Here is a 54,343-nt window from a genome sequence, read left to right as displayed (position 1 = left end):
TCGACCAAGTCGTAGACGGCGCGCACGCGGTTCGCGTACGGCTTCAGCATGTGCGTCTCGATCAGCAGCGCGGGGCGGTTCTGCAGCGCCGCGTAGCCGGTGGAGAAGCGCGGGCCGGAGCCGAAGTTCACTAGCCCCAGGCGCGGGTCGCGGCCGTCCTTGAACTCCAGGTAGATCGAGGCGAGGTGGCCGCGCTTCTCGTACGCCGGCATCGCGTGATTGACGATCGCATCGCGTTGCCAGGCACTCACCGCCGGGTCGAGCTTGTGCGGGTCCTCGGTGTACCAGGTGAGGTCGTACTGGTAGTCGGCGCCGTCGGTGGTGTGCACGTCGATCAGGAAGTCCGGCAGCCAGCGCTGCCACAGCTTCAGCCACGCGCGCATTTCCGGCGCATCGGCTTTCACGTAGTCGCGGTTGAGGTTGAGGTATTGCGACTGGCCGCGGAAGCCCATGCGCTCCGGACCGTTCTGGTTGATCCGGTGGTACGGCGAGGAGTTCTCGTGGCCGTCCACGCTGAACACCGGGATGTAGACCAGCACCACATGGTCGAGCAGGTGCGGGTATTTGCCCGTGACTGCGATATCGCGCAGCAGCATCAGCCCAGCGTCCTTGCCCTCGATTTCGCCGGGATGAATGCCTGCCTGCAGCAGCACCACGGGTTTGTGCGCGGCGCGCGCGGCGGCCGGGTCGAACGTGCCGTCGCCGCTGGCGATCACCACCGTCATCGGCCGGCCTTCAGGCGTGCTGCCGAAGGTGTCGAGATGAATCACGCCCGGCGCGGCCCGCTGCAGCCGCTGCAGATAGGCCAGCGTGTCGGCGTAGCTGGGCGTGGTGCGGAAGTGGGCGGCTTCAGCCGGAGTGATCCAGTCGGTCGCGTCCGGGCCAGTCGCATGGGCGGACGTGACGGCAACGCCAAACAGGAGGGACAACACGACGCGGCGCAGGCTCATGCAGGGTTCCCGGTTTCGTCGCGGCGCGGCAGCGCAGGCGAGGCGGGCAGCGTATCGGGCGCCACCGCGCCGCCGGAAATGATGAAAGCCATCGCCTGGTCCATCGTCCAGTCGGTCGGCGTGAGTTCGTCCAGCGGCACCACTTCCAGGTAGCCGCCGGTGGGGTTCGGCGTGGTCGGGATGTACACCGCCGCCATCTCGCGGCCGCTGCCCTCCTCGATCATCACCCGGGTGACGAAGCCGACCACCTTCATGCCCTTGCGCGGGAAATCCACCAGCACCACGCGCTGCACCCCGGACGGCTTGTTCTGCAGCACCGCCATCAGCTTCTTGGTGCCGCCGTAGATCGTCTGCACCAGCGGAATGCGCGCCAGCAGGCCGTCGAACGCGTCGAGGAAGCGCTGGCCGATCACCCGGTTGGCGATGAAACCGAGCAGGTACAGCGCCGCCAGCGTCACCAGCAGCGCCACGATGAAGGTCAGCCACTCCATCTTCAGCGATTCCGCAGTGTGCGGCGCCACCAGCGCCAGCGCGTTCAGCAGCCCGGCCACCATCGGCGCGCCGATCCCGGCCAGCAGCCCCAGCACGAACTTGAACACCAGCCAGGTCACCCACAGCGGAATGAAGGTGAGCAGGCCAGTCAGCAGATAGCGTTTGACGCGCAGGCGGGGCATGAAGTGGTCCGTGGCGGTGGGATCGTCCGCATTGTAGGCGAGGGCGGTTGTGCTGCGCCCGGGCACGAGGTTCCAGCGCGGCGTTACCTTCCCACAGTCGTCATTTCGGTCGAAGGCCCGCCCGCCGCAGCACCCTTCCACACCCGTCATGCCTGCGAAGGCAGGCATCGCACTTCATCCGTCATGTCTGCGGCGGCCGGCCCGCCGCAGCGCCCTCTCATACTCGTCATGCCTGCGAAGGCAGGCATCGCACTTCGTCCGTCATGTCTGCGGCGGCTGGCCCTCAGCAGCGCCCCTCTCATACTCGTCATGCCTGCGAAGGCAGGCATCGCACTTCATCCATCATGTCTGCGGCGGAGCCTGCAGGCAGAGCAAGAGCTTTCGTGCGCCTGCGGCGCCCGAGTTACTTTCTCTTTGCGGCTCAAAGAGAAAGTAACCAAAGAGAAAGTGACTCGCCCTCCGAAGGAGGACGAAAGCTCTTGCCGTTCCGGGATAGTCGAGGCGAAGACCGCCGCCAGCGTCATCGCGGTACGGCGTCGTCCATTACCTACACGACATCGCGTCCCAAGCCCGCAGCGGCCGGTTGCTACCCTCCTCGCGCCGTCAATCCGGCGGCTTGCGACGTAACAAGGAGTGTTCCCATGTCCAATGACAATCGAATTTCGGCGGTGCTGTCGGACGAGCAGGTGACTTCGGTGCAGGATGCGCTGGCGGCGATCCGCGCGGCGCTGCCGTTTCTGGTGACGCTGGCGGCGCAGGAGCGGCAGGCTTTGCCGCGGCTGGGGCCGAAGTCGGTGGGTTTCGACGAGAAGTGCGTGACCTACATGGCGAACCGGGCGCAGTTCGTGCCGGGTTTCGTGGATCTGGCCGAGGTGCAGAAGGATCGCGCCCTGCGCAGCCAACTGCTGCGCTTCGCGGCGGAGCTGCAGACGCTGGCCGCCAGCGTGAACGACACGTTGCAGTTGGTGGCCAGCGAGGTGTGGATGGCCGACCTGGCCTACTACCAGAGCGTGCGCGAGGCGGCCCACCGCGGCCGTGACGGCGCGCAGGACGTGTACGACGACCTGCGCCAGCGATTCCCCGGCCCGCGCGGCAACCGTGCGGCGCCGGAACCGGCGGCGGCCTGAGTCGCGAACCCCGGCGGGGCGGTCGCCGACCGCGCCGCCGGGGCTTTGCAGGTCGGCACGGACCTGCGCTACCGCGGCAGCGCGGTTCGCTACCCCGGCGCTGCGCTTCGCTACATCCTCGTCGACCTTCCGAACCTCCTCGCCGACCTCCGCCACGTCCTCGCCGGGGTTGCCGACCGACGGACCGACCCCGACGAGCTCCCCGTCGGCCTGGCGAACCTCCCGCTCGACCCGCGGAACCTCCTCGCCGCGGTTCGCCACCTCCCCATCGAGGTTCGGAACCTGCCGCTGCCGTGCCGCATGCCCTGTGATTATTTTCCGTACCCTGCGAATCATGGGGTGAACCGCGAGGAAGCAGGCGTCCATGACCGGCAGACAACATCAGCAACGTTTCGAGTCGCTGCTGCACGAGCATCGCGGGATCGTGTTCAAGGTGGCCGGCCTGTACAGCCGCAGCGCGGCCGATCGCGACGACCTGGTGCAGGAGATCGGCGCGCAGCTGTGGCGTTCGTTCGGCGGCTACGACCCGGCGCGGGCGAAGTTCTCCACCTGGATGTACCGCATCGCGCTGAACGTGGCGATCTCGCAAGCGCGGCGCTGGCCCGATGCCGACCGTTTCGAACCGTTGGACACGCATCACCTGGAAACCGTGGGCGGTGGCGAACCGATCGCCGAACAGGACGAACGACTGGCCGCGCTGTACGCCTTCATCGGCCAGCTCGATCCGCTGAACCGCGCGTTGATCCTGCTGTACCTGGAAGACCGCAGCTACGCCGAGATCGCCGACGTGCTCGGCATCAGCGAAACCAACGTGGCGACCAAGCTCGGTCGCATCAAGCAGAAGCTGCGCGGGCAGATGATCGCTGCGCAGGCCACCGGAGCATGACGATGGAACTGGACGAGATGAAACAGGCATGGGCGCGCATGGACCTGCGCCAGGACGGCATGGAGGCGCTGCTGCGCCAGGATTTCCGCGAGCGGCGGATGGAAAAGACCCGCGCGTCGATGCGCTGGAGCCTGTTGTGGCAAGCGATGGAGATCGCGGCGTGGCTCGCCTTCGTGGTGTTCGTGGCCTCGTTCTGGGTCGATCATCGGCACACCATGCACCTGCTGGTGATCGGCCTGCTGCTGCATGCCTACGGCATCGCCGCGATCTGGTCCACGGCCACACAGCTGTTTCTGCTCAGCCGCATCTATCTGTTCGATGCGCCGGTACTGGTGCTGCAGCGGCGGCTGGCCCAGCTGCGGCGCTTCCGCTTCTACAGCACGCTGGCGCTGGGCCTGCCGTGGTGGTGCCTGTGGCTGCTGGCGACCACGGTCGGGATGGTGTGGCTGTCCGGCGTGGACCTGTATGCGGCGGCGTCGCCCGGCTGGTTCTGGGCGACGCTGGGAGTGGGCGTGCTCGGCATCGGCTTCAGCCTGTGGTTGGCGCGTCGCCTGGCCGGTCGTCAGCTCAGGTCGCCGACATGGCGACGCCTGGTCGAGGACATGAGCGGCCGCAGCCTGCTGCGGGCGTCGCGCCAGTTGGAGGAGATCGCCCGCTTCGAGCGGGAGTGACGTGGCCTGTAGAAGGCGAAGCGCGAAGAACGCGGGCCAAGAGCGCCTCCTCACTCCAGCCTTCTCCCCTGGGCTGTGCCCGGGGGAGAGGGGGCACGCTCAGGATCAGCGCGCCTTCGGCTTCAGCCGCACGTAGATCTGCTTGCGCACGATCGCGATGACTTCGCCGGAGGCGGTCTTCACTTCGGTCTCGAACCAGCGCAGCACTTTCTCGCCGCCGGCGGCGGCCGCGCGCAGTTCGTCGACCACGGCCGGCTCCAGTTTGAAGTGGGCGTAGACGTCCTCGCGGCCCGGCGCGACGAAGTCGATCGTGCCGGCCTTGTCCCAGACGTAGTAGTCGCTGCCGAGCTGGTGCATCGCCAGAAGCATCCAGAACGGGTCGACCATCGCGAACAGGTTGCCGCCGAACTGGGTGCGCACGTAGTTGCGGTTCCACGGGCGCAGCCGCAGTACCACCCTGGCTTCGCTGTAGTCGTCGTTGAGCGACTGGATGCGGATCGAATTGCACAGGAACGGCGGCCACAGGTTGACCAGCCGGCGGAAAGTCGATGCGCGCATGCGGAACTCGTTCGGGGGAGGAAAGGGCCTGATCTTAGCCGAACGTACGTAAAGGTATGGAGCCGCGCCGGGTATTCAGAACAGCAGCGAAGCCATCCGTCGCCGGTAGCGGCCGACCAGCTCGGCATCGTCGAGCGTGGCGAAGGCGGCGAGCAGGCGCTTCTTCGCCTGGCCCTCGTTCCAGTCGCGGGCTTTCTGCAGGATCATCAGGAATTGCTCGAGGCCGGCGGCGGCGTCGCCTTCCAGCAGCAGGCGCACGCCGAGCTGGTCGCGCGCGGCCCAGTCGTTTTCGTCGGTCTGCACGCGCTGCTGAAGTTCGGCCACGGTGGGCGCGTCTTTCACCGCGTGGGCCAGGTCCAGTTCGCTGCGCAAGCGCACGGCGCGGGCGTCGGTGGCGAGGTTCGCCGGCAGCGCGGCCAGCTCGGTTTCGGCGGCGGCGACGTTGCCGGCGTGCATCAGCGCCAGCGCCAGGTCGAGTTTCAGTTCGGGCCGGTCCGGAGCGGTGGCGATCGCCTGCTGCAGCCGGTTGATCGCCTGCTGCGGGGTTTCCGGCACGGTTTTTTCTTCGGCGAGTTCGGCCGGCGCCTCCAGCGGCTGCACGTGGCGCGACAGGAACTCGCGCAGCTGGCCTTCCGGCAGTGCGCCGGTGAAGCCGTCGAGCACCTGGCCGTCCTTCACCAGCACTACCGTGGGAATGCTGCGGATGCCGAACATGCCGGCCAGTTCCTGCTGGGTGTCCACGTCGACCTTGCCCAGCCGGAACGCGCCGTTGTATTCGGCGGCGAGTTTTTCCAGCATCGGGCCGAGCGTCTTGCACGGCTCGCACCAGGTGGCCCAGAAATCCACCAGCACCGGCGTGGCCAGCGAGGCCTGCAGGACGTCGGCTTCGAAAGTCTGCTGGTCCACGTCGAAGACGTGGGAAACGGTGGCGGCATCGGTCACGGGAAACTCCAGCTCGGCAGGTGCCGGTTCAGATCGGGGCGTCGCCCAGCATATCAAGCGGCGCGTTCACGATAGATTTGCGAGAATCCACGGATCGTCACGCCGAAGCAAGGCACCGGCTGCATGGGCATGAGCTCACCTGAAGCGCTGTTGATCTGCGAGCACTGCGACACGGTTTACCGCCGGCGCACGCTGGCGCGCGGCGACGTGGCGCGCTGCGCACGCTGCGAGGCGGAGCTGGAGCGTCATCACGCGCTGAGCGTGAACGCGATGCTGGCGTTGATCCTGACCGCGATGATCGTGTTCGTGCAGGCGAACATGTGGCCGATCGTGACGCTGGGCCTGAGCGGCCAGCAGAGCAGCACCACGCTGTGGGGCATGATCCTCGCGATGTGGCGCGAGCAGGCCCAGGTGGTTTCGGTGCTGGTCGCCGCCACGCTGTTCTTCTTCCCGCTGCTGAAGATGCTGATGCTGGGCTGGCTGCTGTGGTTCGCCCGGGCCGGGCGGCGCGCGCCGGGCTTCGTGCGGCTGATGGTGATCCTGCATTACCTCGGACCGTGGACGATGAGCGAGGTGTTCGTGCTGGGCGCGCTGGTGGCGATCGTCAAGGCGCACACCTATTTCGACGTGATGCCGGACCCCGGCATCTACGCGTATGCGGCGCTGACCCTGCTGATCACCATCTTCGCCGGCGTGGACCTGCGCCAGCTGTGGGACGATGTGCCGGAGGGGACCGCGTGAGCGCCTTGCCGCGCGCCAGCGAGCTCGGCCTGATCGCCTGCACGGTCTGCGGGCTGGTGTGCCGCAACGTGCCCGGCGACGCGCGGCTGGATGGCGACGGCGTGGGCGACGACATGGCGTGCCCGCGCTGCGGCACCACCCTGCACCGGCGCAAGCCGGACAGCTACGTGCGGACCTGGGCGCTGCTGATCGCCGCGTTCATCCTGTACATCCCGGCCAACGTGCTGCCGATCATGCGCACCGCCAGCCTCAACGACGTGGACGACAACACCATCATCAGCGGCGTGGTCGAGTTGTGGCGCGCCGGTTCGCCGAACCTGGCGATCATCGTGTTCACCGCCAGCATCGTGGTGCCGATGCTGAAATTCCTGGCGCTGGGCACCTTGCTGGTGAGCAGCCAGCGCGGCAGCGGCTGGGCGCGGGTGCAACGTGCAAAACTCTATCGGCTGGTCGAGCTGATCGGCTACTGGTCGATGCTGGACGTGTTCGTGGTGGCGTTGCTGACGGCGCTGGTGCGTTTCAGCGTGTTGAGCCTGGTGGAACCGCTGCCCGGCGTGATCTTCTTCGGCCTGACCGTGGTGCTGACCATGCTGGCCTCGATGAGTTTCGACCCCCGCTTGATCTGGGATGGCAAGGATACCGATGACTGACGACAGCCACATCGAACACGGTCCGCCGGGCGGCGACGAACTGCCGCGGCCGGTGGTGAAGCGGCGCCGCTTCAATGCCTCGCTGATCTGGCTGATCCCGGCGCTGGCGGCGCTGGTCGGCCTGTCGCTGGTGATCAACAACTGGCTGCAGGCCGGGCCGCAGATCACCATCAGCTTCCAGAGCGCCGAGGGGCTGGATGCCGGCAAGACCCCGGTGAAGTACAAGAACGTGGTGATCGGCCGGGTCAACAAGATCCATCTCAGCGGCGACCGCAGCCACGTGCTGGTCAACGTGGCGCTGGAGAAAAGCGCCGAGAGCTTCGCCAGCAAGGACACGCGCTTCTGGGTGGTGCGCCCGCGGATCGGGCTGGGCGGGGTGTCCGGCATCGACACCCTGCTGTCGGGTGCGTTCATCGGCGCCGACGTGGGCGACTCCAACGAGTACGAGGACGAGTTCCAGGGGCTGGAGGCGCCGCCGTCGGTGAACCACGGTGCGCCCGGTCGCAGTTTCACCTTGCACAGCGACGATCTTGGTTCGCTCGATATCGGTTCGCCGGTGTACTACCGGCGCATCCAGGTCGGCCGGGTGGCGTCCTATCAGCTGGACAAGGACGGCAAGGGTGTCTCGCTGCAGATCTTCGTCGACGGCCCCAACGACAAGTTCGTCACCCGCTCCTCGCGCTTCTGGAACGCCAGCGGCGTGGACGTGTCGATCGGCGCGAACGGGCTGAAGCTCAACACGCAATCGCTGGCCACCGTGCTGGCCGGCGGCGTGGCGTTCCAGGATCCGCCCGGGCCGCACGACGGCACGCCGGCGCCGGAGGACAACGAGTACAAGCTGTTCGGCGACCAGGCCACGGCGATGGCGCCGCCGGACGGTACCCCGCACTACATCCGCATGCGCTTCGAGCAGTCGGTGCGCGGGCTGGCGGTGGATGCGCCAGTGGAGTTCCTCGGCATCAACATCGGCAAGGTAGTGTCGGTGCGGCTCGACTACGACGAGCAGAAGCAGCGCTTCCCGGTGCTGGTCGGCGCGGTGGTCTACCCGCAGCGTCTGGGCGCCGCCTACGACAAGCTGGAGGCGCTGGCCAAGGCGCACGGCGAGAATCCCGACCTGTCGCGGATGATCGGCCGCCTGGTCGATCACGGCCTGCGTGCGCAGGCGCGCACCGGCAACCTGCTCACCGGCCAGTTGTACGTGGCGCTCGACTTCATACCGAAGACGCCGAAGGTGGCGTTCGACCCGAACGCGAAACCGTTGACCATCCCGACGGCGCCGGGCAGCTTCGACAAGCTGCAGGAGCAGATGGCCGGGATCGTGGACAAGCTCGACAAGGTCCCGTTCGACAGCATCGGGCGCAACCTGGACCAGACCCTGGCCGGGCTCAACCGCACGCTGAAGCAGGTCAATGGCGAAACGCTGCCGGCGGTCAGGGACACCCTGCACGGCGTGCAGCGGACCATGGGCACGGCGAACGATGCGTTGGCCGGCGACTCGCCGCTGCAGCAGAACCTGGGCGCCACGCTGGAGCAGGTGCAGCGCATGGCGCGTTCGCTGCGCGTGCTGACCGATTACCTGGGCGGCCATCCGGAGTCGCTGATCCGCGGCCGTCGCCCGGACGCGAAGCCGGCCGACGTGAAACCCGTCAACACCACGCCAGCGGCGATCCAGCCGGTGCAAGGGAGCAAGCCATGATTCGTATCGCAAGGCATCTGTGGATCACGGCTGCCGGCCTGCTGCTGGCGGCCTGCGCCTCGGCGCCGCTGCACTACTACACCTTGGTGGCGCCGGCGGACGAAGCGTCCGAGGCATCGGCTGCGCCATCGCTGCCGTTCGAGCTGCTGGCGGTCGGCGTGCCGGCGCAGGTCGACCAGCCGCAGCTGGTGGTGCGCGAAGGTGGGCAGGGCGTGGCCATGCTCGGCAGCGAGCGCTGGATCGCCCCGCTCGGCGACGAAGTACGCAGCGCGCTGTCGGCCGACCTGGCGCGCGAACTGCACAGCGCCGACGTCAGCGGCCTGCCCGGCAACGGCAAGCCGCTGCTGCGGATCAAGCTGGACGTGCGCCGGTTCGACTCCGCGCCCGGCAGCTATGCCTTGATCGAGGCCGCCTGGAGCGTGCGCCTGCTGCATGGCGCCCGGCCCGCCGCGCTGGCCTGCACCAGCCGCGTCAGCGAAGCGGTGGGGCCGGGTTACCCCGCCCTGGTGCAGGGCCATCAGCGCGCGATCGCTCGGCTGGCGGCGCAGATCGCCACTGCGGCGCGGGCGCTCGGCGACGGCCAGGCGCCTGCCTGCCCGCTTGGCTGAAGGCCACCAGCTTGGCGCCCGGCCTGCGCTGGGCTAGTCTGACCAGTTCACTCAGCCGGCTTGGGCCGGCTCGCACCAACCGCACAACGGCACCGGAATCATGCAGGACATTCAAGCCCCGACCTCTCCCGAACAGGATGAAGCCGCCTATCGCCCCCAGGCAGTGGAAGCCGCCGCGCAGCGGTACTGGAATGCGCAGCGCGCCTACGAGGTGAAGGAGGACGCGTCGCGGCCGAAGTTCTACTGCCTCTCGATGCTGCCGTATCCGTCCGGCGCGCTGCACATGGGCCACGTGCGCAACTACACCATCGGCGACGTGATCAGCCGCTACCAGCGCATGCAGGGCAAGAACGTGCTGCAGCCGATGGGCTGGGACGCGTTCGGCCTGCCGGCGGAGAACGCCGCGATCAAGAACCACACCGCGCCGGCGAAGTGGACCTACGCGAACATCGACCACATGCGCAGCCAGCTGCAGTCGCTCGGCTATGCGATCGACTGGAGCCGCGAGTTCGCCACCTGCCGCCCGGACTATTACCGCTGGGAACAGCTGATGTTCACCCGCCTGCTGAAGAAGGGCCTGGCGTACCGCAAGAACGCGGTGGTGAACTGGGACCCGGTCGACCACACCGTGCTGGCCAACGAGCAGGTGGTCGACGGCCGCGGCTGGCGCTCCGGCGCGGTGGTGGAGAAGCGCGAGATCCCGCAGTGGTTCCTCAAGATCACCGACTACGCGCAGGAATTGCTGGATGGGCTGGACGCGCTGCCGGGCTGGCCCGACGCGGTCAAGACCATGCAGCGCAACTGGCTGGGGCGCAGCGAGGGCCTGGAGATCCACTTCGCGGTGGAAGGCGAGAGCGAACCTCTGAGCGTATTCACCACCCGCCCCGACACCTTGATGGGCGTCACCTTCGTCTCGATCGCCGGCGAGCATCCGCTGGCGCACAAGGCGGCGCAGGGCAACCCGCAGCTGGCGGCGTTCCTCGACGAATTGAAGCACGGCGGCGTGTCCGAGGCCGAACTGGAAACCCAGGACAAGCGCGGCATGGCCACCGGCCTGTTCGCGATGCATCCGATCACTGGCGAGAAGCTGCCGGTGTGGGTCGCCAATTTCGTGCTGATGGGCTACGGCACCGGCGCGGTGATGGCGGTGCCCGGCCATGACCAGCGCGACTTCGAGTTCGCGCACAAGTACGGCCTGCCGATCAGGCAGGTGATCGCCGCCGGCGACGAGAGCTACGACGCGTCGACGTGGCAGGACTGGTATTCCGACAAGACCCGCGCCGACATGCGTGTGGTGAACTCCGGCGCGATGGACGGCAAGGACTACCGCGCCGCGTTCGACCATATCGCAGGCGTGCTCGAGGCCGCCGGCAAGGGCCAGCGCCGGGTCAACTGGCGCCTGCGCGACTGGGGCGTCAGCCGCCAGCGCTACTGGGGCTGCCCGATCCCGGTGATCTATTGCTCTGCCTGCGGCGCGGTGCCGGTGCCGGAGGATCAACTGCCGGTGGTGCTGCCCGAGGACGTGGCGTTCTCCGGCGTGCAGTCGCCGATCAAGGCCGATCCGCAGTGGCGCAAGACCACCTGCCCGCAGTGCGGCGGCGCGGCCGAGCGCGAGACCGACACGTTCGACACCTTCATGGAGTCGAGCTGGTACTACGCGCGCTACACCAGCCCCGGCGCGGAGGCGCAGATCGACGAACGCGCGAACTACTGGCTGCCGGTCGACCAGTACATCGGCGGCATCGAACACGCGATCATGCACCTGCTGTATTTCCGCTTCTATCACAAGCTGCTGCGCGACGCCGGCATGGTGCATTCGGACGAGCCGGCGCGGAACCTGCTGTGCCAGGGCATGGTGATCGCCGAGACGTTCTACCGCGACAACGCCGACGGCTCGAAGGACTGGATCAACCCGGCCGCGGTCGAGATCCGTCGCGACGACAAGGGGCGCGTGGCCGGTGCGGTGCTCAAGGCCGACGGCCAGGGCGTGCACATCGGCGGCACCGAGAAGATGTCGAAGTCGAAGAACAACGGCATCGACCCGCAGACCATGGTGGACAAGTACGGCGCCGATACCGTGCGCCTGTTCTCGATGTTCGCCGCGCCGCCGGAGCAGTCGCTGGAGTGGAGCGAGGCCGGCGTCGAGGGCATGGCGCGCTTCCTCAAGCGGCTGTGGCGCGAGGTCACCACGCATGCGGCGGGTCCGGATCATGCAGTGACCGATCCGTCCGCGCTGGATGCGGGCCAGAAGGCCCTGCGCCGCCAGCTGCACGAGACGATCCAGAAGGTCAGCGACGATTTCGGCCGGCGCCACGCGTTCAACACCGCGATTGCCGCGCTGATGGAACTGCTGAACGCGCTGGGCAAGTTCAACGACCAGAGCGAGCAGGGCCGCGCGGTGCGCCACGAGGCGCTGGAGGCGATGGTGCTGCTGCTCAATCCGGTGGTGCCGCACGTCAGCCATGCCTTGTGGCAGGCGCTCGGCCACGCCGAATCCGTGCTGGAAGACCAGCCGTGGCCGCAGGTGGACCGGGCCGCGCTGGTGCGCGACACGGTCACCCTGGCGGTGCAGGTCAACGGCAAGTTGCGCGCTACCATCGAGCTGGCCGCACAGGCTTCGAAGGAAGAGGCCGAGGCGCTGGCGCTTGCCCAGCCGCAGGTGGCGCACTTCCTGGAAGGCATGGCGGTGCGCAAGGTCATCGTGGTACCCGGCAAGATCGTCAACATCGTCGCAGGATGAAATCCATGAGCTTCATGAAAGCGCGCCGCCTGTTCCAAGCCTCGCTGCTGCTGGCCACGGCGCTCGCGCTGGGCGCCTGCGGTTTCCACCTGCGCGAGAACGCGACCCTGCCGCCGGAGATGCAGCGGGTGCACCTCACCGTCAACGGCGGCGGCGAGCTCGAGCGCCACCTTGCCCGTGCGCTGCAGACGTCCGGCGTCACCGTCGAGGACGACAGCGGTGCGGGCATCGCCGAACTGCGCGTGCCGGTGGCGGCCTTCAGCACCGAGACGCTGAGCGCCGGCGGCTACGTGCGCATCACCGAATACGCGGTGCGCTACCAGGTGCAGTTCGACGTCACCGATGCCGCCGGGCAGGTGCTGGTGCCGCGCCAGCGCATCGACATGTCGCGCGAGTACAGCTACGACGCCAGCAACACCGTCGGCAACGCATCGCAGGTCGAGGAGATCCAGCGCAGCCTCAACGACGACATGGTGCAGGCGATCCTGTTCCGCCTGCAGGCTGCCGGCCAGCACGAGCTGGCGGCACCGGCAAGCGCCGCCAGCACGCACTGATGCCGCTCAGTCCCGGCCAATGGCAGAAGGCGCTGGCGGCGGACAGCCTGCAACCGGTCTACCTGCTGGCCGGCGAGCAGCTGCTGGTGCTGGAGGCCGCCGATGCCTTGCGCGCGCAGGCGCGCAAACTGGGCTACAGCGAGCGTGAAGTGCTCGAGGTCGGCCAGCATTTCGACTGGAACGACCTGGCCCGCGCGGCCGCCGGCATGTCGCTGTTCGCCACCCGCCGGCTGATCGACCTGCGCCTGCCCACCGGCCGTCCCGGCATCGACGGCGCCAAGGCGATCGGCGCGTTCTGCGCCGACCCGCCGCCGGACGTCACCTTGCTGGTCACCGCGATGGAGTGGAGCAGCAAGCATGACGGCGCCTGGAGCAAGAAGCTCGACGCCAGCGGCACGATGGTGGTGTTCAACTCGCCGCGACCGGACCAGTGGAGCGCGTGGATCGGCGCGCGGCTCGCCTCGCGCGGCCTGTCCGCCACGCCCGATGCGGTGGCGCTGCTGGCCGAACGCGTCGAAGGCAACCTGCTCGCCGCGGCGCAGGAAGTCGACAAGCTCGCCGTGCTGCACGGGCAGGGCCGCGTCGATGCCGCCGAGATGGAAAACCTGGTGGCCGACAGCGCCCGCTACGACGTGTTCAAGCTCACCGACGCCGCCTTCGTCGGCGACGGCGCGCGCGCCTTGCGCATCCTCGCCGGCCTTCGCTCCGAAGGCGACGAACTGCTGGCGCTGATGGGCTGGCTGGTGAACCAGCTGCAGCTGGCGTTGCGCCTGGCCAATGCGCCGGACCTTGCCGCGCAGATCCGCGCCGAACACCTGTGGCAGGCGCGCGAGACCCTGTTCCGCCAGGCCCTGCGCCGCGCCCCGCGCGAGCACTGGCTGCAATGCCTGGCCCGCGCCTCGCGCATCGACCGCATGGTCAAGGGCCGCGAGCAGGGCAACCCGTGGCAGGAAGCCGAACGCTTGATCGCCGCGATCGCCGAACCGCGCGCGGCGCGGGCGCTGGCGTGAAGCCGCTGGCGCTGTTCGGCGGCACCTTCGATCCGGTGCACCTGGGCCACCTCAGCGTGGCGTGGGAAGCGGCCGAACTGCTCGACGCCGAAGTGCGCCTGCTGCCGGCCAGCGTGCCGCCGCACCGCATGCCGCCACTCGCTTCGGCGGCACAGCGCGTCGCGATCCTGCGCGCCGCGCTGCACGGCCAGTCGCGGCTCACGCTCGATACGCGCGAACTGGATCGCGCCGGCCCGTCCTGGACCATCGACACCTTGCACGAGCTGCGCGCGGAGCAGGGCGAGCGCCCGCTGGTGCTGCTGCTCGGTGCCGATGCGTTTGCCGGCCTCGCCAGCTGGCATCGCTGGCGGGAACTGTTCGGGGCGGCGCACATCGGCGTGCTGAGCCGGCCGGGGATTTCCGCCGACCTGCCGGACGAATTGGAGCGCGAGGTAGCCGGACGGCGCATCGCCGACACAGCAGGCCTGCGCGGGCTGCCCGCGGGCAAGGTTATCGAACTGGCGGTGACCCCGCTGGAAATTTCCGCCACGCGCATCCGCGAACTGCTCGCTGCCGGCCGCGATCCGCGCTACCTGCTGCCGGCGGGATTGTTCGACGATCCCGCACTGCTGGCGCCGTATCGGCACCTGATCGCGTAGACGCCGCGCTCAGACGCCGGCCAGTTGCGCCGTCACGTCGTTGATCGAGGCGCGGATGCGGGCGCTGAACACCGAGTCTTCGTGGTGGATCAGCAGCAGCCGTTCGGTGGCGCGGGTCATCGCCACGTAGAGCAGGCGCGCCTCGTGCGCCTCGTCTTCGCCGGGCTTGGGCATCATGCCCAGGTGGGGAATGATCACCAGCGGGAATTCCAGCCCCTTGCTGGAGTGCATGCTGACCAGCTTGATGCAGTCCCTGACCACGAACAGCGCGCCCTTGCCGCCCTTGTCGTCGGCCAGCCGACAGGCCAGGCCGGCCTGTTCCAGCGCCGCGCGCAGCTTGTCGCCCTGCCAGTTGAAGCGGTAGATCACCGCGATGTCGTCGAGTGGGCGGCCGTGCGCCAGTTCGTCGCGGATCTGGCTGACCAGTACCGCCAGCTCGGCACCGGCGCTGTCGACGCGGATCAGCTCCGGCACCGCACCGCGGCGGCCGGCGCTTTCCGGTGCGACCAGCGGCACGCCGTCCTCGTCGCCCGCGTCCGCGCGCAGCAATTCGTCGGCGAAGCTGCGCGCGACCGAGAGGATTTCCAGCGTGTTGCGGTAGTTGAGCTTGAGGATGGTGGTGCGGCCCTGCGCCTGCACGCCCAGGCTCTTCCAGGTGAACTTGCGCCGATCCGTGCGGCCGTTGATGTTCTGCGCGTCGTCGTACAGCACCAGCAGCGAGTTGGTGTCCGGGTCGATCATCTGCACGATCAGCTTGTACCAGTCCGGCTCGAAGTCGTGGCCTTCGTCGACCAGCACCGCGCCGTACTGGAAGCGCGGGATCTGGCCGCGCTCGACGCCGTCGATCACCCGCTGCACCATCTGTTCGAAGAAGTCCGCGCTGCCCTGCGCGGGCAGGTCCACGTGGTAGGCCGTGAGCATCTTGCGGCACCACTTGTGGAAGTTGTAGACCTGCACTTTTTCGCTCAGCCCGCGCTCGCCGAGCAGCTGGTCGAGCCGCGCCGCCAGCGTCTTGTTGTAGCAGAGCACCAGGATCGGCTTGGCCAGTTCGCGCGCCAGCTGCATCGCGCGGAAGCCCAGGATCATGGTCTTGCCGGAACCGGCCACGCCGTGGATGATCCGGTGCTCGCCGCCGAGCGAACGGGCGAGCTGCTCCTGCTGCGCGTCCATCACCTTGACCAGGTCGGGGATCTGCAGCGGCCGCGCGGCGGCATCGGCCGGCTGGTCGAACAGGCCGAACTGGCCTTCGCCGGGCGCCACCCGGATCTCCGGGAACAGGTGCCAGCGCACGCGGTCGATCTGCGGCAGGGTCAGCGCCACCGGGAACACCTGCGGGAACATCGCCCACAGCCGTTCCTGGAAGGCCTCGGGTTCGACCGTGTCGTAGATCTCGTCGCGGCAGATGGCGAGATGCTCCGGAATCACCGCATCGAGCCCGCCGTCGACGAACTGCTTGCGGCTGATGTTGGCCAGCACCACGCCCCACGCCCACGGCATCAGCAGCTTGCCGGCGTGGCGGCTGGAAGGCGGATGGCGCAAGGCCGGATCGCGTTCCAGCACCACGCCGATCTCCAGCGCATACGCGCGCGCCTGCAGCAGCGGGTTGTTCTCCTTGACCAGGCCGCGCTCGGTCACCAGGGTGAACTGGGTGCCGTCGGCGTGCTGGATGGTTTCGGCCTTCCAGTCCTTCACCTCCAGCACCAGCATGCCGCGGCGCGGGTGGAACACCACGAAGTCCGGGCGCCGCTGCTTCAGCCCGACCGGCACGTCGTACCACAGCAGGTAGTCGTCCTCGAGCTTCTGTTCCAGCCGTTCGGAGAAGCGCTTTTCGCCGCCGGTCATCCTGGGCAGACAATGGTTGCGTGTCGGAATGAGGGTGGCCATGCGGAGTCCGGCGGGTCGTATCCGCCGAAAGTAGCGAAACGCGGCCGGCTGTCAACGTTCAAGTCCCGGCCGCGATGGCCGATACTCCCGGGTCAACCGCCCGACTTGCCGAACGGCCTGCGCAGCCGAGGGCATCCCCGAGTCAGCGAGGAGCACACCGATGCCCATCGACATGGCCACCCTGGCACTGATGGGGGCTGTCCAGGCCCTGCTGATGGCGGTGATGCTGTGGACCTCCACCGGCAGCTATTCCGGCGTGGCGCGGGCCAGCCTGCGCCTGCGCGCCGGCGCGCTGGTGCTCGAGGCGACGGCCTGGGTGCTGCTCGGCCTGCGCGGGCAGGTCGGCGACTGGCTCTCGATCCTGGTGGCGAACGCCGTCATGCTGGTCTCTTACGCCATGACCGTGCACGCGCTGCGCATGCTGCTTGGCGCGCCGTCGCGGCTGCGGGTGGTGGCGATCGCCAGCGTGGCGGGCTGGCTGGCGATCGCCTGGTTCGCGTGGGGCACGGCGAATTTCCAGGTCCGCGTGCTGTGCGCCTCGCTGGTCATCCTGCTGGACCTGGCGCTGTTGATCGCGCCGTTGTGCGGCAGCCTGCGCCGGGGCGGCTCGGCGGCCCAGCGGGTGCTGCTGTCCACCCTGGCCGTCGCGGTGGCCATGGTGCTCTGGCGCAACGCCGAGCCGCTGCTGTCCAGCCAGCCGGCGGGAGGCCTGCTGGCACCCACGCCGATCAACACGGTCTACATGATGTTTTCCGCCATGCAGCCGCTGTTCACCAGCATCGGCTTCCTGCTGCTCTACAACGAGACGATGCAGGCGGAGCTCCGGTCGCTGGCGCGGACCGACCCGCTGACCGGCGTGAACAACCGGCTGGCGCTGGTCGAGGCGATCGGGCATGCGCTGGATGCCGCCGCCGGGGATGGCCGGCCGCTGGGCGTGTTGATGCTCGACGTCGACCACTTCAAGGCGGTGAACGACCGTTTCGGGCATGGCGGCGGCGACAGGGTGCTGCTGTCGCTGGTGGAGCGCATCCAGCGCGTGCTGGGCCGCGACGACGTGCTCGGCCGGGTCGGCGGAGAGGAATTCGTGGTGCTGTCGCCGGGCGGCGGCCTGCGCCGGACGCGGGCGCTGGCCGAGCGGATCCGCGCCGAGGCCGAGGGCATGCAACTGGTGTTCGACGGCCATGCGCTCGGCATGACCGTGTCGGTCGGCGTCACCGAGGCGGCGCCCGGCGAGCGCGACGTGACGGCGCTGCTGCAGCGTGCCGATGCGGCGCTGTACGCGGCCAAGCGTGCCGGCCGCAACCGCGTGGTGGCGACCGGGGACGTCGTGCCGGCATCGCTGCCGGCGCCGGCCTGAACCGGGCCGTGGCCGCGATGGCTAGGCGATGCCGTCCCAGCGCTGCAGCTGCTCCGGCGCCACGTCCACGCGCCGGCAGGCGCGGCTGGCGATGCCGTCCTTCAACGCTGCGCGAAATACCGGCGCGATCGGCCACAGCGCCTGCGCCGCCAGCCGCGCCTGGCGCTGCTGGCGCGGCGTGTGGCCCAGCATGCGGATCGCCCAGTCCGGCAGCAGGGCGTGGCCGGCGAGCAGGAACAGGTCGCGCGAGAGGCTGGCCGCCGGTACCGGCAGGCGCACCTGTCCCAGCAGCCCGAGCACGACGCGCGAGCGTTCGGTGAAAGCCAGTTCGGGCTGGATGCGCCGGAAGTATTCGGTCACCTCGCGTTCGCACGCGGGCACGTCGCGTGCGCCGAGCGTCTCGGCGATCCGCCGCACCTCGTCGTAGTAGCGGTCGGCTGCGCCGGCCGGCATCGCGATGTGGCTGTAGCGGCGGTAGCCCTGCAGGAAGCAGTGGGCCTCGCTGACGTGGACCCAGGTCAGCAGGTCGGGATCGTCTGCCGAGTACGGACGGCCGTCTTCGCCATGGCCGGTGATGTGCGCGTGGACCTGCCGCACATGTTCGATCAGCGCCTCGGCCTGCGCCCGCGGCGCGTAGGTGGTGCCGCCGACGAAGGCGGTGGTGCGGCGCAGCCGGCCGAGCAGGTCGCCGCGGAAGTTGGAGTGGTCCCACACCCCGGCCAGCGCCAGCGGGTGCAGGGTCTGCAGGGTCAGCGCGGCGAGGCCGCCGGCCAGCATGCCGGGGAAGTCCGAGTGCACGCGCCAGGTCGCGCTGTGCGGCCCGAACAGGCCGGGATCGCCGTGCGGATGGTCGTAGTCGACGCCGCCGGTGTCGGCGCGCGGAAAGGCCTTGAGGACCCAGCGGCGGATCGGTTCGCGGGCAGGGCGGGTCAACAGGTCGAGGGGCGAAGGCATGCCGCCAGTCTAGCCTCCCGCCGCCCGGGAGTTTGATTTGGACGTCCATTGTGTTATCTATGTCGCCATGCATTCCGCCACCGCCCGCCTGTATTTCTGGTTTTACGGCTATCCGAAGCCAACGGCGGCGGCGCGGGCGCGATCGTTTTGAACTGATCGACACAACCACACCGGACCGCCACCACAGGGCGGTTTTTTTATGGCCGCCACCTGAAAATCCTCCAGGAGAGCCGCCATGAACCCCACCGACGACCTGCGCATCCGCGCCATCACCCGCCTCAGCACGCCGGCCGAGGTGATGCGCGACTGCGCCGTTACCGACGCGGCGATGTCCACCGTCGATGCCTCGCGGCAGGCGCTGCACGGCATTCTCGCCGGTGCCGACGATCGCCTCGCGGTGGTGATCGGGCCGTGCTCGATCCACAACACCCACGCCGCGCTGGAGTACGCCGGCCGGCTGGCGCCGCTGCGCCGCGAGCTCGGCGATGCGCTGGAGATCGTGATGCGGGTGTACTTCGAGAAGCCGCGCACCACGGTGGGCTGGAAAGGCTTGATCAACGACCCCGACCTCGACGGCAGCTTCCGCATCGACAAGGGGCTGCGCATCGCCCGCGGCCTGTTGCGCGACATCAATGCGCTGGGCGTGCCGGCCGGTTGCGAATTCCTCGACATGATCACGCCGCAGTACATCGCCGACCTGGTGGCGTGGGGCGCGATCGGCGCACGCACCACCGAGAGCCAGGTGCATCGCGAGCTGGCCTCGGGGTTGTCCTGCCCGGTCGGTTTCAAGAACGGCACCGACGGCAACGTGAAGATCGCGGTGGACGCGGTGCAGGCCGCATCGCAGCCGCATCATTTCATGGCGGTGACCAAGGACGGCCAGGCTGCCGTCGCCACTACCAGCGGCAATGGCGACTGCCACGTGATCCTGCGCGGCGGCAAGGCGCCGAACTACGATGCGGCCAGCGTCGACGCCGCATGTATCGCGATCGACAAGGCCGGCCTGGCCGGCCGGGTGATGATCGACGTCAGCCACGCCAACAGCGGCAAGAAGCCGGAGAACCAGCCGCTGGTGGCCGAGGACATCGCCGTGCGGATCGCCGCCGGCGAGCGGCGCATCCTCGGCGTGATGGTGGAAAGCCACCTGCTCGGCGGCCGCCAGGAACTGCAGCCCGGCCAGCCGCTGCGTTACGGCCAGAGCATCACCGACGGCTGCCTCGACTGGGACAGTTCGGTGCAGGTACTGCAGCGGCTGGCGCAGGCGGTGCGCCAGCGGCGCCGGGCCGCTGCCCCGATGCCGCGTGCGGAAGCCGCTGCCTGAGTCAGCCTTCCAGCCGGGCGTCCAGCGTGATCGTGGCCTTCAGCACCTTGGACACCGGACAGGCCAGCTTGGTCGCCTGCGCGATGCTGTCGAATGTGGCTGCGTCGATGCGCGGCACCTTGGCGCGGCAACTGAGATCCACCGTGGTGATGCTGAAGCCGTCGCCGTCCTTGGCCAGGGTCACCGCCGCCTTGGTGTCGATGCTGTCGGCGGTGAAGCCGGCGTTGCCCAGTCCCAGCGAAAGCGCCATCGAGTAGCAGCCGGCGTGCGCCGCCGCGATGAGTTCCTCCGGGTTGGTGCCGGGACCGTCCTCGAAGCGCGACTTGAAGCCGTACGGCGACTCGTGCAACACGCCGGTGTCGGTCGACATCGTGCCCTGTCCATCCTTGATGCCGCCGGACCAATGCGCGGATGCGGATCGTTTCATGGGATTCTCCTGCGGGGTGATGCAGACAAGGGCCCACCATGCCCGACGGCGCATGCAGCCGGCGCGAACGAACCGGCATCCCGGCTTCACGCCCGGTTGCCCCGCGCACGTCGTATGCTTGCCGATCGTCTTCCGGTCGGGAGTTTGCATGCCGTTCGCCATCCAGCACGACCGCGTCGCCCATCGCTTCGAAACCCGCGTGGAAGGCATGCCGTGCCTGCTCGACTACACCCTCGCCGCCGGCGTGATGACGATCGCCCACACCGAAGTGCCGGCCGCGGTGGGCGGGCGCGGCATTGCCTCCGCCCTGGTGCAGCAGGCGATGATCACGGCGCGTGCCGAAGGCTGGAAGGTGGTGCCGGCCTGCTCGTATGCTGCCGCGTGGGTGCGGCGACACCCGGAATACCACGACCTGCTCGGCTGAAATCCTGACGCGGAGACATGCATGGACGAACCATCGGAGCGCTCGGGCGAACGCGCGGCGCGGCGGCGCGGCTGGCGGCCGTGGCGTTTCGTGAAGGGCCGCCCGTGGACGGTCCTGTCGCTGCTCATCTTCCTCGTGGCGATGGCGCTGCTGCTGCATGCCGGCGTGCGCCCGGCCAATGCGGTGCTGCTGGGCTTCGACCTGGCGGCGCTGGTGTTCCTGGGCATCTTCGCGCGCCTGTTCAACCGGGCTTCGCCGAGTCACATGCGCAGCCAGGCGCAGGCGCTGGATACCGGCCGCTGGGGCGTGCTGTGGGGCGGCGTGCTGCTGTCGGCGGTGGTGCTGGCGGCGCTGGGCAACGAGCTGCATGCGGCCAGAGGCGGCGGCCTGCCGGAGCTCGCGGTCGGCGTGTCGAGCGTGGTGCTCAGCTGGCTGTTCCTCAACGTGATGTTCGCGGTCCACTACGCCCATGGCTACTACGGCGATTTCGGCGAAAAGCACGCCGGCCTGGAATTTCCCGACACGCCCGAGCCGGACTACTGGGATTTCGCCTACTTCTCGATCGTGATCGGCATGACCTTCCAGGTCTCCGACGTGCAGATCACCAGCAAGTACCTGCGCCGCGTGGTGCTGCTGCACAGCGTGATCGCGTTCTTCTTCAACGTGTTCATCATCGCGATCACGGTGAACATCGTGGCCGGGCAGGGTGGTTGAGCGGTGGCATGTAACCGCCGGCCGGCGGGCGGCGAAGGAAGCGAGGGGGCGGCGTGGCCGTCTCCTTCCCTTTCTCTCGAGGATCTTCCGATGAACGCACGACTTGCCACTCTGCTCGCCGCCGCCATGGCCTGCGGCCTCGCCACCGCGTCCGCATTTGCGCAGGACACGATGGCTGCCGGCTCCAGCACGGCGATGCCGCACGAGGCCATGCAGAAAACGCCCATGAAGCACGATGGCATGAAGCATGGCGCGATGAAAAAGGACGCCATGAAGCACGACGCCATGAAGCATGATGGGATGATGAAGAAGGATGCGATGAAGGGCGACGCGATGAAAGGCGACGCGATGAAAGGCGACGCCATGAAATCCGGCGGCTGAGCGATCGCCGCCGGCTGGTGGACCTGCCGGCGGCTTCTGCCGCGCGCGGCAGTGGCGGATACTCCGGCCATTCACTGCCGCAGGACACCACGCATGGCCCCGTCGTTCGCCAGCCGGCTCGGCATCGAGCACCCGCTGATCCAGGCCCCGATGTCCGGTTCGACGCCGCCGGCGCTGGTGGCGGCGGTGTCGAATGCCGGTGGGCTGGGTTCGCTCGGTGCCGGCTACCTGGAGCCGGCGGCGATCATCGAGCAGGCGGCGCGGGTCCGTGCCCTCAGTGCCCAGCCCCATGCGATCGGCCTGTTCGTGCTGCCGGACGAATTCGAAGCCGACATGGTGGCGGTGGCGAAGGCGCGCGAGCAGCTCGATGCGCTGATGGCGCGCGAAGGCCTCGACGTGCGCACCAGCCTGCCGCCGCGTTGGGCGCCACGCTTCTCCGACCAGTTCGCCGCGCTGTGCGAGGCGCGCCCGGCGGCGGCGATTTTCGCGTTCGGCATGATCAGTCCGGCGCAACTGCACGAGCTGCGCCAGCGCGACATCTGCGTGATCGGCACCGCCACCACGGTGGTCGAGGCGCGCGCCTGGGCGGACGCCGGCGCCGACGCGGTGTCCATGCAGGGCGCCGAGGCCGGCGGCCATCGCGGCAGCTTCCTGCACGAGGCCGAGGACGCGATGATCGGCCTGTTCGCGCTGCTGCCGCTGGCGGTGCGTGCGTTGCAGGCCTGTGCGCGGGATGTTCCGGTGATCGCCGCCGGCGGCATCATGGATGGCCGCGGCATGCTGGCGGCGGAAGTGCTCGGCGCGGCGGCCAGCCAGCTCGGCACCGCCTTCCTCACCTGCCCGGAGTGCTCGGCCGCCGAGGCGTGGAAGCGGGACCTGCAGCATGCCGAGGAACACCGGGTCACCACCATCCGCGGCTTTTCCGGGCGCGCGGCGCGCGGCCTGCGCAACCGCTTCGTCGAAGCCATGCCGCAGGCGGTCCAGGGCCTGCCGTATCCGGTGCTGAACGCGCTCACCGCGCCATTGCGCCGCGCCGCTGCCGAAGCCGGGCGCGGCGACCTGCTGTCCGAATGGTGCGGCCAGGCCGCCGGCCTGGTGCGTCCGCAACCCGCCGCCGAACTGGTGGCGCGGCTGATGCACGAATACCGGCTGGCCAGGCGGTCGCTGGCGCATTGAACGACTGCGCTCCGCGTCGTTGGCGCCTTGACGTGCCGTTGCGGTTGGGCGGTTATACTGCGCCCGCGCCATTTTGCGCTGCGATCCCGCATCGAGGCCCATCCTCTTGAGCACAGCCCGCACCCACAAGGCCGTCACCACGGCCACCCTGCGCAAGTCGGTCATCGACGCGCTCGAAGAACTGAAGGCCAAGGACGTGCGCGAGATCGACGTCCGCGGCAAGACCTCCATCGCCGACCTGCTGGTGATTGCCTCGGGCACTTCGGCACGCCACGTCAAATCCATCGCCGACGAAGTGGGCAAGTTCGCCAAGAAGGCGGGCGTGATGCCGCTGGGCGTGGAAGGCGAACAGGAAGGCGAATGGGTGCTGGTCGACCTGGGCGACGTGATCGTCCATGTGATGTTGCCGCGCATCCGCGAGTTCTACGGCCTGGAGCGGCTGTGGACGGTGGGTGACCACGGGCACGAAATCGACGCCGCGCAAGCCAGCTGAGTCGAACCCACGGCATGCGTGCGCGCCTGATCGCCGTCGGTGAACGCATGCCCGGCTGGGTGGCGGAAGGCTTTGCCGAATACCGCAAGCGGCTGTCGCACGAGTTGCCGCTGGAACTGGTCGAACTGAAGCCCGGCAACCGCGGCAAGGGCCGCGACGATGCACGGGCGATCCAGGATGAGGGCGCCGCGATTCTCGCGGCGTTGCCGCACGACATCCACGTGATCGCGCTCGATGGCCACGGCAGGAACTGGTCCAGCGAGGAACTGGCCGAACAGCTGGCGAAATGGCGCATGGCCGGGCGCGACCTGGCGTTCCTGATCGGCGGTCCGGACGGCCACGCGCCCGAGGTACTCGCGCGCGCCGACCAGTGCTGGTCGCTGGGCCCGCTGACCCTGCCGCACATGCTGGTGCGGCTGGTACTGGCCGAACAGCTGTATCGCGCCACCACGATCGTGGCCGGCCACCCTTACCATCGCGCCTGACACCCCACGGAGTCTCCGCCATGTCTTTCCAGATCCGCCAGGCCACGATCCTCGACCTCGACACGCTGGCGCCGCTGTTCGACGGCTACCGCCAGTTCTACGGCCAGCCGGCGGACCTGGCGCGCGCGCGGGATTTCCTGGCGGAGCGTTTTCACCACCGCGAGTCGCTGATCCTGCTGGCTCGGGGCGAACACGGCGCCGGGCTCGGCTTCACCCAGCTGTATCCGCTGTTCTCCTCGGTACGCACCGTGCGCACCTGGCTGCTCAACGATCTGTTCGTGACCGCACCCGCGCGGCGCCAGGGCGTGGCAGCGGGCCTGCTCGGCGCCGCGGTGGAGCACGCGCGCGCACTGGGCGCGGCCAGTTTGTCGCTGTCCACCGCGCTGGACAACGCGCCGGCGCAGGCGCTGTACGAGTCGCTGGGCTGGCAGCGCGACCGCCAGTTTTGCGAATACAGCCTGACGCTGTGACGCCGGCTCTCTACCTCGCCTCGCAGTCGCCGCGCCGGCGCCAGCTGCTGGAACAGCTCGGCGTGGACTTCGCCGTGCTCGATGTCGATGTGCCCGAACAGCGCGCGCCGGGCGAATCGCCGCGGGACTATGTGAGCCGGGTGGCGCGCGACAAGGCGAGAGCCGGCCTGGCCGCATTGGCGCACGCGGGCGGTGCGCTGGTGCTCGGCGCGGACACCGAGGTGGTGCTGGACGACGAGGTGTTCGGCAAGCCGCAGGATGCCGCCGCTGCGGCGGCGATGCTGCGCCGGCTGTCGGGCCGCACGCATGCGGTGATCTCGGCGGCGTGGCTGGTCGGCGCGGCCGGCGAGCAGTGCGAGGTGTGCGTGTCGCGGGTTTGCTTCGCCGCGCTGGACGAGCCCACCATCGCTGCCTACGTCGCCACCGGCGAGCCGTTCGGCAAGGCCGGTGCGTATGCGATCCAGGGCCGCGGCGCGACCCTGGTCGAGCACCTCGACGGCAGTTATTCCGGGGTGATGGGCTTGCCGCTGTTCGAGACGGCACGGCTGCTGCGTCGCGGCGGGATCAGCCCGGCGGATTGATCGCCACGAACCAGGCGGCGACGGCCAGCAGGTTGTTGGCGCCGTGCGCCGTCACCGCCGGCCAGATCGAGCCCGAATGCAGCCGCAGCCCGGCCAGCAGCAGCGCCAGCAGGATCAGGTTCGGCAGCGCGTACCACTGGTATTGCAGCCCCGGCAGATGCACCAGCGCAAACAGCAGCGAGCTGCCGGTTACTGCCCAGCCGACGTGCACGCGATTCATCAAGGCCGACAGCAGCACGCCGCGGAACAGCAACTCTTCCACCAGCGGCCCCACGCACACCACCACCAGCACCAGCGGAATGCGCAGCCCCAGCGGGGTGTTGCCGCCGATCTGCTGGATGTCCTGGGTCACCGTGTGGCCGTGGGCCAGCCATTGGGTCAGCAACGAGCCCAGGATGGGCGCCGCCAGTCCGGCCGCTACCGCCAGCGCGAAGAACGACAGGTGGCGCGGTGGCGTGAAACCGAAACCCGGCGGCCGCGCCAGCGACCACAGCTGCGGCCATGCACGGCGTGCCAGCCACAGGGTCAGCGGTGCGGCCACGCCAAGCGAGAGGATCGCCACCAGCGCCTGCATGGCGGGTTGCCCCAGGGTCGTGCGGATCGCGGCGTCGATGCCTGGCCCGGTGGGGCTGAGGGCCGCCGTCACGCCGATCGCCAGCGCGAACGCGATGCCAACCGCGAACTGCAGCACGAAGTAGGTGGCGATGATGCTCGCGCTGGCCCGCAGGCCGGGGGCGGCCCTGCCGGTCGGGAGCGCAGGCGGCAAGGGTGAGACCTCGGTGCAGCTGATTTCCATGCGGCAAGCGTACCTGTGGCGACGAATGGCGAAAGCGGACGCCGCGGGCGGCATGTGCTGCCTCCAAGCTAGTGCCTTGCAGGCCGCTTGCGCAATCCTGCCGACCGGCATGGCGGCATGCATTTGCTTGCAGCGCAAGACCATCTCGGTAACATCGGCTTGCAGACGATCACGGGGGAGTGTCGATGACTACCGATTTCGGCAGGACTGCCAGCGATTACGCGCGCCATCGGGCGGGGTTCCCGGAGGTGTTCTTCGAGCGCCTGTTCGTCGACGGCAGCGTGCACAAGGGTGACGTCGTTCTCGACCTGGGCACCGGCACCGGCACGGTCGCCCGTGGCCTGGCCGTGCGCGGCTGCGAGGTGACCGGACTGGATCATTCCGCGCCGCTGCTGGCGCAGGCCGCGGAGATGGATCGGGCCGCCGGCGTGCAGGTGAAGCAGGTGCGTGCGCGGGTCGAGAACGCCGAGTTCGCCGCTGCCTCGTTCGACGCGATCACCGCCGGCCAGTGCTGGCACTGGTTCGACCGGCCGCGCACGGCGGCGCTGGTGCGCAAGTGGTTGCGGCCGGGCGGGCGGCTGCTGATCGCGCATTTCGACTGGGTGCCGCTGGCCGGCAACATGGTGCAGGACACCGAACGGTTGATCCTCGCCTATAACCCGGCCTGGACGCTGCACAGCGGCAGCGGCTTGTATCCGGCGTGGCTGAAGGACGTGGCGGAAGCCGGCTTCGGCGGCCTGCGCACGTACTCGTTCGACCTGGACGTGCCGTACAGCCACGTGGACTGGCGCGGCCGCATCCGTGCCAGCGCCGGCATCGGCGCCACGCTGGACGAGGCGAAGGTGGCACGCTTCGATGCCGAACTGGCCGACATGCTGGCCGCCCGTCATGCGGCCGAGCCGATGGCGGTGCCGCATCGCGTGTGGGTATTGAGCGCGATCGCCCCCGGCCTGCTGGCCTGAGAAACTGTTCAGCCGACCAGCATGGCCCGGCCGACGCCGATGCAGGCCAGCACCAGCAGCGCGGCCCAGCCGAGCATGCCGACCATGTAGCCGGGGCCGCGTTTGGCGGGATCCTTCAGGTAGGCCAGCGCGTACCACACGCGGCCGACGATCCAGGCCAGTCCCGCCACGCCGGCCCAGCCGCTGAAGCCGTAGTTCGCCGCCAGCCACAGCGTGGGCAGGAACATCACCGTGCTTTCCAGGGTATTCATCTGCACCCGGTAGGCGCGCTCGAAGGCCGGGTCGCCGCTGGTGGCCGGGGCCTTGATCCCGTACTTGCCGCGGGCGTGGCCGACGGCCCACATGGTGCCGAACAGCAGCAGCACGGCGAGCAGGGTGACCAGGGCGGGCAGGTGGGTCATGCTGAAATCCTCACAAAAGGTCGCCTACTTTAGCGGCAGCGCGTGCCGTGGCGTGATCCCGGTCGACGCGCTATCGTCGCCACGCGGCATCGGGGCGCGTGCATCGGTCAACAAGGGATTCCTATGGATTGGCGAAAAGGCGGCAGCAGCAGCAACGTCGAGGTCGACAGCGGTGGCGGCGGTGGCCCGCGTTTCGGCGGCGGTGGCCGCATGGGCCTGGGCGGCCTGATCGTGCTGGCGCTGCTGGGCTGGATCTTCTTCAAGAATCCGCTGGCGCTGCTGGACCAGAGCGGTACCCAACCGGGCGCCCCGATGCAGAACAGCACGCCGGCCCAGGTCGATCCCGAGCAGCAGGCCTTCGTCAGCGCGATCTTGCATTCGACCGAGCAGAGCTGGGGCGCGATCTTCCAGGCGCATGGCGCGACCTACGTCGAGCCCAAGCTGCACCTGTTCAGCGGCGGCGTGAACACGGCCTGCGGCGGCGCCACCACGGCGGTGGGGCCGTTCTATTGTCCGGGCGACCAGAAGGTGTACCTGGACCTGGCGTTCTTCCAGCAACTGCAGGACGAACTGCACTCCTCCGGCGACTTCGCCCGCGCCTATGTGATCGCGCACGAGGTCGGCCACCACGTGCAGAAGCTGACCGGCGTGTTCGACAAGGTCGACGAGGCGCGTCGACGCGGCGCGCCGATGGACGGCGCCGATGGCCTGTCGGTGCGGCAGGAACTGCAGGCGGATTGCTACGCGGGCGTGTGGGCGAACCACAGCCAGCAGAGCCTGCAATGGCTGCAGCCGGGCGACATCGAGGAAGCCCTGAACGCGGCCAGCCACATCGGCGACGACGCCCTGCAGCAGCAGGCGCAAGGCCGCGTGCGGCCGGACACGTTCACCCACGGCACCTCGGCGCAGCGGGTGAAATGGTTCAAGGCCGGCTTCGGCAGCGGCGACGTTGCCCAGTGCAACACCTTCGCCGGCGAACCATGAGGGCTCGAGCGGCGAGCGCTGCGTGATCGCCCGCTTTCGAATGCCCTTCCCTGCGACGCACGGAGGGCAGTTTCCCCTCCGCTGCTGCGCAACGGATCTTCGCTGCTCTAGAATTCGCCTCCTGCGCGCCTCGGGGCGCCCCCGGTCCCTTCGATGGAACATCCCTGCTTGCGTTGCGGTGCCTGCTGCGCGTTCTTTCGCGTGGCGTTCCATTGGTCGGAGGCGGAAGCCTTCCTCGGCGGCAAGGTGCCGCCGGAGCTGACCGAAAAGCTGGATCCGCATCGCCTGGCGATGCGCGGCACCAACGCCGCGCAGCCGCGCTGCGTGGCCTTGCAGGGCACGGTGGGCGAGGCGGCGCATTGCGGCATCTACCCGCAGCGGCCGTCGGTGTGCCGCGAGGTGCAGCCGTCGTGGGAGTTCGGCGCGGCCAGCCCGCAGTGCGACAAGGCGCGCCTCGCGCACGGCATGCCCGTGCTGACGCCGGAGGACTGGCTGGACCCGTTCGATGCCGGTGAGCCGCCGCTGCCGCAGAGCGCCTGAGCGCAATGCCTCATCCGGAATGACCGAAGGGGGAATGCCCGCCGCCGTCATCGGTGACGGGCATCCCGGATCCGCGGGGAGTCTGCTTATTGGCAGCCAGGGAATTTGAACGACGCGATGCGCGTGTTCCAGTTGAACGAGCCGGTGTTTTTCAGGTACTCGGTGGTGTACCAGAAGGTGCAATCATCGACCGGGTCGACGGTCATGGCGCTGTAGTCGCCCCAGCGCGCCAGATTGTTGCCGCTCTGCGATCCGGTGCCTTCGATGATGCTGTTCTCGGCCTCCAGCGTGTTCAGCGGGTCGCCGGCCAGGCGTCCGGTGTAGCGGATCGCCGGGTGGATGGCGCTGTCCGAGACGCTGTAGCCGAGCGCCATGTTGCCCTGCTTGTCCATCGCCACCGAGCCCATCCAGCGGAAACTGGTGTCCGGCGAGAAGGTGGACTGCTGGTACACCACCGGCGAACCGGCAGGATTGCGGATCTCGTACCAGCGCACGCCGGTGTAGGGGTTGTTGTGCTTGGCGCCGACCTGCACCGAATGGTCGACCACCAGTGACTCGTGGTCGCCGAAATTGCGGTAGGCCAGGCGGAACATCAGGCGATCGCCCAGCGAGTCCAGCTTTTGCCGCGTACCGTACTGCGGGATGCAGGTGCCGCCCCGGCAGGCGGTGGCGAAGGCCGCCACCGGAATGTTGATCGGGCCGCTCAGCGAGGTATTGGCGCTGTTCGCCCAGTCCACATGGAACTTCCACAGGTTCAGCGAGTTGCTGGTGAAGTTCAGCATGTAATTCGGCGAACCGGCCGGCGGCGCAGTGGCGCCATCGAGATCCGCCGGCAGCACGCCGCCGTAGCTGGTGGACAACTGGAAGCACTGCTGCGTGGCCGCGGCGCCGCTCAACATCGCGTTGCGGTCATAGGCGCACAGCTTGGCGCCCTGGAAGGTATTGGTGAACATGTTGAAGGTTTCGTAATACGCGTCCGGCCACACGCCCATCTTCGGATAGTCGGGAAAGACGCTGCCGTAGGAGAACGCGTAGCGGTAGTACGCGCCGGTGGCGTCGCTGGTGGCCGACACGGCCACGCACTGGAAATACGGCGCGGCGCTGACGGCGAACTGCGAGACGACCCAGCGGTTGGCGGCCTTGTCGTAGACCACCACGGCATCGCCGTCGTTGTCGTTCTCGCAGGGGCCGCCGAAACCGGACCACAGGGTGTTGGAAGGCACCGGGCCGTAGGTCACTGCCTTGCTGGCCTTGTCGAACACCGCGAAGCCGGTGTTGACGATCTGGAAATACTGCGTGGCGCCGACCGCGCCGTTGGTGTCCGGCGGGGCACTGTTGACGTTGAACGTGCCCTGCGGGCCGCTGAAGCCCTGGCCGACGCCGTCGAAGCCGGCGCCCAGTGCGGGCGCGAACGCCCCGGTGATGGTGTGCTGCACGGCGCCGTCGGCCAGGTTGCCCGGAGCCAGCGGCGGCAACGGATGCACTGGATGAATGCGGGGGCTCCTGGAGAAATCTTCCGGGCGCGGCATCGTGCCGCGCAGGGAGCGCAAGGTGTCGTGTTTCACGGCAGGCGTCACTTCCACGGCGCTGGCGGCATTTTCAGCGGATGCCGGGCTGCTTGTCGCCAGGCCGAAAACGGTGCACAGCGCGATGCTCAAGCCGGTCAAGTTTCGTGATGACATGGGTTCTCCTCCACGAGGTAATGGCATTGGAAAGGATCGACGCGTACGACTGGCTTGCGCGGCTTGGCGGCCAGGCACGACGTGGATCCGATAGCCGTTCCACCATCACGCGACATCGGCATCGCGCGCCCCCGGACTCCCAGGCGTAACGGCGGAGTCATAGCGCGTCGGCGGGAATTTTTCGTGAAGAGAGGCCGTCCGGCACCAGCCGGCGGACAGGCGCTTATCCCGCGAAGCGGTAGATGTCCATGGCCAGGAAGCCCATGTCGATGCCGGCGTCGATCCGTTGCGCATGGGCGTTCGCGCCTGCCGCGCCGAGCGCCACGAACAGGGGCAGCAGGTGTTCGTCGGTGGGATGGGCACGTTCGGCAAACGGTGCCTGGCGGCGATAGTCGAACAGGGCGTCGATATCGCCGGCGGCGAGCTTGCGCTCGATCCACTCGATGAACGGCTTCACGTACGGCGCCTGCCGCTGGTCGCTGTAGCCGGCAGCGAAATCGTGCAGGTTGTGGGTGATGCTGCCCGAACCGATCACCAGCACGCCTTCCTCGCGCAACGGCGCCAGCGCCTGGCCCAGTGCGTACTGGTGCGCGGGGCCGAGTTCAGGCTGGATCGAGACCGGCACCACCGGGATGTCGGCCGCCGGATACAGCAGATGCAGCGGCACCCATGCGCCGTGGTCGAGCCCGCGTTCGGGATGGATGGTCGGTGCCAGGCCGGCCTGTTCCAGCAACCCGGCGACGCGCCCGGCCAGTTCCGGCGCACCGGGTGCGGGGTAGCGCATCTGGTACAGCGGCGCAGGAAAGCCGCCGAAGTCGTGGATGGTTTCCGGCATCGCCGCGGCGCCGACCTGCGGCCGGCGCGACAGCCAGTGCGCGCTGGCCATCACGATCGCCTGCGGGCGCGGCAGCACGGCGGCCAGCTCGGCCAGCCGCTGGCCGGTGAGGCCGGGCTGCAGTGCGGTCATTGGCGAACCGTGCGAGATGTACAGGCTGGGCAGGGTGGTCACGCGCATCGCTCCGTTGGAATCCATCCCTCCATGATGAGGGCGTGGCGGCGGTTTGCGAGCGCCTGCGCGGGGGAACGCTGCGTTGCCTGCGCCGAACGACCGGCGTTGGCTCCTACCGGCCGAGCATCGGCAGGCCGAGGCCGAGGCCCAGGCGCAGCGGATCGAGCAGGGCGCCATAGTGGCCGGCACGCGCGGTGTAGTGCTGCAGCGGCTGGCGCACCTGCGCCGCGCTGGCGGTGCGCACGCTGCGCTTCGCGTGGTGGTAGTCGAGGCAGGCCGGGTCGAACGGCAGGCCGCAGAACGCCAGCAGCGCGCGGATTTCATCCTCCGGTTTGGCCAGCAGCGCTTCGTAGCGCTGGGTGCGTATGCGCTGCGGGGCGGCCGCCCGCCACGCGTCCATGATCCGCTCGTAGTCGCGGATGTAGGCGGCGATGTCGGTCAGCGTGCAGGCGAAATGCGGCAGCCGGTAGAACTGCTGCTTGTAGCAGGACCAGCCCGCTTCCAGCGCGTCGCGTCGCGCGTCGACGATGCGCGCGCCGGGCAGCATCGCGCCGAGCACGCCGCCGAGCAGCCAGTTCGACGGCAGCTTGTCGCTGTGCCGCGGCTTGTGCCGGCGCCAGCGCGCGGTGAGTTCCAGGTAACGCCGACCCAGCCGTTGCCAGTCGTCGGCACCTGCGCTGCCGATCCACTGCAGCAGCGGCTGGCGACGGCGGGTGGATTCTTCGCCGAGCACCTGTTCCAGGTCCGGCAGTTCGCTGGCGCCTTCGACTTCGGGATGGGCGGCGAGGATCTGTTCGAACAGGGTGGAGCCGGAGCGTGGCAGGCCGACGATGAAGATCACTTCCTGGCCCAGTGCCGGATCCGCCGGCGCCGGCAGCCGGGCCGAAGCGGCGAACAGGGCATCGGCGTGCGCATGGAATGCGCCGGCGTTCCACGGACGGAGTTGGCGCAGCTCGGCGTTGGCCTGGCTCAGTGCGGCGAAGGCCTGCCCGTAACGGCCCTGGTCCTCGCACACCTTGCCCAGCGCGAAGCCCATCGCGATGCGGTCGCTCAGATCCGTTCCGTCCTGGAGCACAGCCACTGCCAGTTGCTCGCGGTCGGCGTCCGACAGCGGCCGCGTCTTCATGTTCGCCAGCCCGCGCCAGGCATCGCCGCAGGCCGGATGCAGCGCCAGCGCGGCGCGGTAGCGCGCATCCGCTTCGTCGAAGCGGCCGGCATGCACCAGCGCATCGCCAAGCAGGACCAGGGCGGGCAGGAAGTCCGGCGCCAGTGCGTGTGCCTGCTGCAGTGCCTCGATCGCGGCTGCGGTATCGCCATGCAGCTGCAGGTTGCGGCCGAGGTTGAACCACGGCATCGGCGCCTGCGGTGCCAGTGCGCAGGCCTGCCGCCAGCTGGCGAAGGCTGCGTCCAGTTCGCCTGCGGCCTGCTGCACATTGCCCAGGTCGGAATAGGCCAGTACGTAGTCGGGCCATTGCGCGATGGCCTGTTGCAGCACTGACTTCGCCTCGGCATGGCGGTGCGCGCGGGCGTGCAGGATGGCGTAGAGACGCAGCGCCTCTGGGTGCCCCGGCGTCATCGCAAGGATGCTATCCAGCGCCTGCGTGGCCGCCGCCGCGGCACCTTCGCGGATCGCATGCGCCGCCGCCTGCATTTGCTGCATGGCCGCCGGCGCCAGCCCGTCGAGTCGCGGCTCGGCGCCGTTGGGCGGGCCGTGTTCGGCGGTGGGGTTGTGCATGCGGTGGGTCTGCGGCGACGACGATCCTGCCGATGTTACGTCGTCGCGCCGTCGCTTATCGAGCGGCGCGACGCGGGGCGCTTACTTGCGCCGCGGCGGCTTGGCTCCGCCGGGTCGCGGCTTGAAGCTGCCGGGTTTCTTGAAACCGCCCGGCTTGTGCGCCGGCGGTGCGCTGGTGCCGGTGTCGCTGCCGTCCCACTCGTGGATGCGCAACTGCTGCTGCACCACCCACACCTTCTTCAGGTGCTCGAACACTTCCTTCGGCATGCCGTCGGGCAAGTCGATCAGGCTGTAGTGGTCGCGGATGCTGAGGCGGCCGATGAACTGGCTGTCCAGGCCAGCCTCGTTCGCGATCGCGCCGATGATGTTGCCCGGCTTGACGCCGTGCTCGTGGCCGACCTCGATGCGGTAGGTACGCTTGCCTTCCTCGGTGGCGTGCGCGCGCACCGGACGGTGGCCGAACTCGCGCGGCGGCGCGCTCTCGCGTGCGTGCGGCTTGTGCTCGCGCGGGGTGTGGGCAGGCGTGCCTTCGCGCTCGCGCGGTTTGTGTTCGCGCGCGGCCGGCTCGTACTTCTCGCGCTTCGGCGGCGGCGCCAGCAGCAGCGGCTGGTCGCCCTGGGCGATGCGCGCCAGTGCGGCGGCGATCTCGACCGCCGGCACGTTGTGTTCCTGCTCGTACTGCTCGATCAGCTGCTGGAACTGGCCGAGGTCGCCCTGTGCCAGCATGTCGCTGATGCGCTGCTTGAACTTGCCGATGCGCACGTCGTTGACCACTTCAACCGACGGCAGCTGCATCTGCTCGATCGGCTGCCGGGTGGCACGCTCGATCGCGTTAAGCATGCCGCGCTCGCGCGGGCTGACGAACAGGATCGCCTCGCCGCTGCGCCCCGCGCGCCCGGTGCGGCCGATGCGGTGCACGTAGCTTTCGGTGTCGTACGGGATGTCGTAGTTCAGCACGTGGCTGATCCGGTCCACGTCGAGGCCGCGGGCGGCCACGTCAGTGGCCACGAGGATGTCGAGCTTGCCGTCCTTCAGCTGCTGGATCACCCGCTCGCGCTGCGGCTGGGCGATGTCGCCGTTGATCGCGGCGGCGGCCAGGCCGCGCGCCTGCAGCTTGCCGGCCAGTTCGTCGGTGGCCTGCTTGGTGCGCGCGAAGATGATCATCGCGTCGAACGGCTCGGCTTCCAGGATGCGCGTCATCGCATCGAGCTTGTGCATGCCGCTGACGAACCAGTAGCGCTGGTGGATGTTCGGCGTGGTGGTGGCGGAGGACTTGATGATGACCTCGACCGGATCCTTCAGGTGCCGCTGCGCGATCTTGCGGATCACCGTGGGCATGGTCGCCGAGAACAGCGCCACCTGGCGCTCGGGCGGGGTAGCCTGCAGCACCTTCTCGACGTCGTCGATGAAGCCCATGCGCAGCATCTCGTCCGCTTCGTCGAGCACCAGGTACTTCAGCTCGGACAGATCCAGCGTGCCCTTGTCCAGGTGGTCGATCACGCGGCCGGGCGTGCCGACCACGACGTGCACGCCGCGCTTGAGCGAGTGCAGTTGCGGGCCGTAGCTCTGGCCGCCGTAGATCGGCAGCACCTGGAAACCGGGGATGTGCGCGGCGTAGCGCTGGAACGCCTCGGCCACCTGGATCGCCAGTTCGCGCGTGGGCGCCAGCACCAGCGCCTGCGGCTTGCCGGCACGCGGGCTGATCCGCGACAGGATCGGCAGCGCGAACGCGGCGGTCTTGCCGGTGCCGGTCTGCGCCTGGCCCAGCACGTCGCGGCCTTCCAGCAGCGGCGGAATGGTGGCGGCCTGGATCGGTGAGGGCGATTCATAGCCGACGTCGGCCAGCACGCGCAGAACGTCGGGATGCAGCGCCAGCGCGCCAAAGCCGGACGGAACCGGGGCGTGGTCGGAGACGGGGGATGGCATGGGAACCTCGGAACAGAAGGCAGCGCCGGGAATGCGACGCGCAGGGGCGGATTCTACCAGCCTCCACGCCTACGCGTGGCAGTTCTTGCTGAACGCGAAAGTGATGGCCGCGCGGTTATGCTCAACGCAGCCTTTGCCTGAGGACAGAAGAACACGATGGGTATGCTCGAAACGATCTCAGAACAACGCCTGCACGGCGGCGTCCAGGGCGTTTACCGCCACCACTCGGAAGCCTGCGCTTGCCCCATGCGCTTTGCCGTCTACCAGCCGCCGCAGGCCACCCGGCAGCTGTGCCCGGTGCTGTATTTCCTGGCGGGGCTGACCTGCACCGAGGAAACCGCCACGATCAAGGCCGGCGCGCAGCGGCTGGCGGCTGAGCTGGGCCTGGTGCTGGTGATGCCCGACACCAGCCCGCGCGGCACCGGCATCGACGGCGCCACCGGCGACTGGGAGTTCGGCGAAGGCGCGGGTTTCTACGTCGATGCCACCGAAGCGCCGTGGTCGACGCGCTTTCGGATGCATAGCTATGTGGCGGACGAATTGCCCGCGCTGATCGCCGCGCAGTTTCCGGTGGACACGGCACTCAGCGGCATCTGCGGTCATTCGATGGGCGGCCATGGCGCGTTGACCCTCGCCCTGAAATACCCGCAGCGCTACCGTTCGGTGTCAGCGTTCGCGCCGATCGTGGCGCCCAGTCAGGTGCCGTGGGGCAGGAAGGCGCTGCCGCGCTATCTCGGCGATGACCCGGCGGCCTGGGCCGACAACGACGCCTGCGAATTGGTACGGCGGCAGACCTTCGGCGGCACGATCCTGATCGACCAAGGCGAGGCCGACCCGTTCCTCGAAGCCCAATTGAAGCCGGAGCTGTTCGACCAGGCCTGCGCGGAAGCGGGGCAGGGCTTGTTGCTGCGCCGGCACCCCGGTTATGACCACAGCTACTGGTTCATCACCAGCTTCATCGACGATCACCTGCGGCATCACGCGGGGGCATTTGGGCTGATATGAGCGTATCGGCCGTGCTGCAAACCGCGCGTACCCGCATCCGTTTGCCTGAACTTTCCGACGCGGCGAAATTGCTGCGCTTTCGCGTGGACAATCGTGCCCATCTGGCGCCGTGGGAGCCCTTGCGCGAGGACAGTTACTACACGCTGGAACACTGCGCGCAAGCGATCGCGGACGGGCAGGAGGCTGCGCGTCTCGATCGTGGCTATCCGTTCGTGGTGTTCAGCCTGGGCAGTGAGGATGTCCTCGCCAGCTTCACCCTGTCCAACGTGGTACGCGGACCGTTCCAGGCATGCCTGCTCGGCTATGGCGTCAGCGCCGGTCAGCAGGGGCGGGGACTGATGCACGAGGCACTGGAAGCCGGGTTGGCATGGACGTTCGGTGAGCTGGGCCTGCATCGCGTGATGGCGAATTACCTGCCGCGCAACGAGCGCAGCGCGCGGTTGCTGGAGCGGCTTGGCTTCGAGCGTGAAGGCTACGCGCGGGAGTATTTGCGGATTGCCGGGCAGTGGGAAGACCATGTGCTCACGGCGAAAATCCACCGCGCCGACTGAGCGTTCCGGACCGTGTTATTCCGGTTTCCCAATACGAATGTGGCGGCCATCAGGCCGCCACATTCGGTGTCATTCACGCAATCGCTCAGGCCTTGGCGGCCGGACGATGGCTCGAACGGCGGCGCTGGTTGCCGGCGGCATGCTCGCCGCGGCCCTGCGGCGCATAGCCGTTCGGCCGTGCCGCGCCGGCAGTCTTGCCCTGTCGCGGCGCACGCGGTTGACGCTGACCGCCGCCGCCTTGCTTCGGACGCGGCGCACCGGCATCCACGCGCAGCGGGGCGGACGGCTCGTAGCCGCTCACCGGCGTGATCGCGATGTCCTGCTTCAGCAGCTTGCGGATGTCGAACAGCAGGCCGCTTTCGTCATGGCTGACCAGGGATACCGCGAGACCTTCCATGCCGGCACGGCCGGTGCGGCCGATGCGGTGCACGTAGTCTTCGGCTACCGACGGCAGGTCGAAGTTGATCACGATCGGCAGCTGTTCGATGTCGATGCCGCGGGCGGCGATGTCGGTGGCCACCAGCACGGTGACGCGGCCGCTCTTGAAATCGCTCAAGGCGCGGGTGCGCGCGTTCTGGCTCTTGTTGCCGTGGATCGCGGCGCTGCGCAGGCCCGACGCGTTGAGGTAGGTAACCAGCTTGTCGGCGCCGTGCTTGGTGCGGCTGAATACCAGCGACTGCCGGCGGCTGTCGGCCGACAGCAGGTGCAGCAGCAGGTCGCGCTTGCGCGAGGCGTCGACCGGATGCACCTGGTGGCTGACCAGGGTGGTCACGGTGTTCGGCGCGGAGACCGAAATCTCGCGCGGGTGGTGCATGAAGTCCATCGCCAGCGCCTTGATCGCCGGCGCGAAGGTGGCCGAGAACAGCAGGGTCTGGCGCTTCTTCGGCAGGGCCTGCAGGATGCGCTTCAACGCGGGCAGGAAGCCCATGTCGAGCATGCGGTCGGCTTCGTCCAGCACCAGCGTTTCCACCGCGGACAGGTCCAGCGTGCGCTGCTGCATGTGGTCCATCAGCCGGCCGGGGGTGGCGATGACGACGTCCACGCCGCGGCGCAGTGCGTTGATCTGCGGGCCCATGCTGACGCCGCCGAAGATGGTGGTGGCGCTGACATGGACGTGCTTGCCGTAGTCGCGCAGGTTCTCGTGTACCTGGGCGGCCAGTTCGCGGGTCGGGGTCAGCACCAGTGCGCGCGGGCGGCGGGTCATGGTCTGGCCGCTGGTCGACAGCTTCTGCAGCAACGGCAGCGCGAACGCGGCGGTCTTGCCGGTGCCGGTCTGGGCGGCGGCGAGCAGGTCGTGACCTTCCAGTGCGGGCGGAATGGCGGCGGACTGGATCGGGGTGGGCTGCGTGTAGCCGTAATCGGCAAGCGCGCGCAGCAACGCGGGCGCAAGGCCCAGCGAATCAAAAGACATGTAACACTCCTGAGCAACCCGGAGTGTTCATACCGTGTTGCAGACTAAGGGGAAGGGGCGACGGTGTGTCGCAGCACTCGTGGGGACGAATGCGTGGCCGAGTATAGCCGATCCGTCGCCGCCGCGTGCATTTGCGCCGCATCAAGCTGAACGGCGTGCCGCGATCGCCTCAACGATGCGGCCGCGCCACGATCAGGTAACTGTTGAACGGCGTGCGCCCGCGCAGCGGTTCGACGTGCACGTGCAGCCCGGCATCCTGCAGCGGCGCGCGCAGTTCGTCGGCGCTCGGATAGTGTTGCGCGCCGCCGGGAATCCAGCCGGAGGTACGCAGGAAAAACTCCTCGACGCGCGTGGCGTGGAAGCGCCAGTTCGGCTCGCGCAGCACGTTGCGGATGATCAGGCAGCCATCGGGCGCCAAGTGCCGGGCGGCCTCCTGCAGCAGGGGGGGCTGGCGTGCGGCGGGCAGGTAGTGCAGTACGTCGAGCAGCGCGACATGGCCATGCATCGGTGGCAGCTCGGCCGCATCGGCATGACGCAGGCTCATCAGCGCATCGAGTCCGGCGTGCTGCACGGCCTGCTGCCCGGCGGCGATCTTGCGCGCATCGTGATCCACGCCGAGGTAGGGCTGGGCATGGCCCAGCGCGTGCAGGTACAGCCCGAGCAGGCCGATGCCGCAGCCGATGTCGAGCAGGGGCAGCGTGGTGCCGGCGACCAGCGTGGCCGTGGCCGCATAGACCGGGTCGCCGGCCAACTTGCCCCGGACGTAGCCGCGTTGCAGGTGGTTGTCGTACAGGTGGGCGATGCGCTGGCGGCTGCGGCGGTCCATCCGGATCCCGGTTTTCGTCGATGGCGGCAGCCTAGGCCATCGGGTGCGCGAGTACCATCGTCGCTCGCGCGCCTTGTGCGTGGGGTCCCGTTCGAGGAGAGACCGATGTCGCTGCTGGCACCCTTGCGTGAACTCGATATCATCCAGCGACACACCGTGCTGGCCAGTTTCCTGGGCTGGACACTGGATGCGTTCGACTACTTCCTGCTGACCTTCGTCATCGTCACGGTGGCGAAGGAGTTCGACGTGGGTACGGCGCAGATCACCTACGCACTGTTCCTGACCCTGGCGGCGCGGCCGCTGGGCGCGCTGCTGTTCGGGCGGCTGGCCGACCGCTTCGGGCGGCGGCCGATCCTGATGCTCGACGTGATCCTGTTCTCGCTGTTCGAGTTCGCCACGGCATTCGCCTCGTCGCTGACCGCCTTGCTGGTGCTGCGTTTCCTGTTCGGCGTCGCGATGGGTGGCGAATGGGGCATCGGCGCGTCGCTGGCGATGGAGTCGATACCGGCGAAAGCCCGCGGCGCGGTGTCAGGCCTGCTGCAAAGCGGCTACCCGTGCGGCTTCTTCCTCGCCGCGCTGGCGAACTGGTTGCTGGTGGACCATATCGGCTGGCGTGGGTTGTTCGTGGTCGGCGCGATCCCGGCCTTGCTGGTGCTGTACATCCGCCGCAAGGTGCCGGAGTCGGCGGTCTGGAAGGAAGGCGCGCAGGCGGCGAGGCGGCCCGGCCTGTTCGAGGCCATGCGCGGGCACTGGAAGCTGGCGCTCTACCTGATGCTGCTGATGATGGCGTTCAACATGTTCAGCCACGGCTCGCAGGACATGTACCACACCTTCGAGGAGGTGAACCTGCACCTGCCCACCGGCTCTGCCATGGCCTTCGTGCTGGTGGCGCTGCTGAATCTCGGCGCGCTGGTGGGCGGCCTGTATTTCGGGGCGCTGTCGGAACGGATCGGCCGGCGCAAGGCGATGATGATCGCCGCGCTGCTGGCGATACCGGTGATTCCGCTGTGGATGTACGGCGGTTCGCTGATCCTGCTGGGGCTGGGCGCGTTCCTGATCCAGGTGATGGTGCAGGGCGCCTGGGGCGTGGTGCCGACGCATCTGAACGAGTTGTCGCCGGCAGCGGTGCGCGGCACCCTGCCGGGCTTCGCCTACCAGATGGGCAACCTGCTGGCGGCGGTCACCGCCACCGCGCAAGCCTGGCTGGCGCAGCGGCATGGCGGGGATTTCGCGTTCGCGATGGCGCTGTGGATGGTGCTGGTGGCGCTGCTGCTGGCGTTGTTGCTGTGGCTGGGTCCGGAGGCGCGCGGCGTGGGCTTCGGCCATCATGAATCCTAGCCCGTCGGGCTACTGCTAGAATCCGCCGTTTGATCCCATCGACGAGACAGGCAATGAAGGCTGGCAAGGACAAGGTCATCGCGATCCACTACACGCTGACGGTGGATGGCGAAAAGGTCGAGAGCTCGCACGATCGCGACGAGCAGCTGTGGATTCTGCTTGGCCACGGCCAGCTGATCCCGGGCTTGGACGCGGCGCTGGAAGGGCATGAGGCCGGCGAGGCGCTGAGCGTGGACGTGGCGCCGGCCGATGGCTATGGCGAGCGCGAGGAAGGCCAGATCCAGCGCATGTCGAAGAAGTATTTCCCGCAGGCCAACCGGCTCAAGCCGGGCATGACCGCCGTGCTGCAGCTGAAGCAGGGCGGCCAGCGCGCGGTGACCGTGCACAAGGTCGGCATGAGCGCGATCGACGTGGACCTGAACCACCCGATGGCCGGCAAGACCCTGCACTTCGACGTGGCCATCGGCGAAGTGCGCGACGCCACCGAGGAAGAGATCGCCCACGGCCACGCCCACGCGCCAGGCGCCGAAGCGCATTGAAAATCCGCTTCATTGAGTGAACCAACGGCGCCCTGGGGCGCCGTTTCGTTTGCCCTCTCCCTTTGCGGGGGAGGGTTGTGACCGTAGGGAATCCCTGTGGGGGAGAGGGGAGCCGAGGTTCGCCTCAAATCCCGCTCCTTTGCTCGCAATGCAAAGTAGAGCAGCCGTAATCGCCCCTCAATCCAGCACGCGCCGCCCGTAAGCGAAATGGTCGCCCCAGTACGGCCCGTCGATATCGTCCAGGCGCACCGTGCCGCCGCTGTTCGGCGCGTGCACGAAACGGCCCTTGCCGACGTACACGCCGACGTGGCTGATCGCGCCGCCGATGTCGAAGAACACCAGGTCGCCGCTGGCCAGCTGGGTCATCTTGCGCACCTTGCGGGCGTCCATCGAGGCCATCTCGTGCGAGGTACGCGGCAGCTTGATGCCGGTGGCGGTACGGTAGATGTAGTCGATCAGGCCACTGCAGTCGAAGCCGCCGGCCGGGGTATTGCCGCCCCAGCGATATGGCGTGCCGACCAGCCCGATCGCGCGGAACAGGATGTCGTTTGCCTCCCCGGCGCTGGCGGCCGAAGGTGCGCGCGGCGGCAGGTCGGCCAGCGCCGAGTGCGAGGTCTTGTAGGTGGGCTGGCGCCGTTGCGGACTGCTGGCGCAGGCAGCCAGCAAGATGACCGCAGAGAAAAGCAGCACCCAGCGCGTGGCCTGCGGCAGCGGTAATGACAGGGGAAATCGGGCGACGGGCTGCGGACTCACGAGACAACCTCGGCGTGGGGCGTGCCGAGGTTATCAATTCAATAATTCACATGCAAATCAATGCGATTTTTTGCATTTTCAATTCAATTTCTCAACTTGATCCTTGTTGGTCCCGTGTGGAAGCGGCGCCAGGTCGAATTTGACCGGCACGCGCGCGTAGCCGTCGATCGGCTTCCCGTCCTTCATCTGCGGATTGAAGTGCCATTGCCTTGCCGCATCACTGGCGGCGGCGACCAGGTCGGCAGACGTGGTGGTGCTGTGCTTCGGGTAAGCGGCTTTGTATCGTCCCGCGTGGTGCCGGGCATCGTGCCCGTGGCGTCGACACGGGCATGCAAGCATGCTTGCCGAGGCTCTAGTGTTCTCCGACCGTGATGATCTTTTGGGACAAGGTTCTGCCGCGGATGTCCCAGGCGCGCAGGCGATAGCGTCCGGGGCGCAGGTAGAGCCTGCTTGCGGCGTCGCCCTGCATGAACGCGTAGCGGTCGGCGGTGATGGCTTCATCGGGTTCGTTGACGTAATGCGCATCGACGACGCAAGGGAAGCGTGTCTTGCACAGTGTCGTCCTGATCGCGTACGGAATGCGCTCGTTGCGCAGGGTCAACCAGTCGGGACGCTGCTTGTTGAGGCGATTCGCCAGCATGAGATGGTCGCGGTCGGTGTCGCGCACGGTCGTCAAAGGCTGGACGTAGCCACTTTCGCCGCGGCCTGTGTCGGCGGGAGGCAGCAATACGTTGAGGTCATACCGGTCGGGATGGGCGCTCCAGGGCCTGCCTGTAGTGCGGTTGATCAGTACGATGGGGCCGTCCGAGGGGAAATCCTTGATCAGTTTCTGATAGGCATCCGGCTTGCCGGGAAGCTGCTCGCGGAACTGGGTCTGGTCGATCGACAGCGGCTCGATGCCGGTCAGCTGCTGCAGGTGCATGGCCATTGGCGCCGTATTGCCCAGGCGTCCCTTTGCCTTGTCGATGTGCGCGTAACCGGCATGCACGAAGAGCCGGGCGCAGGGATCCCTTGCGAATACCTTCCGGTACAGGTTATTCGCTTGTCCGGCTTCGCGATCCTGCATCGCGCCGGTGTCCGCGTCGTAGGCCACCAGGGCGAACCCCAACTTGATCGCCGTCCGCACGATGTCGCCGTAGGCGGGTTCGTGCAGGTACTCGGTGCCGCTGTCCTTGACCGGATAGCCGCGCTGCATCAGCTGGTCATCTTTGTCCGAGAGGGCTTCCACGGCGAAATAGTTGAACCCGAGTGCACGCAGCCGGGGCAGCAGGGCCAGCGTCAGTTGTCGGGTATGGGCGTCGTGGTGCGCCTCGTTGATCAGCACGATGCGGCGGTCGGCAGCCAGCTGCGTGATGACCTCGGTCGCATCGGCGGGCTTCCACTCGGCCGGCGCCGGCAAGGTGGCGTCCACCGCGATATGGGTCTTCAGCGGGAAGTCGTGGACGGCCTCGTTGTAAAGCCCCAGTTCGTTCTCGACCGAGGCGAACATCTGCATCGCCAGTTGCTGGTCGGAAACAGGAAGCTTCGGTATCTCCCTGAGCAGGTATGCGTAGCGGGCCAGATCATTGGGCTGCTGCTTCAGTTCGTGGAACATGCCGACCGCGTCCGGGCTGTAATCCTGCGCGTGCACTGTCAGAACCAGTGGCGTGATCGTACAAAACGCGATGGGAGTCATTCGGAACAGCAGTTTGCCTGGCATGTTCAGGTCCCCCTGGACGATCCACGGCTAGCGTGCTCGCGTATTTTCCGACAGGCAACCCTCTGGCTGGATCGCATGGAAGCCAATGTGGCAAGGAAACAGCATTGACGGACTGAGTACAATGCGCCGATGAGCACATTCACCTTGCAGCGCGGCCATGTGCCGATGCTGGTCAGCCTGCCGCACGACAGCAGCTTCATCCCCGACGATATCGCCACGCGGATGCATCCGGCGGCGCGTCGTGCACCGGACACCGACTGGCATGTCGGCCGGTTGTACGAACCGCTGGCCCAGGCGCTGGGCGCCAGCGTGCTGAAACCGGGGGCTTCGCGCTACGTGATCGACCTGAACCGCCCCGCCGATGGCCATGCGCTGTATCCGGGGCAGCGCGAGACCGGCCTGGTACCGGTGATCGGCTTCGATGGGGAGCCGCTGTACCAGGGTGGCAGCGAGCCGGATGACGCTGAAATTCAACGGCGCATAAACGATTACTGGCGGCCTTACCATCGAGCTGTCGCGCAGGAACTTGCGCGGCTGTGCGCGGAGCACGGTCGGGCGGTGCTGTGGGAAGGGCATTCGATCCGCAGCCGGGTACCCATGCTGTTCGAGGGGCAGCTGCCGGATTTCAATCTCGGTACGGCAGCCGGCACGAGTTGCGACCCGGCGCTGCAGGCGCGCTTGCAGGCTTGCCTGGAGTCGCAGTCGCGTTTCAGTTTTGCCGTCAACGGCCGCTTCAAGGGCGGTTACATCACGCGCCATTACGGCACGCCGGCGACTGGCGTGCAGGCCGTGCAGCTGGAACTGGCGCAGCTCAACTACATGGACGAGGAGAGCTTCGCGTACGACGAGGCGAAGGCGCCGGCGGTGCAGGACTTGATCGGCCGGATGCTGCAGGCCTGCCTGGCCTGAGCGCAAATAATTACGTGCGTAATCGAACGCGGCAAAAGTCAAGATCCTGTGTGCGCATTGCGCAGGAAACCGCGTGTTGCATTCAGCCTTGGTATCCCATCGGCGTCGCATCGTCGGTTCGTCGCGCCGCCCGAGTCGCCGGGTTCCGGCCGGGTCCGCGATACCTTCCAATCGTCCGAGGCTCGACATCATGATGCGTAAACTTCTGATCGCTTCCCTGCTTGTGGCGGGCGTTGCGCTTTCCGGTTCCGTGCTGGCCCAGGCTGCTGCCCCGCAGGCGGCGGCTCCGGCGACGCAGGAAACTCCTGCGGCGGCTCCTGCTGCTGCGGCCGACGCCGCGCCGAAGACCGCCATGCACCACAAGTCGCACCACAAGTCCCATCACAAGAGCCACAAGGCCGCGGCTCCTGCCGCAAACCCGGCTCCGGCGACGACGTCGGCTGGTTGATCGTGTTGTCGTGAATCGAAACCCCGCCGGTGCAGACCGGCGGGGTTTTTCATGTGCGCGACTTGCCCGCGCGCCGATCGGGGGAAATCAGCGTGACTGTGCCGGCAGGGCGGCGACGCACTTCAGTTCGATCGCGATCGGCGTCGGCAGCGCGCTGATGCCAACGGTGGTGCGGCAGGCGTCGATGCCGGCGAAATATTCCGCGTACAGCCGGTTGTAGGCGGCGAAGTCGCGCTGCATGTCGGTCAGGAACACGGTGACGTCGACCAGGTCGGTCCAGGCGGCGCCGCTGGCTTCGAGCACGGCGCGCACGTTGGCGAACACCTGGCGGCACTGTGCCTCGATGTCGTAGGCGATCAAACGGCCGTCCGCGTCGCAGACGTTGCCGGGAATCGCGCTGCTGCCGGGTTGGCGCGGACCCACGCCGGACAGGAACAGCAGGTTGCCGACGCGCCGGGCATGCGGGTAGGCGCCGATCGGCGCGGGAGCGGCGTCGGTGCGGATGCTGTCGCCGTTCATGCGGCGCCTGCCCAGCGCCGGGTGAGCTGGGTCAGTGCCTGCTGGTAGGCCTCGGGCAACTGCTCGCGACCGCGCACGTCGAGGCCCAGGTCATGGATGTGGCCATTGTCCAGGCCGTAAATCCACGCATGCACGGCCAGTTGCTGGCCGCGCTCCCACGCTTCGCGCACCACCGTGGTGTGGCACACGTTGAGCGCCTGTTCGAGCGCATTCAGTTCGCACAGGTGCGCATGGCGCATCGCGAACGACTGCGCCGGATCGAGCTTGTCGGCATGCTTCATGGCAATGTCGGTGATGTGCCTGAGCCAGTTGTCGATCAGGCCCAGGCGGCTTTCCTTCAGCACCGCGCCGACGCCACCGCAACCGTAATGACCCACCACCAGGATGTGCTTTACCTGCAGCACGTCGACCGCGAACTGGATGGTGCTCAGCGCGTTCAGGTCGGTATGCACCACCACGTTGGCCACGTTGCGATGCACGAAGATCTCGCCCGGCGGCAGGTCGACGATCTGGGTGGCCGGTACGCGCGAGTCCGAGCAGCCGATCCACAGGTAGCGCGGCGCCTGCTGCTGCGAGAGCTGTTCGAAAAAGGTCGGGTCTTGCGCGGTGACCTGTTCGGCCCAGCGACGGTTGTTGGCAAGCAGGTCTTTCAGTGAATTCATCGGGGTTCCGAATATTCGGGCTCGCGCATGCGCGTGCGCCCTAGGGTTGTACGGACGACGCGCCGTAGGCGATGCAGATGTTTTTTGGCTCGGTGAAGAAGTGCAGCGCCTCGCTGCCGCCTTCGCGGCCGAGCCCGGATTGCTTGGCGCCGCCGAACGGCGTGCGCAGGTCGCGCAGCAGCCAGCAGTTGATCCACACGATGCCGAATTCGAGCTGGCCGGCGAGCCGGTGTGCGCGGGACAGGTCCTGCGTCCACAGCGAGGCGGCCAGGCCGTAGCGGCTGTCGTTGGCGATCGCCAGCGCCTCGGCTTCGTCCTCGAACGGGATCAGGCTGACCACCGGGCCGAAAATCTCCTGCTGGTTGGTCTGCGCCGCGGACGACAGGCCTTCGATCACGGTCGGCGCGATGAACCAGCCGTCGGCGCAGCGGCCGGGCAATGTGATCGCCTCGCCGCCGCACGACACGCGGCCGCCTTCGGCGCGGGCCTGTTCGATGCAGCCGAGCACCTTGTCGTAGTGCGCCTGCGAGACCATCGCGCCGAGGTCGCTGCCGGCGTCGCCCGGATCACCCACGCGCAGCGCCTGCACGCGCGCCAGGTAGCGTTCGCGGAAGGCTTCGAGGATCGAGCGCTGCACCAGCAGGCGCGAGCCGCACAGGCAGATCTCGCCCTGGTTGGCGAAGCCCGAGCGCACGATGGTGTCCAGGTTCGCGTCGGAAAGATCGGCATCGGCGAACACGATCGCCGGATTCTTGCCGCCCATTTCCAGCGAGACTTTCTTGAACTGTGCAGCCGCCGCGCTGGCGATGCGTGCGCCGGTGGCCGTGCTGCCGGTGAAGGAGATCGCCTTCACCGCCGGATGTTCCACGATCGCCTGGCCCACGCTGGGGCCGCGGCCCTGCACGATGTTCAGCACGCCGGGCGGAAAGCCGGCCTGGATGCTCAGCTCGCCGAGCAGGGCGGCGGTGCACGGCGTCACTTCCGACGGCTTGGCCACCACGGTGTTGCCTGCGGCCAGGGCCGGCGCGATCTTCCAGGTGAACAGGTACAGCGGCAGGTTCCACGGGCTGATGCAGCCGACCACGCCGAGCGGCTGGCGCAAGGTGTAGTTGATCGCGCCGGTGCCCATGGCGCCGGCTTCCATCGCGTGCGATTCGCTGCCCCAGCCGATGATCGCGGCGGCAAAGTAACGCAGGTTGCTGACCGCGCGCGGTATGTCGAGCCGGCGTGCGAGGCTCAGCGGCTTGCCGTTGTCGCGCGATTCCAGCGTGGCGAACTCCTCCAGCCGCGCCTCGACCAGGTCGGCCAGCCGCTGCAGCAGGCGCGCGCGCTGTTCGATCGGCGTGCCGGCCCAGCCAGGCGCGGCGCGGCCGGCGGCGGCGACCGCGGCGGCGACGTCCGCCGCACTGGAATCGGGGCAGTGCGCAAACACCGCACCGGTGGCCGGCTCGTGCACTTCCAGCCATGCATCGTGATGGGGCGCCTGCAGGCGACCATCGATCAGATTGGCTAGGTGCGGGATGGACATCGGCACAAGCTTAAAACCAGCGTGCCGCAATTGCACCGGACGCCGGCGTATGCGTGGGGCGGGAAACGGGCGGCGTGCGTCGAAGATCGGGTCCGGGCTCAACTCAACGCGCGCGTGCGGCCGCCGTCCACCGCGATGCTGACGCCGTTGACGTAGGCGGCGGCGGGGGTGCACAGGAACGCGATCACGGCGGCCACTTCGCTGGCTTCGCCGAAGCGGCGGGCGGGTACCGTTGTCAGCATGGCCTGGGCGATGACGTCTTCCTTGCGGCCGCTTGCGGCCGCTTGCGCGGCGAGCAGGCTGTCGAGGCGGCTGGTGCGGGTGTAGCCGGGCAGCACGTTGTTGACCGTGATGCCGTCGGCGGCCAGTTCGGCGGACAAGGTCTTGGCCCAGCCGGCGACGGCGGCGCGCACGGTGTTGGACACGCCCAGCTCCGCGATCGGCTCCTTCACCGAGGTGGAGATCACGTTGACGATGCGCCCGTAGCCACTGGCGCGCATGCCGGGCAGCAACGCCTGCAGCAGGGTCTGGCCGGCCAGCAAGTGCTGGCGGAATGCCGTCTCGAAGGCCGCGGGTTCCGCACTGTGCGCCGGACCGCCGGGCGGTCCGCCGCTGTTGTTGATCAGGATATGCACCGCGGCGCCGGCGGCAATTTCGGTAGCCGTCGCCCGCAGGCTGGCAGTGTCCAGCATGTCCACGCTGCGCCAGTCGTGCCGTTGCCCGGCATGCGTCCGCGGCAGGCTTTCGGCGACCAGCTTGAGCTTGTCGGCCGAGCGCGCCAGCAGGGTGACGCTGGCGCCGAGCTCGGCCAGTTCGATCGCGCTGGCCTGGCCGATGCCTTGCGAGGCGCCGCAGACCAGCGCGTGACGTCCCCCCAGATCCAGTTGCATGCTTGTTCCCTCAGTGCAGCCACAGCCGCATCGCCAGCGCGGCAAGCCAGCATAGCCAGCCCAGCCACTGACTGTAACGCCAGACCAGACGCCAGCGGTCGATCGCCGCATCGCCCAGCGCGGGCAGGGCCGGAGAGCGCAGCACCTGCTGCATGCTGGCCCAGATGCGGAACCCGGAAAGCCTGCCTTGCGCGGCGGTGGCGATGACCTGCCAGTGCTGCGGATAACGCCCGCGCAGCAGCGCGGCGACCCGGAACGGCGCCACGTACGACAGCACGAACAGGCCGACGCCGCTCGCCAGCAGCGCGAGATAGAGGACGATCATGGCGGGCTGTGGCCGGTCTTGCTGTCATTGCTCCAGGGCAACGGCAATGCGGTGCGCAGGGTGTTGAGCACGCCGTCGCCCTTTGCCGCCTTCTTGCAGATCGCGTTGGCCAGGGCCTTCTCGTACGTCTTGTTCATCATGCCGACCCACAGGGCGCCATCCGGGCCGTGCGGGATGCTGAAGCTGCCGGCGGAGTTCATCTGCAGCGACGCGGCGGTGGAACTGGAGAACGAGGCCGGCGACTGTTCCCAATAGGTCTTGCCCGACTGCTGTTCGGCCGAGCTGTAGACCAGCAGGTAGCGCGCCTGCTTGCTGTCGACCGTCAGGCTGCCGAAGGCGCCGCTCGTCTCGTCGCTCCAGCCCATGTGCTCGCACAGCCCGATGTCCTCGGAGCGGATCGGCTGGAAACCCTCGTCCAGCAGCACGACGGTGGGCGCGAACAGGTAGCTGGCGTGCAGCCAGCGGCCGTTCAATTCCGACTTCAGGGCGACCTTGTACGGCAGTTTCACGTCGACCGGCAGGCGGAAGGCGAGGAAGTAGCTCTGCGTGCCGTTGAGGTTGGCGACCATGCTGCCGCTGCCCAGCACGAACTTCTGCGGCTGCCACGGCAGCATGCTGCGGTAGGAGAAGTCGGCGAAGCTGCTGCAGCACGGCGTGGCCTGCATCAGCTGCAACTGGGCCAGCTTCAGCGCGTCGCCGGTATTTTCCGACGGCGGACGCAGGTTCGGCGGCAGCAAGGCCTTGGCGTTATGGCAGCCGCCCAGCAGGGCGGCGAAGGCCAGTACGGCGGCGATGGCGGAGAATCGAAGCGACATGGCGAGATGGGTTGCTCAGAATTCGGCCGTTCCGGCGGCACGGGGGTAGGGGATGGCGTCGCGGATGTTGGACAGGCCGCAAATGTAGACCAGCAGGCGCTCGAAGCCGAGGCCGAAGCCGGCGTGCGGCACGGTGCCATAGCGACGCAGGTCACGGTACCAGCCATACGCGGCGGGATCGAGGCCGAACTGCACCATGCGGCGATCGAGGTAGTCCAGCCGCTCCTCGCGCTGGCTGCCGCCGATGATCTCGCCGATGCCCGGCGCCAGCACGTCCATCGCCGCGACCGTCTTTTCGTCGTCGTTCAGACGCATGTAGAACGCCTTGATCGCCTCGGGGTAGTTCATGACGACCACGGGGCGGCCGATATGTTTCTCGGCCAGGTAGCGTTCGTGCTCGGTCTGCAGGTCGATGCCCCAGGCCACCGGGTATTCGAACTTCTGCCCGGACTTCTGCAGGATCGTGATGGCGTCGGTGTAGTCGATGCGCTCGAACGGCTTGGCGATGAACGCCTCCATCCGGCTGATCGCGTCGCTCTGCACGCGCTCGGCGAAGAACGCCATGTCGTCCGGGCGCTCGTCCAGCACGGCCTTGAAGATCGCCTTCAGGAACGCCTCGGCGCAGTCGGCATCCGCGGCGAGGTCGGCGAACGCGATCTCCGGCTCGACCATCCAGAACTCGGCCAGGTGGCGCGGCGTGTTGGAGTTCTCGGCGCGGAAGGTGGGGCCGAAGGTATAGACCTTGCTCATTGCCAGCGCGTAGGCCTCGACGTTGAGCTGGCCCGACACGGTGAGGAACGCCTCGCGGCCGAAGAAATCCTTGCGGAAGTCGATCTTGCCCTTGTCGTCGCGCGGCAGGTTGGCCAGGTCCAGCGTGGACAGCCGGAACATGTCGCCGGCACCCTCGGCATCCGAGGTGGTGATGATCGGCGTATTGATCCAGAAGAAGCCCTGCTCGGTGAGGTGGCGGTGAATCGCCGTCATCATGGTGTGGCGCACCCGGGTCACCGCGCCGAACAGGTTGGTGCGCGGGCGCAGGTGGGCCACCTCGCGCAGGAATTCCATGGTGTGCTGCTTGGGTTGGATCGGGTAGGTCTCCGGATCCTCGACGAAGCCGGTGACGACGATCTCGTCCGCCTGCAGTTCGAAGGCCTGGCCCTTGCCCTGCGACGCCACCAGGGTGCCGCTGACGATCACGCCGGCGCCGGCGGTGAGGTGTTTCACCTCGCTGTCGTAGTTGGCCAGGGTGGCCGGCACCACCGCCTGGATCGGGTCGAAGCAGGAGCCGTCGGTGACGTTGACGAAGGACAGGCCGGCCTTGGAGTCGCGGCGGGTACGCACCCAGCCGCGCACGGTCACCGCGCTGCCGGCGTCGAGCTTGCCGGAAAGAGCCTGCTTCACGCTGCATAGCGTCGGACTGACCACGGCCATCGATTGAAACTCCTGCAGAAGCGCCACATGTCGGCGCGTGGTAGATGAACGGCGGTGCGCGGCGACACGCAAGGCCAAACCGGCATGATAATGTAGCTGTTGCCCGCGCCGCGACTTTTCCGGGCCACTTGAATCGAGGTTGATCCACCGTCATGAGCATCACCATCACCCCCGCTGCCAACGAGCGCATGCGCCACTTCCTGGCCGGCACGCCGACGGCGGCCGGCGTGCGTTTTGGGGTCAAGCGCACCGGCTGTTCCGGTTTCGCCTACGTGGTGGATCTGGCCGAGGCGGTCGGCAAGGACGACCAGCTGGTCGAGGTGGACGGGCTGCCGCTGATCGTCGACGGCAAGAGCCTGGCCCTGGTCGAGGGCACCGTGATCGACTTCCAGCGGCAGGGCCTCAACGCCAGCTTCGTGTTCCACAACCCGAACGCCACCGGCGAATGCGGTTGCGGCGAGAGCTTCACGGTCAGTTGAACAAGGCGGCGTGGCGAGCGCCACTGCCTCGTCTCTTGCGCCTTTTCATTCAACGACTTGCGTGGATGCCCCTGGCACCCTTACAATTCCGCTTCTGTCCGCCCCGAAACCGGGGCCGGCAGGACACTTGCCTCACCGCACCAGCGGGAGGCTGCGAGGCCGCAAGGCCGCATCCACAAGGAGTCAACCCACAATGACCCTGCGTCATTACGAAGTTGTGTTCATGGTCCACCCTGACCAGAGCGAGCAGGTTCCGGCGATGCTCGAGCGCTACAAGGCGCTGATCGAGACCGACGGCGGCAAGATCCACCGCCTTGAAGACTGGGGCCGCCGTCAGCTGGCGTATCCGATCGTGAACCTGGCCAAGGCACATTACGTGCTGCTCAACATCGAAGTGAGCCAGAACGCGCTGAACGAGCTGGAGTCGGGCTTCCGCTTCAACGACGCCGTGCTGCGCCACCTGGTGATCCGTCGCGACGAGGCCGACACCGAGCCGTCCTTCATCCTGAAGTCGAAGGAGAAGGACGACGCCAAGTCCACCCGTCGCCGCGACGACGAGGGTGATGGCGAAGGCCGCGGCCGTGACCGCGATGGCCACGACAACGATCGCGACAGCGACGACTGATCAGGAGCACAGACATGTCCAAGTTTTTCCGCCGCCGCAAGTTCTGCCGCTTCACTGCCGAAGACGTGAAGGAGATCGACTACAAGGATCTCAACACCTTGCGCCAGTACGTCACCGAGAACGGCAAGATCGTGCCGAGCCGCATCACCGGCACCAAGGCCCGCTACCAGCGTCAGCTGGCGACCGCGATCAAGCGCGCGCGCTTCCTCTCGCTGCTGCCGTACACCGACAACCACGACGTCTGATGACGTCCGGGATTCGGGATTGGTGATTCGGGATTCGGGAGCCGCGCACCCTGCGGCCTCCATGCCTTGAATCCCGAATCCCGTCTCCCGAACCCCACACTTCGGACAACCGTCCTCTGGCTGCACCGGACCTGCCGGTGCTAACGAACAGGAAAGCATCATGGAACTCATTCTTCTGCAGAAAGTCCGCAACCTCGGCACGCTCGGCGACAAGGTCGTCGTGAAGCCCGGTTACGGCCGCAACTACCTGCTGCCGCAGGGCAAGGCGGTGCGCGTCAACGCCGCCAACCTGGCCGCGTTCGAACAGCGCCGTGCCGAATACGAGGCCAAGGCCAACACGGCACTGGCCGACGCCGAAGCACGCAAGGCCAAGCTGGCCGATGCCTCGGTGACCATCTCCGCGCACGCCAGTGCGGAAGGCAAGCTGTTCGGTTCGGTCGGCCCGCGCGATATCGCCGAGGCGCTGGCTGCTGCCGGTCAGGCCGTGCACAAGGGTGAAGTGATCCTGGGCGAAGGCCCGCTTCGCAACACCGGCGAGTACGACGTGGTGGTGAGCCTGCACGCCGACGTGCAGACCACGGTCAAGGTGATCGTGGTCGGCGACAAGTAATTCTGCTGTTCGCAGCAAAGCAAACGGGCGCCTCACGGCGCCCGTTTGCTTTGGGGAATAGGGAATGGGGAGTGGTCAAGAGCTGCACTGCAGTTCAGCTTTCAGCGATTTCCCATTTCCCATTCCCAGCTTTATCCCCCCGCAACGCACAGCTTATCCACAGACTTATTGTCTCGACGGGTGAGACGTCGCCGCGCATGATGGTGTCGGTATGACTACCCGCGAGGTGTCGGCGTGTCGCGCGCCGGTCGTGGGGCAATTCTCCTGAGGTTAAGTCGATGTCCTTCGTGCCCGAGCGCAAACCTTCCTCCTCTGCCATCGAGGCGTTGCGTGTGCCGCCGCACTCCATCGATGCCGAGCAGGCGGTGCTGGGCGGCCTGATGCTGGCGCCGGATGCGCTGGACAAAGTGGCTGACCGGCTCGCCGAGGACGACTTCTACCGCAAGGACCACCGGCTTATCTGGCGCGCGATCAACGAGCTGGCGAACAAGGGCATGCCGTGCGACGCGGTGACCCTGGGCGACTGGTTCGAGAGCAACGGCATGGCCGAGATGGTCGGCGGCGCAGGCTACCTGATCGAGCTGGCCAACAGCACGCCCAGCGCGGCCAACATCGCCGCGTACGCCGAGATCGTGCGCGAGAAATCGGTGCTGCGCCAGCTGATCGACGCCGGCACCTCGATCACCGAGGACGGTTATCGGCCCGAGGGCAAGAGCGTGCACGAGGTGCTGGAAAGCGCCGAGCAGCGCGTGTTCCACATCGCCGAATCCGGCGCGCGCGGCAAGAAGGATTCCGTCTCGATGCGCGAGGCGGTGAAGGACGCGTTCCGCCTGCTCACCGAGCGCTACGAGAACCGCGGCCAGCTCACCGGCGTCAGCACCGGCTTCACCGACCTGGATGCGCTCACCTCCGGCCTGCAGCCGTCGGACCTGATCATCGTGGCGGCGCGCCCGTCGATGGGCAAGACCGCCTTCGCGCTGAACATCGCCGAAGCCGCCGCGCTGGGCGGCAAGAAGGCGGTGGTGGTGTTCTCGATGGAAATGTCCTCCTCGCAGCTGGCGTTCCGCCTGATCTCCTCGGTCGGCCGCATCCACCAGCAGCACCTGCGCAACGGCACTCTCGAAGAAGAGGACTGGCCGCGCGTCTCCAACGCGATCGCGCTGCTTTCCGACGCCAGGATCTTCATCGACGACACGCCCAGCCTGTCGCCGGTGGAGTTGCGTTCGCGCGCACGCCGGCTGCACCGCGAGCACGGCGGGCTGGGCCTGATCGTGATCGACTACCTGCAGCTGATGCAGGTGCCCGGCAACAAGGAGAACCGCGCCACCGAGATCTCGGAGATCTCGCGTTCGCTGAAGGGGCTGGCCAAGGAACTGAACGTGCCGGTGATCGCCCTGTCGCAGTTGAACCGCTCGCTGGAGCAGCGCGCCGACAAGCGTCCGATGATGTCCGACCTGCGCGAGTCCGGCGCGATCGAGCAGGACGCCGACGTGATCATGTTCATCTACCGCGACGAGTACTACAACAAGGAATCGCCGGACAAGGGCGTCGCCGAGATCATCATCGGCAAGCAGCGCAACGGCCCCAC

Annotated in this window: 60 protein-coding genes (2 of these 60 cut by a window edge); 35 read left to right on the top strand and 25 right to left on the bottom strand. The window is 68.0% G+C overall.

The features are described from left to right. Window positions 1-950 carry the 5' portion of a M14 family metallopeptidase gene (locus KK131_RS03510; protein WP_250887132.1) on the bottom strand. It extends 892 nt beyond the left edge of the window, so 950 of the gene's 1,842 nt are visible here — the first part of the coding sequence; it begins with the start codon at window positions 948-950; its stop codon lies beyond the left edge, outside the window. Next, complete coding sequence (locus tag KK131_RS03505; RefSeq protein ID WP_214555343.1) at window positions 947-1,624, bottom strand: DUF502 domain-containing protein; 678 nt, start codon at window positions 1,622-1,624, stop codon at window positions 947-949. The genes KK131_RS03510 and KK131_RS03505 overlap by 4 nt, the downstream gene beginning before the upstream one ends. 641 nt (window positions 1,625-2,265) lie before the next feature. Here KK131_RS03505 and KK131_RS03500 point away from each other — a divergent pair. The 3 genes from KK131_RS03500 (at window position 2,266) to KK131_RS03490 (ending at window position 4,308) form a co-directional block, all read left to right on the top strand. Next, window positions 2,266-2,751 carry a hypothetical protein gene (locus tag KK131_RS03500; RefSeq protein WP_214555342.1) on the top strand — a complete coding sequence of 162 codons (486 nt, stop codon included), beginning with the start codon at window positions 2,266-2,268 and terminating at the stop codon, window positions 2,749-2,751. Between the two features lie 364 nt (window positions 2,752-3,115). Then, the gene (locus tag KK131_RS03495; RefSeq protein ID WP_214555340.1) at window positions 3,116-3,637 is read left to right on the top strand and encodes a sigma-70 family RNA polymerase sigma factor; all 522 of its coding nucleotides are present in this window, start codon (window positions 3,116-3,118) and stop codon (window positions 3,635-3,637) included. Beyond that, a complete protein-coding gene (locus KK131_RS03490; RefSeq protein WP_250887133.1) occupies window positions 3,634-4,308 on the top strand; it encodes a hypothetical protein in 675 nt (224 codons plus the stop codon). The genes KK131_RS03495 and KK131_RS03490 overlap by 4 nt, the downstream gene beginning before the upstream one ends. A 105-nt stretch (window positions 4,309-4,413) precedes the next feature. Here the strand turns inward: KK131_RS03490 and KK131_RS03485 are convergent, their stop codons facing one another. Together KK131_RS03485 and trxA are read right to left on the bottom strand one after the other, a co-directional pair. Beyond that, window positions 4,414-4,866 (bottom strand): DUF4442 domain-containing protein, encoded by a 453-nt coding sequence (locus KK131_RS03485; protein ID WP_214555338.1) that lies wholly within the window; start codon window positions 4,864-4,866, stop codon window positions 4,414-4,416. A gap of 75 nt (window positions 4,867-4,941) precedes the next feature. Beyond that, on the bottom strand, window positions 4,942-5,808 hold the full coding sequence (gene trxA / locus KK131_RS03480; RefSeq protein ID WP_214555336.1) for a thioredoxin: 867 nt from the start codon (window positions 5,806-5,808) through the stop codon (window positions 4,942-4,944). Window positions 5,809-5,931: 123 nt separating this feature from the next. On the opposite strand from trxA, the gene KK131_RS03475 reads away from it, so the two are divergent. The 8 genes from KK131_RS03475 (at window position 5,932) to nadD (ending at window position 14,445) form a co-directional block, all read left to right on the top strand. Further along, on the top strand, window positions 5,932-6,549 hold the full coding sequence (locus tag KK131_RS03475) for a paraquat-inducible protein A (RefSeq protein WP_214555335.1): 618 nt from the start codon (window positions 5,932-5,934) through the stop codon (window positions 6,547-6,549). Next, the gene (locus tag KK131_RS03470; RefSeq protein ID WP_214555333.1) at window positions 6,546-7,199 is read left to right on the top strand and encodes a paraquat-inducible protein A; all 654 of its coding nucleotides are present in this window, start codon (window positions 6,546-6,548) and stop codon (window positions 7,197-7,199) included. Before KK131_RS03475 ends, KK131_RS03470 begins: the two co-directional genes overlap by 4 nt. Then, window positions 7,192-8,895: an MlaD family protein gene (locus KK131_RS03465; protein WP_214555331.1), complete on the top strand. Its 1,704-nt coding sequence runs from the start codon at window positions 7,192-7,194 to the stop codon at window positions 8,893-8,895. Before KK131_RS03470 ends, KK131_RS03465 begins: the two co-directional genes overlap by 8 nt. Next, on the top strand, window positions 8,892-9,503 hold the full coding sequence (locus tag KK131_RS03460; RefSeq protein ID WP_214555329.1) for a PqiC family protein: 612 nt from the start codon (window positions 8,892-8,894) through the stop codon (window positions 9,501-9,503). The genes KK131_RS03465 and KK131_RS03460 overlap by 4 nt, the downstream gene beginning before the upstream one ends. A gap of 100 nt (window positions 9,504-9,603) precedes the next feature. Next, a complete protein-coding gene (gene leuS, locus KK131_RS03455; RefSeq protein ID WP_214555327.1) occupies window positions 9,604-12,243 on the top strand; it encodes a leucine--tRNA ligase in 2,640 nt (879 codons plus the stop codon). 5 nt (window positions 12,244-12,248) lie between these two features. Beyond that, a complete protein-coding gene (gene lptE / locus KK131_RS03450) occupies window positions 12,249-12,797 on the top strand; it encodes an LPS assembly lipoprotein LptE (protein ID WP_214555325.1) in 549 nt (182 codons plus the stop codon). Further along, the gene (gene holA, locus KK131_RS03445; RefSeq protein ID WP_214555323.1) at window positions 12,797-13,807 is read left to right on the top strand and encodes a DNA polymerase III subunit delta; all 1,011 of its coding nucleotides are present in this window, start codon (window positions 12,797-12,799) and stop codon (window positions 13,805-13,807) included. Before lptE ends, holA begins: the two co-directional genes overlap by 1 nt. After that, on the top strand, window positions 13,804-14,445 hold the full coding sequence (gene nadD, locus KK131_RS03440) for a nicotinate-nucleotide adenylyltransferase (RefSeq protein WP_214555321.1): 642 nt from the start codon (window positions 13,804-13,806) through the stop codon (window positions 14,443-14,445). Before holA ends, nadD begins: the two co-directional genes overlap by 4 nt. Before the next feature lie 9 nt (window positions 14,446-14,454). On the opposite strand, the gene KK131_RS03435 is transcribed toward nadD, so the two are convergent. Beyond that, complete coding sequence (locus KK131_RS03435; RefSeq protein ID WP_214555319.1) at window positions 14,455-16,329, bottom strand: 3'-5' exonuclease; 1,875 nt, start codon at window positions 16,327-16,329, stop codon at window positions 14,455-14,457. Window positions 16,330-16,489: 160 nt separating this feature from the next. On the opposite strand from KK131_RS03435, the gene KK131_RS03430 reads away from it, so the two are divergent. Further along, window positions 16,490-17,686, top strand: coding sequence for a GGDEF domain-containing protein (locus tag KK131_RS03430; protein ID WP_214555318.1), 1,197 nt, complete (start codon window positions 16,490-16,492; stop codon window positions 17,684-17,686). 21 nt (window positions 17,687-17,707) lie between these two features. Here the strand turns inward: KK131_RS03430 and KK131_RS03425 are convergent, their stop codons facing one another. After that, window positions 17,708-18,640 carry an oxygenase MpaB family protein gene (locus KK131_RS03425; protein ID WP_214555316.1) on the bottom strand — a complete coding sequence of 311 codons (933 nt, stop codon included), beginning with the start codon at window positions 18,638-18,640 and terminating at the stop codon, window positions 17,708-17,710. 235 nt (window positions 18,641-18,875) lie between these two features. Between KK131_RS03425 and KK131_RS03420 the strand changes: the two genes are divergently transcribed. Further along, window positions 18,876-19,961, top strand: coding sequence for a 3-deoxy-7-phosphoheptulonate synthase (locus tag KK131_RS03420; RefSeq protein ID WP_214555314.1), 1,086 nt, complete (start codon window positions 18,876-18,878; stop codon window positions 19,959-19,961). A 1-nt stretch (window position 19,962) separates the two neighbouring features. Here KK131_RS03420 and KK131_RS03415 read toward each other — a convergent pair whose 3' ends face one another. Then, window positions 19,963-20,388, bottom strand: coding sequence for an OsmC family protein (locus tag KK131_RS03415; protein ID WP_214555312.1), 426 nt, complete (start codon window positions 20,386-20,388; stop codon window positions 19,963-19,965). Between the two features lie 148 nt (window positions 20,389-20,536). On the opposite strand from KK131_RS03415, the gene KK131_RS03410 reads away from it, so the two are divergent. The 8 genes from KK131_RS03410 to KK131_RS03375 all read left to right on the top strand — a co-directional run bounded on the left by KK131_RS03410 (window position 20,537) and on the right by KK131_RS03375 (window position 25,112). Continuing rightward, entirely contained in the window at window positions 20,537-20,812 is a 276-nt protein-coding gene (locus KK131_RS03410; RefSeq protein WP_214555310.1) for a GNAT family N-acetyltransferase, read from the top strand. Between the two features lie 21 nt (window positions 20,813-20,833). Continuing rightward, on the top strand, window positions 20,834-21,526 hold the full coding sequence (locus tag KK131_RS03405; RefSeq protein WP_214555308.1) for a DUF1345 domain-containing protein: 693 nt from the start codon (window positions 20,834-20,836) through the stop codon (window positions 21,524-21,526). A gap of 3 nt (window positions 21,527-21,529) precedes the next feature. After that, entirely contained in the window at window positions 21,530-21,907 is a 378-nt protein-coding gene (locus KK131_RS03400) for a pentapeptide MXKDX repeat protein (RefSeq protein WP_345777218.1), read from the top strand. Window positions 21,908-22,000: 93 nt separating this feature from the next. Next, window positions 22,001-23,083 carry a nitronate monooxygenase gene (locus tag KK131_RS03395; protein ID WP_214555306.1) on the top strand — a complete coding sequence of 361 codons (1,083 nt, stop codon included), beginning with the start codon at window positions 22,001-22,003 and terminating at the stop codon, window positions 23,081-23,083. Between the two features lie 106 nt (window positions 23,084-23,189). After that, complete coding sequence (gene rsfS, locus KK131_RS03390) at window positions 23,190-23,576, top strand: ribosome silencing factor (protein WP_214555304.1); 387 nt, start codon at window positions 23,190-23,192, stop codon at window positions 23,574-23,576. Window positions 23,577-23,590: 14 nt separating this feature from the next. Then, window positions 23,591-24,061: a 23S rRNA (pseudouridine(1915)-N(3))-methyltransferase RlmH gene (gene rlmH / locus KK131_RS03385; protein ID WP_214555302.1), complete on the top strand. Its 471-nt coding sequence runs from the start codon at window positions 23,591-23,593 to the stop codon at window positions 24,059-24,061. Window positions 24,062-24,081: 20 nt separating this feature from the next. Next, entirely contained in the window at window positions 24,082-24,531 is a 450-nt protein-coding gene (locus KK131_RS03380) for a GNAT family N-acetyltransferase (protein ID WP_214555301.1), read from the top strand. Then, on the top strand, window positions 24,528-25,112 hold the full coding sequence (locus KK131_RS03375) for a nucleoside triphosphate pyrophosphatase (protein WP_214555299.1): 585 nt from the start codon (window positions 24,528-24,530) through the stop codon (window positions 25,110-25,112). The genes KK131_RS03380 and KK131_RS03375 overlap by 4 nt, the downstream gene beginning before the upstream one ends. Here KK131_RS03375 and KK131_RS03370 read toward each other — a convergent pair. Further along, complete coding sequence (locus KK131_RS03370; RefSeq protein WP_250887134.1) at window positions 25,096-25,878, bottom strand: type II CAAX endopeptidase family protein; 783 nt, start codon at window positions 25,876-25,878, stop codon at window positions 25,096-25,098. The genes KK131_RS03375 and KK131_RS03370 overlap by 17 nt on opposite strands. A 215-nt stretch (window positions 25,879-26,093) precedes the next feature. On the opposite strand from KK131_RS03370, the gene KK131_RS03365 reads away from it, so the two are divergent. Next, on the top strand, window positions 26,094-26,870 hold the full coding sequence (locus KK131_RS03365) for a class I SAM-dependent methyltransferase (protein WP_214555295.1): 777 nt from the start codon (window positions 26,094-26,096) through the stop codon (window positions 26,868-26,870). A gap of 8 nt (window positions 26,871-26,878) precedes the next feature. On the opposite strand, the gene KK131_RS03360 is transcribed toward KK131_RS03365, so the two are convergent. Further along, window positions 26,879-27,271 carry an MAPEG family protein gene (locus KK131_RS03360; RefSeq protein WP_214555293.1) on the bottom strand — a complete coding sequence of 131 codons (393 nt, stop codon included), beginning with the start codon at window positions 27,269-27,271 and terminating at the stop codon, window positions 26,879-26,881. 123 nt (window positions 27,272-27,394) lie between these two features. Here KK131_RS03360 and KK131_RS03355 point away from each other — a divergent pair, with 123 nt between their 5' ends. Next, a complete protein-coding gene (locus tag KK131_RS03355) occupies window positions 27,395-28,255 on the top strand; it encodes a neutral zinc metallopeptidase (RefSeq protein ID WP_214555292.1) in 861 nt (286 codons plus the stop codon). Between the two features lie 153 nt (window positions 28,256-28,408). Continuing rightward, on the top strand, window positions 28,409-28,795 hold the full coding sequence (locus KK131_RS03350) for a YkgJ family cysteine cluster protein (RefSeq protein WP_214555291.1): 387 nt from the start codon (window positions 28,409-28,411) through the stop codon (window positions 28,793-28,795). Between the two features lie 86 nt (window positions 28,796-28,881). On the opposite strand, the gene KK131_RS03345 is transcribed toward KK131_RS03350, so the two are convergent. From KK131_RS03345 to KK131_RS03330, 4 genes are all read right to left on the bottom strand, one after another. Then, window positions 28,882-30,477, bottom strand: a complete 1,596-nt coding sequence (locus KK131_RS03345) for a hypothetical protein (protein WP_214555290.1) — start codon at window positions 30,475-30,477, stop codon at window positions 28,882-28,884. 223 nt (window positions 30,478-30,700) lie between these two features. Next, window positions 30,701-31,486, bottom strand: coding sequence for a class III extradiol ring-cleavage dioxygenase (locus tag KK131_RS03340; protein ID WP_345777219.1), 786 nt, complete (start codon window positions 31,484-31,486; stop codon window positions 30,701-30,703). A 112-nt stretch (window positions 31,487-31,598) separates the two neighbouring features. After that, a complete protein-coding gene (locus KK131_RS03335) occupies window positions 31,599-33,221 on the bottom strand; it encodes a sulfotransferase (RefSeq protein ID WP_214555286.1) in 1,623 nt (540 codons plus the stop codon). A gap of 81 nt (window positions 33,222-33,302) precedes the next feature. Next, window positions 33,303-35,147: a DEAD/DEAH box helicase gene (locus KK131_RS03330; RefSeq protein ID WP_214555284.1), complete on the bottom strand. Its 1,845-nt coding sequence runs from the start codon at window positions 35,145-35,147 to the stop codon at window positions 33,303-33,305. Between the two features lie 156 nt (window positions 35,148-35,303). On the opposite strand from KK131_RS03330, the gene fghA reads away from it, so the two are divergent. Beyond that, window positions 35,304-36,152, top strand: coding sequence for an S-formylglutathione hydrolase (fghA, locus tag KK131_RS03325; protein ID WP_214555282.1), 849 nt, complete (start codon window positions 35,304-35,306; stop codon window positions 36,150-36,152). Between the two features lie 11 nt (window positions 36,153-36,163). Then, a complete protein-coding gene (locus KK131_RS03320; RefSeq protein WP_345777220.1) occupies window positions 36,164-36,703 on the top strand; it encodes a GNAT family N-acetyltransferase in 540 nt (179 codons plus the stop codon). An 85-nt stretch (window positions 36,704-36,788) separates the two neighbouring features. Here KK131_RS03320 and KK131_RS03315 read toward each other — a convergent pair whose 3' ends face one another. After that, window positions 36,789-38,114 carry a DEAD/DEAH box helicase gene (locus KK131_RS03315; RefSeq protein WP_214555280.1) on the bottom strand — a complete coding sequence of 442 codons (1,326 nt, stop codon included), beginning with the start codon at window positions 38,112-38,114 and terminating at the stop codon, window positions 36,789-36,791. Window positions 38,115-38,283: 169 nt separating this feature from the next. Then, complete coding sequence (locus KK131_RS03310) at window positions 38,284-38,940, bottom strand: class I SAM-dependent methyltransferase (protein WP_214555279.1); 657 nt, start codon at window positions 38,938-38,940, stop codon at window positions 38,284-38,286. Between the two features lie 105 nt (window positions 38,941-39,045). Here KK131_RS03310 and KK131_RS03305 point away from each other — a divergent pair, with 105 nt between their 5' ends. Then, window positions 39,046-40,278 carry an MFS transporter gene (locus tag KK131_RS03305; RefSeq protein ID WP_214555278.1) on the top strand — a complete coding sequence of 411 codons (1,233 nt, stop codon included), beginning with the start codon at window positions 39,046-39,048 and terminating at the stop codon, window positions 40,276-40,278. Between the two features lie 53 nt (window positions 40,279-40,331). Then, complete coding sequence (locus KK131_RS03300) at window positions 40,332-40,817, top strand: peptidylprolyl isomerase (protein ID WP_214555275.1); 486 nt, start codon at window positions 40,332-40,334, stop codon at window positions 40,815-40,817. Between the two features lie 177 nt (window positions 40,818-40,994). Here the strand turns inward: KK131_RS03300 and KK131_RS03295 are convergent, their stop codons facing one another. The 3 genes from KK131_RS03295 to KK131_RS03285 all read right to left on the bottom strand — a co-directional run bounded on the left by KK131_RS03295 (window position 40,995) and on the right by KK131_RS03285 (window position 43,269). Further along, window positions 40,995-41,540, bottom strand: coding sequence for a C40 family peptidase (locus tag KK131_RS03295; RefSeq protein ID WP_214556633.1), 546 nt, complete (start codon window positions 41,538-41,540; stop codon window positions 40,995-40,997). A gap of 108 nt (window positions 41,541-41,648) precedes the next feature. Next, complete coding sequence (locus tag KK131_RS03290; RefSeq protein ID WP_250887135.1) at window positions 41,649-41,909, bottom strand: energy transducer TonB; 261 nt, start codon at window positions 41,907-41,909, stop codon at window positions 41,649-41,651. Between the two features lie 13 nt (window positions 41,910-41,922). Beyond that, window positions 41,923-43,269: a hypothetical protein gene (locus KK131_RS03285; protein ID WP_214555273.1), complete on the bottom strand. Its 1,347-nt coding sequence runs from the start codon at window positions 43,267-43,269 to the stop codon at window positions 41,923-41,925. Between the two features lie 129 nt (window positions 43,270-43,398). Here KK131_RS03285 and hutG point away from each other — a divergent pair, with 129 nt between their 5' ends. Then, window positions 43,399-44,178 (top strand): N-formylglutamate deformylase, encoded by a 780-nt coding sequence (hutG, locus tag KK131_RS03280; RefSeq protein ID WP_214555271.1) that lies wholly within the window; start codon window positions 43,399-43,401, stop codon window positions 44,176-44,178. Window positions 44,179-44,368: 190 nt separating this feature from the next. Continuing rightward, window positions 44,369-44,626: a hypothetical protein gene (locus KK131_RS03275; RefSeq protein WP_214555269.1), complete on the top strand. Its 258-nt coding sequence runs from the start codon at window positions 44,369-44,371 to the stop codon at window positions 44,624-44,626. An 87-nt stretch (window positions 44,627-44,713) separates the two neighbouring features. Here KK131_RS03275 and KK131_RS03270 read toward each other — a convergent pair whose 3' ends face one another. The 7 genes from KK131_RS03270 to asnS form a co-directional block, all read right to left on the bottom strand. After that, on the bottom strand, window positions 44,714-45,145 hold the full coding sequence (locus KK131_RS03270; RefSeq protein ID WP_214555267.1) for a Rid family hydrolase: 432 nt from the start codon (window positions 45,143-45,145) through the stop codon (window positions 44,714-44,716). Next, entirely contained in the window at window positions 45,142-45,807 is a 666-nt protein-coding gene (gene can, locus KK131_RS03265; protein WP_214555265.1) for a carbonate dehydratase, read from the bottom strand. Before can ends, KK131_RS03270 begins: the two co-directional genes overlap by 4 nt. Before the next feature lie 40 nt (window positions 45,808-45,847). Next, a complete protein-coding gene (locus tag KK131_RS03260) occupies window positions 45,848-47,335 on the bottom strand; it encodes an aldehyde dehydrogenase (protein ID WP_214555264.1) in 1,488 nt (495 codons plus the stop codon). 98 nt (window positions 47,336-47,433) lie between these two features. After that, complete coding sequence (locus tag KK131_RS03255; protein WP_214555263.1) at window positions 47,434-48,225, bottom strand: SDR family NAD(P)-dependent oxidoreductase; 792 nt, start codon at window positions 48,223-48,225, stop codon at window positions 47,434-47,436. A 10-nt stretch (window positions 48,226-48,235) separates the two neighbouring features. Continuing rightward, complete coding sequence (locus KK131_RS03250) at window positions 48,236-48,550, bottom strand: hypothetical protein (RefSeq protein WP_214555261.1); 315 nt, start codon at window positions 48,548-48,550, stop codon at window positions 48,236-48,238. Then, window positions 48,547-49,365: a MalM family protein gene (locus tag KK131_RS03245; RefSeq protein WP_214555259.1), complete on the bottom strand. Its 819-nt coding sequence runs from the start codon at window positions 49,363-49,365 to the stop codon at window positions 48,547-48,549. Before KK131_RS03245 ends, KK131_RS03250 begins: the two co-directional genes overlap by 4 nt. 15 nt (window positions 49,366-49,380) lie before the next feature. After that, window positions 49,381-50,796, bottom strand: coding sequence for an asparagine--tRNA ligase (asnS, locus tag KK131_RS03240; RefSeq protein ID WP_214555258.1), 1,416 nt, complete (start codon window positions 50,794-50,796; stop codon window positions 49,381-49,383). 152 nt (window positions 50,797-50,948) lie between these two features. On the opposite strand from asnS, the gene KK131_RS03235 reads away from it, so the two are divergent. From KK131_RS03235 to KK131_RS03215, 5 genes are all read left to right on the top strand, one after another. Next, window positions 50,949-51,275, top strand: coding sequence for an iron-sulfur cluster assembly accessory protein (locus KK131_RS03235; protein ID WP_214555257.1), 327 nt, complete (start codon window positions 50,949-50,951; stop codon window positions 51,273-51,275). A gap of 193 nt (window positions 51,276-51,468) precedes the next feature. Beyond that, window positions 51,469-51,900: a 30S ribosomal protein S6 gene (rpsF, locus tag KK131_RS03230; protein ID WP_214555256.1), complete on the top strand. Its 432-nt coding sequence runs from the start codon at window positions 51,469-51,471 to the stop codon at window positions 51,898-51,900. 14 nt (window positions 51,901-51,914) lie between these two features. Next, window positions 51,915-52,145 carry a 30S ribosomal protein S18 gene (rpsR, locus tag KK131_RS03225; protein WP_007081973.1) on the top strand — a complete coding sequence of 77 codons (231 nt, stop codon included), beginning with the start codon at window positions 51,915-51,917 and terminating at the stop codon, window positions 52,143-52,145. A gap of 160 nt (window positions 52,146-52,305) precedes the next feature. Beyond that, window positions 52,306-52,755, top strand: coding sequence for a 50S ribosomal protein L9 (gene rplI, locus KK131_RS03220; protein ID WP_214555255.1), 450 nt, complete (start codon window positions 52,306-52,308; stop codon window positions 52,753-52,755). Between the two features lie 278 nt (window positions 52,756-53,033). Beyond that, window positions 53,034-54,343 carry the 5' portion of a replicative DNA helicase gene (locus KK131_RS03215; protein ID WP_214555254.1) on the top strand. Its footprint extends 85 nt past the window's final position, so 1,310 of the gene's 1,395 nt are visible here — the first part of the coding sequence; it begins with the start codon at window positions 53,034-53,036; the stop codon falls past the right edge of the window.

The sequence above is a fragment of the Rhodanobacter sp. LX-99 genome, assembly GCF_018599185.1.
In the GTDB taxonomy this organism is placed as follows: Bacteria; Pseudomonadota; Gammaproteobacteria; order Xanthomonadales; family Rhodanobacteraceae; genus Rhodanobacter.
This window is presented reverse-complemented; position numbering and strand designations above follow the sequence as displayed.

Coding starts and splice junctions, on each gene's coding strand:
- KK131_RS03505 (WP_214555343.1), bottom strand. CDS start 1,624: ATGCCCCGCCTGCGCGTCAAACGCTATCTGCTGACTGGCCTGCTCACC.
- KK131_RS03500 (WP_214555342.1), top strand. CDS start 2,266: ATGTCCAATGACAATCGAATTTCGGCGGTGCTGTCGGACGAGCAGGTG.
- KK131_RS03495 (WP_214555340.1), top strand. CDS start 3,116: ATGACCGGCAGACAACATCAGCAACGTTTCGAGTCGCTGCTGCACGAG.
- KK131_RS03490 (WP_250887133.1), top strand. CDS start 3,634: ATGACGATGGAACTGGACGAGATGAAACAGGCATGGGCGCGCATGGAC.
- KK131_RS03485 (WP_214555338.1), bottom strand. CDS start 4,866: ATGCGCGCATCGACTTTCCGCCGGCTGGTCAACCTGTGGCCGCCGTTC.
- KK131_RS03475 (WP_214555335.1), top strand. CDS start 5,932: ATGGGCATGAGCTCACCTGAAGCGCTGTTGATCTGCGAGCACTGCGAC.
- KK131_RS03465 (WP_214555331.1), top strand. CDS start 7,192: ATGACTGACGACAGCCACATCGAACACGGTCCGCCGGGCGGCGACGAA.
- KK131_RS03460 (WP_214555329.1), top strand. CDS start 8,892: ATGATTCGTATCGCAAGGCATCTGTGGATCACGGCTGCCGGCCTGCTG.
- leuS (WP_214555327.1), top strand. CDS start 9,604: ATGCAGGACATTCAAGCCCCGACCTCTCCCGAACAGGATGAAGCCGCC.
- lptE (WP_214555325.1), top strand. CDS start 12,249: ATGAGCTTCATGAAAGCGCGCCGCCTGTTCCAAGCCTCGCTGCTGCTG.
- holA (WP_214555323.1), top strand. CDS start 12,797: ATGCCGCTCAGTCCCGGCCAATGGCAGAAGGCGCTGGCGGCGGACAGC.
- KK131_RS03435 (WP_214555319.1), bottom strand. CDS start 16,329: ATGGCCACCCTCATTCCGACACGCAACCATTGTCTGCCCAGGATGACC.
- KK131_RS03430 (WP_214555318.1), top strand. CDS start 16,490: ATGCCCATCGACATGGCCACCCTGGCACTGATGGGGGCTGTCCAGGCC.
- KK131_RS03425 (WP_214555316.1), bottom strand. CDS start 18,640: ATGCCTTCGCCCCTCGACCTGTTGACCCGCCCTGCCCGCGAACCGATC.
- KK131_RS03420 (WP_214555314.1), top strand. CDS start 18,876: ATGAACCCCACCGACGACCTGCGCATCCGCGCCATCACCCGCCTCAGC.
- KK131_RS03415 (WP_214555312.1), bottom strand. CDS start 20,388: ATGAAACGATCCGCATCCGCGCATTGGTCCGGCGGCATCAAGGATGGA.
- KK131_RS03410 (WP_214555310.1), top strand. CDS start 20,537: ATGCCGTTCGCCATCCAGCACGACCGCGTCGCCCATCGCTTCGAAACC.
- KK131_RS03405 (WP_214555308.1), top strand. CDS start 20,834: ATGGACGAACCATCGGAGCGCTCGGGCGAACGCGCGGCGCGGCGGCGC.
- KK131_RS03395 (WP_214555306.1), top strand. CDS start 22,001: ATGGCCCCGTCGTTCGCCAGCCGGCTCGGCATCGAGCACCCGCTGATC.
- rlmH (WP_214555302.1), top strand. CDS start 23,591: ATGCGTGCGCGCCTGATCGCCGTCGGTGAACGCATGCCCGGCTGGGTG.
- KK131_RS03380 (WP_214555301.1), top strand. CDS start 24,082: ATGTCTTTCCAGATCCGCCAGGCCACGATCCTCGACCTCGACACGCTG.
- KK131_RS03365 (WP_214555295.1), top strand. CDS start 26,094: ATGACTACCGATTTCGGCAGGACTGCCAGCGATTACGCGCGCCATCGG.
- KK131_RS03360 (WP_214555293.1), bottom strand. CDS start 27,271: ATGACCCACCTGCCCGCCCTGGTCACCCTGCTCGCCGTGCTGCTGCTG.
- KK131_RS03355 (WP_214555292.1), top strand. CDS start 27,395: ATGGATTGGCGAAAAGGCGGCAGCAGCAGCAACGTCGAGGTCGACAGC.
- KK131_RS03350 (WP_214555291.1), top strand. CDS start 28,409: ATGGAACATCCCTGCTTGCGTTGCGGTGCCTGCTGCGCGTTCTTTCGC.
- KK131_RS03345 (WP_214555290.1), bottom strand. CDS start 30,477: ATGTCATCACGAAACTTGACCGGCTTGAGCATCGCGCTGTGCACCGTT.
- KK131_RS03335 (WP_214555286.1), bottom strand. CDS start 33,221: ATGCACAACCCCACCGCCGAACACGGCCCGCCCAACGGCGCCGAGCCG.
- KK131_RS03330 (WP_214555284.1), bottom strand. CDS start 35,147: ATGCCATCCCCCGTCTCCGACCACGCCCCGGTTCCGTCCGGCTTTGGC.
- fghA (WP_214555282.1), top strand. CDS start 35,304: ATGGGTATGCTCGAAACGATCTCAGAACAACGCCTGCACGGCGGCGTC.
- KK131_RS03315 (WP_214555280.1), bottom strand. CDS start 38,114: ATGTCTTTTGATTCGCTGGGCCTTGCGCCCGCGTTGCTGCGCGCGCTT.
- KK131_RS03310 (WP_214555279.1), bottom strand. CDS start 38,940: ATGGACCGCCGCAGCCGCCAGCGCATCGCCCACCTGTACGACAACCAC.
- KK131_RS03305 (WP_214555278.1), top strand. CDS start 39,046: ATGTCGCTGCTGGCACCCTTGCGTGAACTCGATATCATCCAGCGACAC.
- KK131_RS03300 (WP_214555275.1), top strand. CDS start 40,332: ATGAAGGCTGGCAAGGACAAGGTCATCGCGATCCACTACACGCTGACG.
- KK131_RS03290 (WP_250887135.1), bottom strand. CDS start 41,909: ATGCTTGCATGCCCGTGTCGACGCCACGGGCACGATGCCCGGCACCAC.
- KK131_RS03285 (WP_214555273.1), bottom strand. CDS start 43,269: ATGCCAGGCAAACTGCTGTTCCGAATGACTCCCATCGCGTTTTGTACG.
- hutG (WP_214555271.1), top strand. CDS start 43,399: ATGAGCACATTCACCTTGCAGCGCGGCCATGTGCCGATGCTGGTCAGC.
- KK131_RS03275 (WP_214555269.1), top strand. CDS start 44,369: ATGATGCGTAAACTTCTGATCGCTTCCCTGCTTGTGGCGGGCGTTGCG.
- KK131_RS03270 (WP_214555267.1), bottom strand. CDS start 45,145: ATGAACGGCGACAGCATCCGCACCGACGCCGCTCCCGCGCCGATCGGC.
- can (WP_214555265.1), bottom strand. CDS start 45,807: ATGAATTCACTGAAAGACCTGCTTGCCAACAACCGTCGCTGGGCCGAA.
- KK131_RS03260 (WP_214555264.1), bottom strand. CDS start 47,335: ATGTCCATCCCGCACCTAGCCAATCTGATCGATGGTCGCCTGCAGGCG.
- KK131_RS03255 (WP_214555263.1), bottom strand. CDS start 48,225: ATGCAACTGGATCTGGGGGGACGTCACGCGCTGGTCTGCGGCGCCTCG.
- KK131_RS03250 (WP_214555261.1), bottom strand. CDS start 48,550: ATGATCGTCCTCTATCTCGCGCTGCTGGCGAGCGGCGTCGGCCTGTTC.
- KK131_RS03245 (WP_214555259.1), bottom strand. CDS start 49,365: ATGTCGCTTCGATTCTCCGCCATCGCCGCCGTACTGGCCTTCGCCGCC.
- asnS (WP_214555258.1), bottom strand. CDS start 50,796: ATGGCCGTGGTCAGTCCGACGCTATGCAGCGTGAAGCAGGCTCTTTCC.
- KK131_RS03235 (WP_214555257.1), top strand. CDS start 50,949: ATGAGCATCACCATCACCCCCGCTGCCAACGAGCGCATGCGCCACTTC.
- rpsF (WP_214555256.1), top strand. CDS start 51,469: ATGACCCTGCGTCATTACGAAGTTGTGTTCATGGTCCACCCTGACCAG.
- rpsR (WP_007081973.1), top strand. CDS start 51,915: ATGTCCAAGTTTTTCCGCCGCCGCAAGTTCTGCCGCTTCACTGCCGAA.
- rplI (WP_214555255.1), top strand. CDS start 52,306: ATGGAACTCATTCTTCTGCAGAAAGTCCGCAACCTCGGCACGCTCGGC.